Genomic DNA, 57,671 nt, shown 5'->3' with positions numbered 1-57,671 from the left:
TGAATATAGCGAACTGGCTTCAAACTTCGAAATCTTAGAAACAGGAATAAAGGTCATTGACTTATTAGCTCCCTACCTCAAGGGTGGAAAAATTGGTCTTTTTGGAGGAGCCGGTGTCGGTAAGACGGTATTAATTCAAGAATTAATTCATAACATTACCCAAGAACACGGTGGCCTTTCGGTCTTCACTGGAGTTGGTGAAAGAACGCGTGAAGGAAACGACCTCGTCCATGAAATGCGCGACTCTGGTGTTTCTAAAAATACAGCCATGGTCTTTGGCCAAATGAATGAACCCCCTGGAGCTAGAATGCGGGTAGCTTTGTCTGGTTTAACCATGGCAGAGTATTTTCGTGATGTAAAGCATCAAGATGTCTTGCTCTTTATTGATAACATCTACCGTTTTACTCAAGCAGGTTCTGAAGTTTCGGCTCTACTTGGAAGGATGCCTTCAGCAGTAGGTTATCAACCTACCTTAGCTTCTGAAATGGGAGCCATGCAAGAGAGAATCACTTCCACCAAGGCAGGATCGATTACATCCATACAAGCAGTATATGTACCAGCCGATGACTATACAGATCCAGCGCCAGCGACTACCTTCTCTCACTTAGATGCAACCACTAACTTAGAGCGTAAATTAACCGAGCAGGGTATCTACCCAGCAGTTGATCCACTCGCCTCCTCTTCTTCAGCCCTATCTGAAGATGTTGTTGGCGAACGACACTATCGGGTAGCTCGTGGCGTTCAACAAACTTTGCAAGGCTATCAAGACCTCAAAGATATCATCGCCATCTTGGGTGTAGATGAGTTGAGTGAAGTTGAAAAACTAACCGTTAAAAGAGCCCGACGTATTCAGCTCTTCCTATCACAAAACTTCCACGTAGCAGAAGCCTTTACTGGTATTCCAGGTTCATACGTAACCGTACAAGAAACAATTGACGGCTTCGAAGGTATTCTAAATGGTGATTACGATAATCTGCCTGAAGAAGCTTTCCGTAACGTAGGAAATATCGATCAAGCCATTGAAAAAGCTAAGAAAATGGGAGTGGATTTGGATGACGCAAACGCTTAAAAATCTACAAGTTCAGATTATCTCTCCTAATGGCGTAGTCTATACCAAACGTGCCCGCAAATGTCATGTGCAAACCATTGATGGTGGTATCACCATTCTACCCAATCATATTGCCATGATGACCGTCTTAGACATCTCAACTGTTATCGTAGCACCTCTAGTCGAAGGCAAACCGGATGACTATATCGCTATTAACGGTGGACTATTGGAAATTCGGGACAACGAACTTAATATTATTGCCAACATGGCCGTTCGAGCCCTAGATATTGATGACGCCCAGACTAAAATGGAGTTGTCCATGGCTGAAGATAAGCTGAAACAAGCAGAAATCAATCAAGATATTCGCGCTTATCATTCAGCTGAAATTGAATTACGAAAAGCACTCAACCAATTGGATGCTTTCAAACATCAACATAATCAATAAAAAGAAACCTTCCGTTTTCAAATTAACGGAAGGTTTTATATTTATCTTAATTATTGCCAAAAACGTCGCGACTATAGACTTTTTCTTTTACAGCTGCTAATTGATCTGCAAGGCGATTAGCAAGAATAATATCAGCCTTTTGACAAAAGACTTCAAAATCAGCTACAACTTCTTCGCCATCAAATTGCTTTTCTTCAAGTGTCGGTTCATAGATAATTATCTCTTTGCCTTCTGCTCGCAGCTGTTTAATAATATCAAGAATAGCAGATTGACGGAAATTATCCGAATTGGATTTCATGGTCAAGCGGTAAATGCCGATTACTTGCGCTTGATGTTTTAAAACTTGTGAAGCAATATGTTCTTTACGGGTTGCATTCGAATCCACAATCGCTTGAATTAAGTTGTTTGGAACGTCTTGATAATTAGCCAGCAATTGCTTGGTATCCTTAGGCAGGCAGTAGCCACCATACCCAAATGACGGATTATTGTAGTGATCACCAATTCTAGGGTCAAGCCCTACTCCTTGGATAATGTGCTGACTGTTTAAGCCACGTACTTCAGCATAGGTGTCCAATTCATTAAAATATGAAATCCTTAAAGCCAAATAAGTATTGGAGAAGAGTTTTACTGCTTCTGCTTCAGTTGAAGGCATGGTTAAGATAGACACTTCTTCATCCAAGCAAGCCTCAGCAAATAATTCAGCTACTGTCTGACTATGAACAGATTCATTGCCGACAATAATACGAGAAGGATGCAAGTTGTCGTAAAGCGCCTTACCTTCTCTCAAAAATTCTGGTGAGAAGATAATATCCATACCATATTTTTGACGAATTTCCTCAGTATAGCCGACAGGAATGGTTGATTTAATCACAACTACTGCCTGAGGGGCATATTCTTTAACTTTATCAAGCGCCTCTTCGACAGCTGAAGTGTCAAAGTGATTATTAGCGTCATCATAATTAGTTGGCGTAGCAATAATCACTAATTCTGCCCCACTATAAGCATAGCTAGGATCATCGGTGGCTTCTAACTTTAAAGAATGATTGGCTAGGTAATCTTCCATTTCAGCGTCCACAATAGGTGCAATTTTTTGATTGATTAAATCGACCCTTTCTTTAACAATTTCCATCGCTTTCACTTCATTATATTGAGCCAAAAGAATCGCATTTGAAAGCCCGACATAACCCATTCCTGCAACTGTTATTTTCATGACGCCACCTTATCTTTCGTTATTTTAATTCTATTATACAAAAGTTCACTCTAAGTTAAAACTAAATATCCCGTGCAGATTCAAGCAAGTGTTTCACACAAGCTTCTGCTTGCTTATAGGTCAGCTTGGTATTATTGTTACCAAATTGAGTAGAGAAAATCCAATGACCTGTTAGATATAAATGCTCCAATCGGCCAAATCTTTGACTAAGAACTTGAGTATGCGGCCAATCAACAAGAATACCACCCAATGGATTTGCTTGGATAATTCCTTCTTGATACATTTGATTAATTAAAGGATCATGTTGAGCGGCTGTCTCTAAGTTTTGGTCAAAGCCGGTTGCATTGATTAAATAGCCGCTTTGATAGCGTAAGCCTTTTTGAGTGACAACGGTAAATCCTTGGGCATTCACTTCCACAGCTTTCATACCAGAAACAATCCGAATACGTCCATCTTTCAAACCTTGTAAAATAAACGCAATACTTTCAGCCGGTGTTTGACTTCTAAAATGTTCGAAAAGTCCCATAAAATCTTTAAAGAAGCGTATGCGATCTTGGGATGATAAGGCCATATTCAAGGCTGGTAGAAAGGCAGTCAACTTGCGACCATATAATTGTAAGATACTTAATCGACGGTTTTGTTGGTGGATAGCCATTAAACCTTCTCCAATGGATCCTTGACTGTATCTTTCGACTAAAGATTTCCAATCTACCCCATTGGCTTCCATATCCTCTTCAAATTGATGAAATATAGCTTCTAAAGGGATTGTTTGACCATTAGATTGGGCCAACTGCTTATCAATCCAATCTGCATTTAAGTTAAAAACCAAGTCTTCGGCATAGCGTTCAAACTTCGGTGTCGAAAAGGGCTGGTCTAAAATATAAAAAGTCACCGGATGATCAATGGTAATTGGATAGTGATCTTGTAAATAACGCATAATATCAATCCCAGTTAATCCGGATCCAATGATTCCAATTCCTTTTTGATAGTCCAAATCACTTAGAAGCTGTTCAACTGGATAAGGATGGTGAATATAGCCTTCTTGTCCCAAAAGATTATAATAATCGGCATAAGGTGGATGACCTACTGTCATTAAGACAGAATCATAAGGTCCATATTGCTTACCTTGCGCGTCATATAGGTAATAAGTCTTGGGGGATTTAATTTTCAGTTGATGAATACGCTGATTCACCACATGAATGATATCTTCTTCAAAGTATGGACTAAAATAATCCTGGATATACTCACCAAAAATAGGTCTGGGTGAAAAAATATCCCTGTGGGCATATTCGGGATAATGATCTTGTAACCACCTTAGATAGTGGTCAGCGTCTTGCCATTCAAAACCTAAATCACCGACATAGGAGTTCATTAATAATTGGTTAGAATCAGGCTCATAAGGGGAGCCTACTCCCAATTGTTTACGGTCTTCGAAAACATCCACATGATTTATCAGACCTTGGTGATTTTCTTCAAGAATTGTTTTAACGGCAGCCGCTCCAGCAACCCCTGCTCCAATAATTGCTACTTTCATAATGACCTCCATTATCTTTTTCTCAACTTCCATTATAACGAATTTGAATTCGCTTTACACTAGGAGAAAAACAAATGAAAAAAGGCCTTATTAAAAGGCCTCGTTCTCTAGCTTGCCGTTTCAATTGTTAATTGAATTTCAGGATCAATTGTTTTCAGCATATCTGTTAGCAATTTTTCAATTTGGCTTTGTGAATAATTCTGTGCTTCCTTTAATAATCCCTTAGATAAAGCTTGCTTCTCCATTTCTTTTTTTAGGTCAGATTGAAGACTCACAACATCATCCACCTTAATTGGATTAAATAGCGAACCTTCTTCATCAATGATTTCGATTGAATCATCTTCTACTTCATGCGCTAAAATTTTCGCTTGTGGGACTTTAACCACTAGGTTTTCTTCATTAGAAATGACGTCAATCTTTCCTAACTCTACCCCTGTATGAATGATACCGGAATAGGTCATCATAAACTCTGATTCAGTAAAGGGAATTTCCCAAGACTTTATCGTTTTATGCTTTTCAAATTTTCCCATATTAGTGTAGTGATATTTCATAGTGGTTAATTCCTGTGAATCTTCTAAACGATTTTTGATTAATACTAATTCTTGATCCGTTACTTGATTAGGTATGGAGTGAACAAAATGATTGAATCCGTACCAACCTATCCAAGCTACAAAAAAAAGGATGCCTACTAGTAGAAAGAAATAATTCAAGAATGTTTTAAGCGCTTGTTTCATCTATTCACCTCTTTTAAAGTTTGCCTATTTACTATCATAGCATAATCCATTCAGATAGTATCCGTCTTAAGGTGGAGAGAGGAAAAAAATGAGACTAATTCCATTAATCCGTTAGCTGGACAATTTGATAACGATAATCCCCCAAGTTGAATATTGCTTTCTTACTTGGATCGACTAAACAACTAAGCGGCAGCGCTAATTGCTGACGAAATTGCTCCATTTCTGCTCGATTATAACCGGGGCAAAGAGTATTGTTATTAACTTCCCAATGTCCTTTAACAGCAGAAGTGGGTAAGTTTAAATCTTTCATGAGTTTACGCGTGAGCCAGTCTCTAGCTTTGATTTGTTGAGGCGAATAGTCTTCTTTGGCATTAGCTTCTACGGATAGATGGACACAGAAATGATTACAATTGGCTACCCCCCAAGTCATGCGTTCTAGGTCATAATTTTGGTAAATTCGTCCTTGACTATCGATATAAAAGTGATAGCCTCCACGATCCCATCCACGTTGCTTATGCCAAAAGACCTCGTGGTCTGAAATGTGACGATTTAAAGACCGTTTCACACCTGTATAGTGCCAGACAATGGTTGTGATAGCATCAAGAGTCCTGTCTTTTGCTTGTCCACCTAGAGCTTCTGACCGCCGGTCAATAATAAGAGGCTCATCCAATTGCTTATTTAATTCCTCCACCCTATTCACTGCTAGATTATAGCTCGTAAGATCATAGCAGTTGATAATTTCAATTAACTTATCACCATAATGGGGGTCACTGGCATAAATGCCTGTTAGAGCCTTGGCTTCTTCAAAGGAATCCGCTGCTGCAATAGCGGCCTTATAGGCAACCTGCTTACGGTAGTTGGTTGAAGTGAAGAAATTAGCATGGTCTTCAATGCCTTCTTCCAGACTCTTATAAGCACGAAACTGTGAAACGACCATCTGGCCATTTGCTTCTAGTGAAGGATGGTCGACTACCTTACCCTGCCAGGGAGCAGATGATTTAATACCAAAACCATTATTGGATTTAAGATATAGCGGTGACCGTCCCCCATTGGATTCTAAAACAAATTGCGCCATCCGGGTCGCAACCGATATCGGACTTTGATATTTCTGAAAAAGTGGTGCTAAGCTAGCCATTCTTTGACTCATCCAAGCATCTTTTATCATATCAAAGCCCCCCAACCCTTAGGCGAGTTATCATTATGATGATAGTGATAAGAGGATATTTGTAAGATAGATCCTAAAAAGATGGTTAACAAATTAATCAGCCCCACCCATTGACCTCCTTGATTCAAGTGGTACAAGTCGGCCATTCCTTGTACAAAAACAGCCAAGGCTGGTAGAAAAATTAATACGAGCCATTTGCCTAAATCATAAAAACGATTAGATAACATTCTATCACCCTTTCTATTATTTTTATATCCATTGACGACTTTCTGCCGGCCACATAAAATAATCGTTTTGATCGACCTTTTGTTTAATCGTTTGTAGCTCTTGGTTAAACGCTTCTAGTTTGGCCTGCATCCAATCAATGCGTTCAATTAGATCATGCAAGGCAGTAATCAGGCCAATTAACTTAGAAATCAAGGTAATCACTGCAATAATCGCTCCAGCATAAGAACCCAAATCAATCAAATGCATGCACAACCTCCTTTTAGTAATAAGGAGCTGAGCAAACACTCAGCCCCTCTAAAATCATGCTTAACTAAGCTTCTTCATAGGCATAAACATCGGTAACATTACGCTCAACATAGCGAGCGGCAACCGGAGTCACATACATATCTACGCCCTGATCATCTTTGAATAAATCACAGTCAACTAGAGCCTGCATCACAGCTTCGGCAGTTTCTTTAGTAACTGAATCAGCTGGTTGATTAATCGTAATCTTACGCGTTTTACCCGCCGCATCTAAGAAAATCAATTCTAATACCATACTATCTTTCATCTTGTTTTCCCCTTTCCATCATTAAATAAAATTATAAGCATAAACAGCTTGAGCGGTATCGGTTGGATTAATGGTTAATTGATCGATTTGATCTTTAACCAACTGCACTTGATTGGGAGTAACCCCCTCAATCAAGCCTTGAATAGAGACATTAAAAGTCTTCTCCGTTGTCGGATTCATACCTTTAAGCGCTAAACGCCCTGATTTGTATTCTTTACTTTCCATTTTTCATTCCTCCTAGGTATTTATGTAAGCCGTACGATCTTACACCTTATACACACAATCAGATCATCAAAAACGGCAAGAAAAAGACAAGTTTTTAGATTTTTCTTTAAAGAGAGGACCGAGCTTAGCTGCAATACGCTTTTTATCATTGCGAATGGTGCGCTCAGAGATGTTACAAAGCTGGCAGATTTCACGATTACGCCATTTTCCTTGTAAAATTAAATTGAAAATCTTACGCTCTCGTTCTTTTAGATGGTCTTTAACAGTTTGTTCCAATAAAAAGATTGATTCTTTTGAGCATTCTTCTCTCAGCTCTTCGATAAGATCTGATAAAATAACAGGATCTGTCGGGGTCACTTGATAAGTGGATTGGCGCAAACGATTGAGTAGAAACCATTTTAAACCCTTACCCGCATAAGCGATAAATTGATAGCGATGATCGATACAATTTAAGGGATCGCCTTCAAACTTTTGATAAAGCCTTAACAACTCTAACCGCATCTCCTGAAGATGGTCTTGATAATCGTTATGGTGGGTAGACAATTGGTAATGATGGAGCCAGTGATGGATGAGGGGGTCAAACATAATAATGACATTAGTTAATTCTTCAGATGATTTTTTCATTAGTCTTCCTCCTTGAATTTTGACATGAAAAAAACGGGCCGAAAGCTAAGGAATATCCTTACAATCTAGCCCGTCTAGCGGTTCTGCTTAATTCTTATTTTTATTTTTATTTTTCTGAGTTACCTGCGCTTCTTGAATGGTTACACTATCGGATGGAAGAAACTGAATCTTGGTTTCAATTCCTTTGCTAACAATAACAACCGTTTTCTGTTTCAAATCGAGCTCACAGACTTTCTTGTTCCTCGAATTCCTTATTTCGAGCATCCGAATCCTCCTACTATATTCAATTGAGTCCATGTGATGACTCATAGTTTCTCATCACTTTATGCAAAACACAACTTATATGATAAATGGCTTATAACAAAACAAAATAGCAAATTAAAAGACAACTAAGCGATTCTTTTTCTTTTAGCTATAGGTAGCAGGCTCCCCCTTCCTCAGATTTATTGTTAAATGTTGATCAACAATTTGAATTATACATATTTTTAAAGCCTTTGCAATACTCTTAAGTTTAAAATTTTTAATAATTGAAATTTTTATTTAAAATAGGGCCTCTTTTTCTCACTCTAGGCCGATATCATACTCTTATTAAAATAAAAACATATATTTAAGATGATATAAGCAGAAGTGTGAAGAAAAGATAGTAGCTTTGACAATCGGTTGAAAGTTGACAAAATTTTAAAAAATTATAAAAAGTTGCTGAATAGAAAATAAAAGAGCCAATAGCTCGGATCGCTATCAGCTCTGAGGGGCAAGAGTCAAGATTTAGCGTTCAGCTTTACTCGCAACCAATACCATCATTATCTCGATCTAAGTGTGGACCATATCCAGGTTGTCCACGATAGACGGGAGCGGCTCCTGCTTGACGGGCAATGGTACAGTTCGCATAATAAACATTTTGCTCTGGGGCTGGTTCTGGTTCTGTATTAGTGTCAACAGGTTCTTTTGACACTACTGGCGCTGAAACTTCTTCCGTTTGATTAATGTATGAATTATTAGATTCTTGCGTTGGATGGGATGGGTTGTTTTTGCTCGGTAATTCAAATAAAGCATTTGCTTTTTGAGTATTATCGGTTTGAGAAACAACGACTTGACCCGTTTGTGTATTTTTAATCACTTCAGGGAATTCGGCATTGGCTAGAAACTGATTGGAGTTATCCTCCCAAACATAATAACGATTTTTGGCAGCATAGTCTTGGGATTGAACAAGAACATCTAAGTATTCATTAGCCATTTCTGCTTCTTTTGTTTGGTCGAGTTGGATCACTGAGTAGCCTTCCGTTAAGAGAATTTCTTGCACTAATATGCCATCTAACCATAGGTTCGCCACATAATCTTCTTTTTTAACCGATTCATCTTGGAGATCTTCTTTTTCAACTTCAAATAATTCTAATTCGACCTTGTCAGCATCTTTCATCAATTCTTCCAAGCGCTTTTTAGCTTCTTGGGCATAGGCTTCATCTTTTTCTTCTTCTGGTGAGAGGATATGCAGTAAGTTAAACGTCATAAGCTTATCCTTATCACTCTTTAAGCTGGCTTTCATGGTATTGGCCGAAAGAACCTTATATTTGTCCACTTCTTCAAAGTTTGATTGGTCTTCTCTTTCAGCAAAGACCACATAGCCTAACTCTTCCTCATTGACTTCTGCACTTACCCACGTATTAAAGAAAAGACCTGAAGTCAATAAGCCGACAGTGGCTGCTAGTAACCATTTTTTCATTGTATGCTCTCCCTTATAATTGATAGTTAATGTTAATAATTATAACATAAAAAAAGAGCTATTTTCTATATCAAAAGCGAAGAATCATGGTGTAAAACATCTTGTGTAAACTTAAAAATGCTCCTTGTATAGAAAAAGAGGCCCATGTCTTGTAAGATTAAGTTACGACAACTAAATCCCAAGAACATTGGAGGTCCTCTTTTAATCAATCTATTGTAAATAATCAAGGGTTGCTAAAATAAAGGCCTTAAAGGCTAAGATGAGCTTGCTTTCATCGATATCGAATTTAGAAGAATGGTGACCATGGAACTGGCCTTCAATCTCTCTTGGGTTGGCTAAAAATAAGAAAGTTGCTGGAAGCTCTTTACCATAATAGGCAAAGTCCTCAGCCCCCATTAAGGCCTCTGCTGATGGAATAATGTAATCATCGCCTAGTCCTGCTTGTAAAGCTTTAACAGTATCTAAAGTAGAGGCTTGATCGTTTACTAAGACGGGGTATTTATACTCATAAGACAGGTCAATTTTTACATCATAAGCGACTTCCAAACCTTTGGTAATCTTATTCATTCGCTGATGAACAAATGCTCTCAAATCATCATTTAAAGTCCTTACGGTGCCTTCAATGAAGACTTGATCAGGGATAATATTTTGATTAAAACCCCCTTCAATATGGGTCACAGAAACGACTACTGGATCACTGGCTTTAATATTCCGACTCTTAATGGTCTGAAAGGCCATTATCAATTCGGCAGCCACTGTAATCGGATCTTTGGAAGATTCTGGATAACCGGCATGAAAGCCAAAGCCTTTGATTATAATCTGAAAACGATCCATCGAGGCCATCATAGGACCAACACGATAAGAAATATGACCCGGAGCAATTGCTTTATCTAAATGACCGATATGAAAACCTAATACCCGTGTTACATCCGGATTTTTAAGGACACCTTCTTGAATCATTGGCTCTGCCCCTCCGGGGTATTCTTCACCGGGTTGGAAGATTAGTTTAACCTTACCTCCAAATAAATGACGGTGATGGGATAAAAAGTCAGCGACGGCTAGAAGCGTAGCCGTATGTCCATCATGGCCACAAGCATGCATATTACCGTTTCTCGAAGCAAAAGACAAGCCCGTTTCCTCTTGGATGGGTAAACCATCCATATCGGCTCGAAGTCCCATTACTCGATCATTTGGACTCCCTTCTTTGCTTCCTTCTATGACGACAGCCAAGCCATTTCCGTTGACATAATGGTCTTCAACCGAAAGACCCATTCCTATGAGTTGACTGCGAACATAATCCACTGTCTTAGGCAAATCTAAGCCTAACTCAGGAATCTGATGTAAATCACGTCTCCATTGAATGATTTTTTTTTCGTATTGATCATTTCTTTCAAATAGTTCTTTGCTTGGCATTAAACCACCTACTTAATCTTTACTTAAATAATTGATCAACGCTTTAGTCGTTAGGATCATTTCATCCGTATCTAGGTATTCTTCCGTCGTATGAACCAGCTCCATCCCCACACCGACAATGGCTGAGTTAAAACCTTCTTCGGCAAAAAAGTTGGCATCCGATCCTCCACCGATAATTTGAGGCTCTGCTTTGACACCGACTGTTTCGTAGGCTGCGACAATTTCTTTGACGAATTTGAGGTCATCTTGACTGGCAAGGGCTGGGTAGTCACGACGCGTTTCGATGGTATAGTCGTTTGTATACTGCTGGATAATGCCTTCGTAGGCTTGTAATAATTGGTCGACCTTTTCTTCTTGATGCGAGCGGATTTCACCGGTAAAGATACAAGAATCTGGCACCACATTATTAGGGAAATCAGAAGTAATTTGCGACACATTGGCGGTTGTTTCGTCATCAATCCTTAAGAGCGGCATTTGGCTAATGACTTTGCTCGCTACTTGGATGGCATTAATGCCCTTTTCTGGTTCGATCCCCGCATGGGCCTTACGCCCTCCAATGGTAATCTCAAAGCGGTAACAAGTCGGTGCTTGGTAGGCGACCTTATTGGCCTTGCCGGCATTGTCAGCTACAATTAAGTTTTTAGCAGGATTGATATGCTGGTAGACACTTTCCCAATTAATATTCCGCGCACCTAACATCCCCTGCTCTTCACCGGGAGTGACGATTACATAAATATCTTGGTGACTAATCTGATGCATAACAATGTATTCCACAGCGGTTAAAATAGCGGCCAGACCGGCCTTATCGTCCCCACCTAAGGTCGTCGTCCCATCTGAGGACCAAATATTATCTTTTTTAACGATTTTTAAGTTTTTATTGGGCTGAATCACATCGGTATGAGCATTTAGTGACACGCCCTCGCCTTCTATGTCTCCTTTAATTTTCGCAAAGATAACTGGCGAATTGCCACCGTAGGAATGCTGGCTTTCGTCAAGATGAATCTCGGCTCCAAGATTTTCAAGAAATTTAATGACATAATCTGCCATTTCTTTTTCCTCTTTAGAGGGCGAATGAATCATCAACATTTCTTCAAAAATTTCTAAATTACGTTGGCTAATCATAGTATACCTCCTATTATTTTAATAGACCTTTTTCCAATTGTTTACGCGCAAATAAAATAGTAGTAAAGATAGATGTTAAAGTAATAACAAAAGATGGATTTCCTGGAATGAACTGAACAATGTAGATCATAACGGTTGAAATCAACAGTGCAAAAAGACCGGTCTTGTATGACTTGACCATAAATTGGCCAAAGATTGCCCCATAAATGCCTGGAATGATTAGCTCAAAATACTTCGCTAAGTCGGCAGGTAAGGTAGTAATCACCGTTTGTCCTAAAATGGTCGCAAAAATCACAAAGAAAACAGCCACATAGATGGATACAGCTAAACCGATTGTCCCCATCAAAGCCCCTTCATCTGTCCCTTGCTTGTAGCCTGAGGCTTCCGATGAAATGGCTGCGGCAGGAATCTTCATATTGACCCCATTACCTGATAACATGGTTAAATATAAGCCTGATGTACCAACAATTGGGAAGTAAGTTAAAGGTTCACTCAGATAGAAAGCTCCAGAAACAGACATTTGTGAAATAGCTCCGGCGATGATGGCGGCAAAACCTGGATTATAACCAAAGACAAAGGTCATGGTTAGAGGGGGTAGTAATACGGCAATCACTCCCAAGACCATGGTTAAGCGGCCAAAATTAGTTATACTTTTGGTGAATTTTTCATAGGCTCCCATTCTTTTTCCTCCTTATAGATCTAAACAAAGAACATGCCACATAAAGCACCGGCAAACATGGCAATCGTTAGTGACCAAGACTTTAACCATTCGTATTGGTCGCTTAATTTTTGGCAGATAATCATAATCACTAAAGCCGATAAAGAAGCGACGGCGTAGGATGGATTGACATTAATTTTTACGACATTATTCATGACAAAGTAGGCAAAAGACCCTAACATGGCACCGACACTGACTGCTGGTAGTAAGGCTTTTTTACCACCGGTCATAAAATCATTGATCATGTTCATGCGATGGCCAAAGAAGAAGGTCACAATTAGCCAAGGGATAACCCCTAAAGCCGGCGTCCATAAGGCATTGGCATACACCGTTGGATCCATCATTGGAGAGAGTTCTCCGCCTGCTGCTTGCGCACCAAAGGTGGCGGCCATGGTTTCATAGTTGGTACCTCCAATAATTGACATCCGCAAGGCTGAAACTGGCGCACCTAATGAGACAATCAAGGATAAAATACTCCCTACAATCCCTAAAGCCGGTCCAATACTGGCCATGGCTGCGACTCGTAGGCCTTTTTTAACGCGCTGTTGATCCATATTTAATTCTTTGGTTGCCTTCATCGCTTTCTTTAGGATGTAGGTCCCTTGAATCAACACTAAAGCAATACCAATTCCACTAACCAGATACATCAAAGGATGGTTGGCAAATTTTAGATGGTCTGACATACAGATTCCTCCCTATTAAATTTTAAAAAAAGACTTCAACTATGATAAACTTATTGAGAACCGTTCTCTTTTAAAGATAGCGCTTACATCTTTAATTAAATTTTACCATCATCCTCTAGCAATTAAAAATAGATGATAACAATACCACCTATCCTCATTTACTTATAATCAAACTATTAGGAGCCTAGACCATGGACATTCATCATATTCAATACATTTTGGAAATCGCGAAGACAGGTTCAATCAGCAAAGCTTCTCAAAATCTTTTCGTTTCACAACCCTATTTGAGTTCAATATTAAAAAGGTTTGAAGAATCGATTGGTTTTACTATTTTCGATCGTACTCACAAAGGGGTTCAACTAACGAATGATGGCCAGCAAGTTCTTAATGATTTGGAAAAACTCGATACCCTTTATCAGTCAATTGAAACCAAATATCTAACACCGACTAATTACTTTTCTTCGCTTTCTATTTCTGCCAGGAGGTCTTCTTATATTGCTTTTGCAATCGCCAAAATGATCAACCGCCTGCAAGAGGAACATCATAACTTATCGATCAAATTTTCTGAAACAACCAACTTACAAGTCATCGAGGATGTTAATAGTGGCAATGCAGATATTGGTATTATTCGTTTTTATACGGAGAACAAGGAGCATTTTGAAAATCAATTAAAAGCGCGTTATATTGAGTGGAAGCAGCTTTCCTCCTTTCCTCGAGTCGTTCTGATTTCCCAGCAGCACCCACTGGCTAAAAAAGAGCATTTAGCGCTTAAAGACTTAGAACCCTTTACAGAAATTATCCACGGTGATTTTGAATGGGATGATTATACTGAGGCCTATTTATGGCAGAAAAAAATTAATTCCTCAAAGAAATTAATCCAAGTTTATGAGCGGGGTTCACTGCTTGACTTTATCGCCACCATTAAAGGCAGTTACACTTGGACCACAGCTACCTACCCTACCATTCTGGATAAATACAAGCTAATTGAAAAAAGCGTCTTACCGAGTCATTCGGAATGTTTAGATTATATTATTTATAAGGCGAAGCTTGAAAAATCAGTCATCCTTAAACTAGTCGAAGAGAAAATCGATGAAACGATCCAATTATTTAATTAATAAGTAGGGCGAAAATAAAAATCCCTAGAGCTAACTTCAACTCTAGGGGGTTAATCTATTCATCTTATTCTTCCAACTTCTCTCGCATATACTGACGGATTTCCTCAGCGAATTCGCGGTGGAGGGCGAAGTCAATGGTGGTCTTAATAAAGCCGATTTTCTCCCCGACGTCATAACGAATGCCTTTGAAGTCATAGGCATAGACCGGTTCGACTTGGTTTAACATTTGAATGGCATCAGTCAGTTGGATCTCTCCGCCGGCGCCGACTTGTTTCTTGGCTAGAAAGTCAAAGATTTTAGGCGTTAAAACGTATCTTCCCATAATGGCTTGGTTGGAAGGGGCTGTTCCTTGCTTGGGCTTTTCAACAAAGGTTTTAACCTTGTATAAGCGCCCATCTTGTTCCAAGGGATCAATAATACCATAGCGATGGGTTTGGTCTTGAGGGACCGTCTGGACACCGATAACGGAGGAGCCGGTTAAATCGTATTCGTCCATTAATTGTTGAATGGCTGGTTGATCTCCCTCTTCTGATACCACAATATCATCACCCAGAAGAACGGCAAAGGGCTCGTCACCAATAAAGCTTCTGGCGGTATAAATGGCATCGCCCAAACCTTTCATTTCTTTTTGGCGGATAAAGTAGACGTTCGCTAGGTTGGAAGCCTTTTGAACCGACTCTAACATAGCAATCTTCCCCTTGTTCATCAGGTCTAATTCTAACTCGGTATTCTTGTCAAAATGGTCTTCAATGGCTCGTTTCGATTTACCTGTAATGATAATAATATCCTCAATACCTGCTGCCACTGCTTCCTCTACGATATACTGAATGGTCGGCTTATCAATAATCGGTAACATTTCTTTCGGCATGGCTTTAGTAGCTGGTAGAAAACGCGTTCCATAACCAGCTGCTGGAATAATGGCTTTACGAACTTTTTGTTTCATCAGGATACATCTCCTTTCTTATTTGAATCCGTACACACTAAAAAGCATAGCAAACACACTATGCTTAGTTGTATTAGTTTTCGTTAAAGATATCGCGGGTAAATACTTTATCTAAAGCATCTTTTAATTCATCTTCTGTACGATTGGCTAAGATGATATCGGATTGTTGCTTAAATTCTGCTAAATCATTGATCACTGGACAATTCATAATAGAATCTTGCGATAAAGTCGGTTCGTAGATAATTATCTCGATCCCTTCATCTACCAATAATTTAATAATATCTTGAATGGCGGATTGTCTAAAGTTGTCCGATCCAGACTTCATTGTTAATCGGAAGACACCAACGGTCTTAGGATTTCTCTTCAAGACACTATTGGCGATATGCTGTTTACGGGTTTTGTTGGAATCGACCACTGCAGTCATCATATTTTGAGGGATGTCGCCGTAATTGGCTAATAATTGCTTGGTATCTTTGGGTAAACAATAACCCCCATAGCCAAAAGAAGGATTATTATAATGGGTTCCAATCCGAGGATCTAAACCAACCCCTTGAATAATTTGACCTGCATCCAAGCCTCTAACTTCAGCGTAAGTATCTAATTCATTAAAGTAAGACACACGCAAAGCTAAGTAAGTATTGGCAAATAGTTTAATGGCTTCGGCTTCAGTGGAATTAGTAAAAAGAACCGGTACATCCTCACTATGGGCGCCTTCTACTAAAAGATCTGCAAACTTTTTAGCCGCTTCATTATGATCACCTACTACAATACGTGAAGGATATAAATTATCATATAAGGCCTTGCCTTCTCTTAGAAATTCAGGAGAAAAGATAATAGAGTCTACGCCATATTTCTCTTTCACAGATTCCGTATATCCCACAGGAATCGTTGATTTAATGACAATCGTAGCTTGTGGATTGATGCGCAAGACATCTTCAATCACTGCTTCTACAGCCGTCGTATCAAAAGTATGGGTCTCGTCATCATAGTTCGTTGGTGTCGCAATAATCACCATTTCAGCTTCTTTATGTGCTTCTTCTGCATCGATAGTCGCTGTCAACTTTAGCTCTTGATGGGCAAAGAAATCTTCAATTTCTTTGTCCTCAATCGGTGCGATGCGCTTATTAATTAAATCAACCTTCTCTTGAATAATGTCTAGTGCTGTTACCTCATGATGTTGAGCCAATAAGACGGCAATCGATAAACCAACATACCCTGTACCTGCCACTGTGATTTTCATTATACTCTCCTTAAAATTTTATTCTGAACGATAATTTTTTTAAATTTAATAGTTATACTCTTATAATTTTATCTTTTATAGAATTAATTAAGAGCTTAGCAGTTAATGAAATGTCAATATTTAGCATCTTCAAAAAAATTATAAAAGATTTTTTTATCTTTTTACTCTTAATATGAGAAAAAAAAATTTGTCGGTAGCGATAAAGATAAATAAGTTTTGCTTTTAACGGATTTTTTCTTTTGATTAAATTAATTTCTTCTTTATAAAGTTGTAAAAATCTATACATATTGAATTCACTTTGAGTTGAGTTTGGAAAATTCGAACGATCTTCTAAATCATAGTATACGAGTACTTCATCTAAACAACCTATTTCATAGTCTTTAGAAAAAAATCTTATCATAAAAGAAACATCTTGATTTCTTTTAAGTCGTTCATCCCACCCCTCAAATTCTAAAACAACACTTTTTTTAATTAAGATTGTATTGGTATCGATAATTTGGCTGCCCGATAATTGTTCAAACATAAGATTTCCACTTCTATTAGCATATTTAATTTTATTATTACTATCTATTAAACCACAATATACTGCTTTATAGTTTTTATGATTATTTAAAAAATCAACTTGTTTACGAATTTTATCTTTGTAAAAATAATTATCATCGTCCAAAAAAGCTATTAAATCTCCTGAGCTTTTTTTAATTCCTGTATTACGAGCAACAGAACCATTCATATTAAATGAATGTTGAATATAAATAACCTTTTGATTTTCACTAAATTGTTTCATTATATTCTCGGTTTCACTTCTAAACAAACTTTCTGGATTATTATCATCAATTACTAAAACTTCTAAATTTTCATAAGACTGATTCAAAACAGAATTTATTGCTCGTGCAAGGAAGTCTGCTCTTTTATAAGTTGGTATTATAACAGATACTTTCTCTTTGAAATCCATAATTATCTCCTTTTTATAAATATCTCTTTTAATCCATAACTGATTATTTTTCTATATAATGTTAAGTCTATTAAAACTATAAATATATATATAAAAAAGCTTATTATTTGATTTGAATAAAATGTCGAAAACATAGAATAAATAAATAAAATTAGTATTAAAACACTACTTTTCCCAAAATTAAAATCTATTTTTAAAACTGAGTTAGAAAAATAGCTTCTCAAAATATAAAATATTATATAGGATATTCCAGTTGAAATCGCTGCACCTATGCCTCCCATGGTTGGTACCATTATTTGATTTAATAACAGAGCTATTATGAAAGTAATAAATGAAATTATAACCTGAAGCTTACTTCTTTTTGCTATAACTAAACCGATTACAGTAGTTTCAGATATAGTGTACATAATTGGACCAAAAATTAAAAATGGAATTAATACTTTAGCATCACGATAATTCATACCTAACAAGAAAACAATATAATCTTTAAAAAAGATTAAAGAACTACCAATAATTATCATAACAGTTACAACAGAGTCGTTGACTTTCTTAAAAAAATCGTGATCATATGGATTTTTAAAATAGAAATCTAAATAATAAGGAGACCATATCGTTGTAAAAGTATTTTGAATGATATTTAAAAAACTAACTATTGAAACTGCTGATGCAAAAATTCCAATTGTTCTTGTATCACTATAAATACTTAAAAAGAACTTATCATTTGCTTGAAACAATGATGTTAAAGCCATTGAAAAAATATAAGGAAAACCATACTTCATTAACTCATTTAAATTTATATTATTTGTACTACTTTTCCAAAATTTGAATATTTTCCTATTAATAGTAATGCTAATTATTAAACAAAAGATAGTACTTATAGTAAGGGAAATAGTAAGAGCATAACTAGATGTTATGTTTAGAAATATAAAAATGAAAACATTTATTAGATAAACTACTTTCGATAATATAGTTAAAACTGAGTAAGCCCTTGACTGATGCTCAAGTCTAACAACCATAATTGAAAAACGATACATAATAGAAAATGTGATATTTAGTAATAATAAAAAGGTATAAATTTTATCGTTTAAAAAATATGTATTAAAAAAACCAGCAAATATAAAGGATAAAAATAAAAAGATTATGACAATTATCAGTGGAAGCAGTGTACTTTTCTTTAATAATTCTCTTTTATATGCTATAGAATCATTTTCATAATAATATCTTACTAAAGACTGATCCATTCCTAAACAAAAAATCATCATTGCAACATTTGAAAAGGTTTGAAATAGTGAAAATTCTCCATATGATTCCGGATTTATTATTCTAGTTATAATTGGAGTCGTAAGGATTGTCAAAACCATACTAATAATAACTCCAAAACCTATATTAACCATTTGGCCTATTAGTTTCTTCATATTTTCTCCTTATAAATTAAAAGCTCCAGTATAATAATATACAATTATTAAATTGTATATTATTAAAATGATATAAATTAAATAATAAACATTCATCTTTCTACGATCTATATATTCTGTAATTAGTCTAGTAATTATAATGAAATTTCCTATTGAATACATTGAATTTAACCTATAAGCAAATGTGAAGGCCCCCGCACCAATTAAATAAAAATATAAAAAAGATCCAAACATCATAGAATTTAAAATTACTTTATATATGGAATTGTTACTATAAATATATATGTTCTTTTTGTTCAAAAATAAATATATAATAAGAAAATTTAGAATTGGCGAAAAATGTTCCATTAAATTTCTAGAAATAAAATGAATAAAATTTTTGTACTCATAATTTGATGTTAAATAAAGTTCAGCTTTATTAATTAACGCTAAATCAAATGTTGAATTTAGAAAATCAAAAATAAATTCTAAATTAAATATAAATCCGAATAATAAAGATATAAGACATAATATAAGAAAGGAAGTTTTTTTAAAAGAAAACTTATTTAAAAAAATATTCGTTAAAGCGGTTAATATCGCTGAAAAGTGACTAAAAATTGATAAGAAAGAGCTAATAGAAGCGAGAATATATCGTTTATTAACATATAATAAAAGTGCCCCTAAGTAAAACGTCATACCAGCAAATTGACGAATAATATCTAAAGGCCATCTAATTAAATAAATTAAGAGAAAAATAGAGAACATCTTTATTATATGGTCTTTTTCAATTTTCAAAATTATTAAATATATTATAAATAAAGGTATAAAAGCATATAATCCTAAAAATATTTGAAAGTTTCCACCTAGACTTTTTAAAATTGAGACTAAAATATAATATGTAGGTTCTATATTTAATTGACCTAAGTCTTGAATAAATAAACTAAAATTATCTATTGGATAGGTTTTTAAAAACCATCCATAATAAGTTTGCAAATCGGTACCTATTGTTCTCTGAGATGCTAAGATTGAAATTGATAATATTGAAACTAATAATATAATTTTTTTTAAGAACAGAGAAAACTTATATTCATTAACCGAAAGAAAAAAAAGTATAATAAAAATAACGCTAATTAAAAGAAATTGAAATAAAATTAACATTTACATATCACCTCTAGTTCTCTATAAGATCGATCCACTCAGAAATAATAATTTTCTTAGAAAAATTTTGAGATCTCTCATAAGCACGTTTCCCAATATTTTTTCGCAACTCAGGATTCCTTATTAGGTTTATTATTTTTTTTGAGAACTCGTCTGTATCATATTTATCTATTAAATATCCGGAATAACCTTCTGTAATAATTTCTGAAGGACCATGGGTTTTAAATGATATAACTGGTAGTCCGAAAGACATAGCTTCAGTAACAACTAATCCGAATCCTTCTATTAACGAAGGAAGGACAAAGATGTCGTTAGTTAAGTAAAATTTACTTACATCATTGGAACTTCCATGAAAAACAATAACATCAGATAATTTATTAGTATTTATATCTTTTAATAATCTGTTTTTATCAGGTCCATCTCCAACAATATTAAAGCAAACATTAGGTATTTCTTTGACAACCTTTTTAATGATATCGAATAACAATTCTAAGCCTTTAGTTTGGTAGTAAATTCTTCCTACAAATAAAATGTTTACACGGTTATCTATAGAAATGGAATTTGGACGTTTACTTTTAATAGTTAAAGGATTATAAATCCGTTTGGGGAGTACATTTAATTTTGATGAATATATTTTTTTATCTCGATCCGATAGAACAACAAGATCATCTAAATCATTTAAATAATTTATAAATGCTTTTTCAGTTTTATATAAAGGACTATCCTCTAATTCAAAATATCTTTCATAAGTATTATGAAACCACCCTATTCTTTTTAAGTTTAAATTAAGAAAAGTAAGAATTCTGGAATAAAATGGAGTCACACCTATTATTACATCGAACTTTCTATGATTAAAAAAATTTCGATATCTTTTTCTTTCTAAAATAGGAAATAATAGCATACTAATTATGTTTCCATTTAGATTTATTTTAAATTTTAAAAATGATTTAAGCAATATTCTTTCTAGTAAAAAATCATATGGTCTTCGATATAATTTATTTGTATGAATTACTTCAATATCATTATTTAGATCATATGAAATTTCATAAGTATTTTTAATTGAATTTGCTAAGATTATTGTAACCTTATATCCATTTGTCGATAATTCATTAGCTAATACAGACACTACTCTCTCTAATCCACCTTTATTATTTAAAGACCCCATTAAAAAACAAATTTTATTCATAATTCACTCCATATTTATATCAACTAAATTTTTAATTTCAGTTACTATAGCCTGCTCAAAAACATTATTTTCTTGAATAATTATATTTATAAAAATTTCACAATTTCTTATAAAATTATTTTTATCTAAATTGAATAAGTAATTTTCAATTTTTTGTGATATATCATTAAAATCAGTTATAATTAAGCCTAGACCATACTTCTTAATAATTTTTGATTGATAAGTATTACCCATTGAAATTAAAGGCTTTAGATTAAATACCGAATTGTATAGTCTGTTAGTCAATGCATAGTTATTATTGATTGAATCATTATATCGCATGACATTTATAAGATCACTTTGTTTATAAAGATAATCTTCTTGTATTTTTTCATATCTTCCGGTAAAAAATACATTTTTATATTTATTCTCTTCAACAAATTCTTTTAATAATTGTTCTTGACCACCTTCTCCGTTAAAAACTATCTTTAAATTTTCATTATTATTGGAGTGTTTAATAAACTCTTTATTTATTTCTATATCTCTTAATGAACCAATTAAAGAAACAGTTAATGGAAACGTATTTTTATTAACTGTTTTAGAATTAATATTTTCATTAAATTCTTTTATGGTTTTATTAAAATTATGATTTATGAAGATTTTTTTATGATTAAAATACTTCTTATAACCAGGGGAAGATACTGCAATAAATTTTGAACTTTTTATAGTTTTAGGTAAAAGAAATTTTATAATTGGATGGTAGTCTCTAATATCAATTATGTAATTATAAGAGTTTATCAATAAAAAAAATTGAAGAAAAAAAACTAAATGAGGACTGAAAATTATTAAAAATTTATAATTATGACTCTTCAATCTTTTTTTTATAAATCTTGAATACTTTAGATAATCTAAAAAGTTTCTCCGATATGAATTTTTACTATCTAAATATACATTCTTTGATTTTTTTTCTGTATGAGTCCTATCCCAATTTATAACATCATAATCAATTTCATATTTATTTAATATTTTTTCATAATTTTTTAGATAAGGCATCTGATTAACATTAGCAGGAGCTATTAATGCAACTTTATTCATTTGTTTTCCACACTTTTTTCTTAATATAATCTGTATAACTTATAATAACTCTTAAGATTTTCTCTGAAACATTTGGCATTGAATAATCGGCTACCAGACGTAATGTATCCTTTTTCTGAGTCTCGAGAACTTTTAACCCTTGCAAAATACGTTCTTTTTGAAGTCCTACCATCATCACTGTCCCTTCTTCCATTGCTTCAGGACGCTCATGTGCTTCGCGAATATTTAGCGCTTTAAAGCCCATGATGGAAGATTCTTCACTGATTGTGCCCGAATCACTGAGAACGGCTTTCGCATTTAGTTGAAGATTATTATAATCGGTAAAGCTCATCGGTTTCATTAGACGGACTAAGTCATGAAACTTAACATTTTTTTCTTCGATCATTTTTCTTGTTCGCGGATGAGTGGAGACTATAATAGGTAATTGGTACTTAGTTGCAACTTCATTTAAGGTTTCAACAAGGTTTAAAAAGTTTCTTTCAGAATTAATATTTTCATCCCGGTGGGCTGAAACAACAAAATATTGTCCTTTTTCTAACTTTAATTTCTTATAACTATCAGCAGCTTTAATGGCTTCCATCTTGTTAGTTAAAACTTCAAACATTGGACTTCCTGTTTTGATAATTTGGTCTGCTGGCAATCCCTCTGCTAGTAAATATTCACGCGCAATATCTGAATAGGTTAAGTTAATATCGGCAGTATGATCGACAATTTTACGATTGGTTTCTTCAGGAACCCTTTGATCAAAGCAACGGTTTCCAGCTTCCATATGAAAGATTGGAATTTGGTGACGCTTAGCTGCAATCGCACATAAACAGGAATTAGTATCTCCCAACACAAGAAAAGCATCTGGAGACTCATTACTTAATATGGGATCAATATTAGCTAATATTTGACCAATTGTTGCCATCGGCGTCTCCCCTGCTGCATTTAAGAAATAATCAGGTTTTCTAAGTCCAAAGTCTTCAAAGAACACTTCATTTAACTCATAATCATAATTTTGACCCGTATGAACCAAAATATGATCAATCGCCTCTGATTCCTCTAATTTTTGAATGACAGCTGATAGTCGAATAATTTCAGGCCTTGTTCCTACAACTGTCATCACTTTTAATCTTTTCAAGTTTAGACCTCCTCATAATAAGTGTCGGGATTTTCTGGATCATAGACCTCATTAGCCCACATAACCGTTATCATATCAGAATTCCCTGTATTTACAATGGAATGGGTATAGCCGGTTGGTATGTCCACTACTTCTAACTTTTCTCCTGAAACAGGATACTCAATGATTTCATCTTCTCCATACTTTCTAAAGCGAATCATTCCTTGACCAGATACAACTAAAAACTTTTCATTTTTTGAATGATGCCAATGTTGTCCTTTTGTGATGCCTGGTTTGGCATAATTGATCGAAACTTGGCCGCGTTCTGGTGATTTAATAAACTCCGTAAAATATCCGCGATCATCAATATTCATCTTTAAATCATAGGAAAAGTCATCTTCTGGTAAATAACTCAAATAAGTGGCGTAGAGTTTCTTAGAAAGCGGATCTCTTTGGTCAGGTATACTTAAATCCTTTCGACTGTTTTTAAAAGCTTGAATAAGACTAGCAATTTCTCCTACAGTCGTTTGATGTGTTACAGGTACGTGAGCAAATGACTCTTTAAAATGAGGATTACCATTTAAGGCTGACTTTAATTCTTGGATAACATCATCAATATAACATAGTTCTAGTTTTGCGTTTGGATTATTGACACTTATTTCTTCATCTCTTGCTATTTTATGACAAAAAGTAGCTACCACTGAATTATAGTTTGGTCGAGACCATTTACCAAACAGATTGGTAAATCGATAAACATAGACAGGTACCTTGTTTTCCTTACCATAATTGAAAATTAAATCTTCGCCTGCTTTTTTGCTTTTTCCGTATGGATTATCTAGACTCGCTTGAGTTGAAGAAGCTAATACGATTGGACTTTTGTTATTATTTTTCTTTAATTGTTCGAGTAAAGTTGATGTGAACCCAAAGTTTCCTTCCATAAATTCCGCTTCATTTTCTGGTCGATTCACACCAGCCAAATGAAAAACAAAATCACACTCTTTTGTCCACTGTTCCAAATTTTCAGAAGGTGTGTCAAGATCATATTCAAAAAGTTCATGAGCAGTTGTAGTATTTAATTCAGCGACTAGGTTCTTTCCCAAAAATCCTTTTGCTCCTGTAACTAAGATTTTCATTCTAACTATGAGCCTCCCATTTTGCCAATTCATCACGCACTAAAGGAACGGTTAATAATTTTTCCTTAACAGCTTCGACATCCATTAATTCAGTATTATTGGAATTAAATTCAACTAGGGTATTTCTTTCCTCATCGCCATCAGTTACATATTTATCGTAGTTTAAATCACGCTTATCCGCTGGAACGCGATAAAAGTTGCCCATATCAATAGCATTGGCACACTCTTCGTTCGTTAGTAAGGTTTCATACATTTTCTCACCGTGACGGATACCAATCACTTGATCAGGGTGACCAGGTTTAAACAGTTCTCTTACCGCATCACGAAGGACAGCTATAGTTGAAGCCGGTGCTTTTTGCACAAGAATATCGCCGCTTTCCGCATTATTAAAGGCAAACATAACTAAATCTACTGCTTCTTGTAAGGTCATAATAAAACGCGTCATTTTAGGATCTGTCACAGTTAGAGGTTTTCCGTCTCTTATCTGATTAATAAATAAGGGAACAACCGATCCTCTAGAAGCTAAGACATTACCATAACGGGTACAGCAAATTAAAGTTTTAGCAGGATCAACCGTTCTTGATTTGGCAACGACTACTTTTTCCATCATGGCTTTTGAAGTTCCCATCGCATTAACTGGGTAGGCTGCCTTATCTGTGGATAAACAAACTACTTTTTTGACTCCTGCTTCGATTGCAGCAGTTAAAACATTGTCTGTACCAAATACATTCGTTTTAACAGCTTCCATGGGGAAAAACTCACAAGAAGGAACTTGCTTTAAAGCAGCCGCATGAAAAACATAATCCACGCCATACATAGCATTGCGAATACTATTTATGTCACGTACATCCCCAATAAAAAATTTTAATTTTTTGCTCGCTTCAGGAGCTATCTGTTGATAAAAATGTCGCATATTATCTTGTTTTAATTCATCTCTAGAAAATATCCGAATCTCTTTTAAATCTGAATCCAAAAAATTATCTAGGACTGCATTCCCAAAAGATCCGGTACCGCCAGTAATTAAAAGTATCTTGTCTTTAAACATATGATATCCCTTCTATTCAAAGTGTTTCATGATCGTATTATAAGCTGTTTCAGAGGTATAATTTTTCTCTAAATATGACCTTGCTTTTCTTCCCATTTCTTTTAAATCAGATCTAGTAGAAAAATCTTGAATAATTTGATTAAACTTCTCAACATCATTACTTAGAACCTTTCGACCGAAACCATTCTCCTCAATCACATCACCAATATCAGTATTAGGATCAGTTGCTGCAATAATAGGCATAGATGCTTGCATATATGATAATAATCGGGATGGAAAATTAGGGATTGTAAAACGATAATCAAGAAATATTAAACCGACATCACAAGAATTGGCCAACAATTCATACTTCTTTTTTGGTAATTGATTTAATAGTAAAGCATTTCTAAATTTGTATTCTTCAAATGCTTTCTCTAATTTTGAAAATTCAGTTCCTGAACCAACTATAACAATAAAAGAATTTTTATTTTGTTCATTTCTTTTAATGCATTCGATGACAAAATCAATTCCTTGAGGTTTTCCTAAATTACCTCCATATATAAAAGTTCTTTTATTTAATGGTATATGATATTTTTTAAATAAAACATTTTTATTATGAAGATTTATATTAATATTTCTCGGAGTTATTGTATTTGGAAGGATTTCTACTTTTCCTTCTATCTCAACATTATGTCTAATTATATATTCTTTATTTTTTTTTGACATTGTACCAATAAAGTCCGTGATATCATAAAGTTTTTTTTCTTTACGTCGAAAATATTTGTATAAAAAAGAACTTTTTTTAATCATTTGAATATCAACAGCATTCTGAGGGAAAATATCTTTCAGCATCAAATAAGTTTTAGCGGCATCTCTTTTTTTTATATATTCAACCACCTTTGAAAAAGTAATTGGCGGAGTAGTATAAAGAACTAGGTCAAATTGAATATTATTTAAGTGTTTTTTTATAGCTCTCATATACAGTCTTTCAATAAACAAAGTAGAGATACCTTTTTCAATTATGTTAGTTTTAGTAATATTTGGTATTCGAACCTTCAAAGAATATAAATTTTCAATCTGTTTGAATACTTCCTGTTTGGGCTCTTTTCTCTCATTTGCAGAAATCACATAAATGTTATGTTTCATATTTTTAAAATAACGAATTAAATCATTGTTTAAGCCCGGATTATTAATTCCTTTAAAGTTTAAAGTTAAGAAAAGAATATTCATAAAATCCCCCTGAAATCAAATGTTCATTATTATTTTCTGGTTATATTCCTATACGCTGGAAAGAATGTAGAATTCTGATTACCTGTTATATTAATTAACTTATTGTAAATAGAAGTGTTTCTTACTTTTTTTGCCACTTTAAAGTCGAATTCTTTCTTTCCAAATTTCCTTTTGAATTTTAATAGTGAATCTTCTAAAGCATTTGAAGTTCCCCCTCCATAGTGGATGAGTTTTATATTGTTTGCTTTGCCCCATTCGTATGAGGCATATTTAAGTAAATAAGCAGGAGATAGATATAAAAATTCTGATTTCGTTCCTGATAAATGTGCGTTTAATATTTGATTTGAATAGAAATATAGAGATGATGCAATAATATTATTTTTGTAAAAAATATTTATATTCAAAATATTTTCTCCAAAATTTTTGATAAAATCATTGAAATAGAGTTGATCAAAATAATAATACTCATCAGAAGATTTGCGATCCATTGTTGAATAATAAACTTCTTGAAAAGTATCTAAGTTTTTAGGATGAATATTATATTCATAAGTTAAACCATCTCTTAGACATCTTCTTATTGTCTTTCTAGCACTTTTTGAAAATTGATTTTCATAGTTATTAATATCATTATTGATCTCAGTAGCTACAGTCTTTCGAATAGTTTCTATTTCATAAATAATTTTGAAATCTTCGCCGTTATCATATATTGGATGAAAACGAACAAATTCACTAACGATATTATTTCTATTACAAAAATCATTAAATTCTTTATTAAATTCTCTAATTAAAGATTCTTTACTATCAAGATTGCATCCAGTGATAATAGGCCCACCGTACCCATACGGAGTGATGATATCATAAAATTGTTCATCTAATCCTTGAATCTTAATAGGTCTCTTTAAAAAAATATATTTTATCTTTCCTAAATTGTGATCAAAATTGTATTCTATACACTTCCCCTTATCAATATTTTCATATAATTCTCCATATTTCTTGTCAAAATATATATCATTTTTTTTATACAAATTACTAACCACCCTTATCATTTAAAGATTTAGTCATAGTTAATTTAACAGGTGAAAAGCCCTTTGACTCATAAAAATTTATTGCTTCTTTATTGTTGGAACTAACTTGTAATTCTAGCTTAGCATTTTTAGTTTGGATATTATCATATAACATATTATAAAGAGTAGATCCAATGCCCTTTCCTCTATATTTAGAATCTACAACAAATGAATTAATATGTATTAAATTTTTTTTCTTATAAAAATACCATAAATATCCACAAATTATTTTATTATCCTCCGCTAGAAGAATTTTTGCCTCTCCATTTTCTATAAAAGTAATCAAATTATTAAATCTACTGTTTATTTGATCTTTAGATATTTCAATAGACGAAAATGTAATTTTTAATGACTGAATCATTAAATTTAAGATAGTATTCTTATTATTTTTTATATCTTCTAGAGTCCCTTCATAAAATCTCATTAGATGAACCCCTTTCTACATCTAAACTCTTTAAGACATCTTGAGTATCTGTAGCGATATCTTCCTTTTTTAATACCTTTACAACTGTAAATATAAGTATCTTTATATCAAATAAAAAACTAATTTTATTTATATATTCAATATCGTAATTTAATCTTTCATTCCAAGGAAGATAGTTTCTTCCTTTCACCTGAGCTAAACCTGTTAATCCAGGCCTCACTATATGGCGTTGCTTTTCTTCATCTGAATAAAAAGATAGGTATCTTTCAAGTAATGGTCTAGGCCCCACTATACTCATATCACCTTTGAGAATATTTAATAATTCTGGTAACTCATCAAGACTAGTAGCTCTTAGTTTTTTGCCAAAACTCGTTAATCGAACAGAATCAGGTAACAGATCCCCATTTTCATCTCTTTCATCCGTCATCGTGCGGAATTTCATCATCTCGAAAATTTCTTCATTTAACCCCGGTCTTTTCTGCTTAAAAAGAATTGGACTACCCAACTTAATTCTTACCAAAATACCTGTAATAATTATTATTGGTGAAAAAACAATTAAAGCCATTAAGGAGAGTATGATATCTAGAAATCGTTTAACATATTTTGCATAAAAAGATTGATATCTTTGCATTAAATCATTCCCTTAACAATTTCTATTACTCGATCGACATCTTCCCTTGTCATCTTCGAATCAGAAGGTAAACAAATTCCTTTATTAAAGAGTTTTTCAGCCACATTTCCACCTACGTAATCATAATCTTTAAAGACGGGTTGTAAGTGCATAGGCTTCCAGACAGGACGCGCTTCAATATTTTCTTCGGCTAGACCTTGAATGATATCCATCGGTTGAATGGTGTCACTTTCGATCGTTATAGCAGTTAGCCAATGATTCGCAAAGTCTCCTTGCTCCATTCGATCAGGCCCCATTTTGATTTGTTCAATATCCTTGAAGCCTTCTGCATAGGCATGATAAATAGCCCGTTTCTTCTCCACGCGATCTTTCAGTACTTTTAATTGGCCACGGCCAATACCAGCTACCACATTCGACATTCGGTAATTATAACCGATTTCTTCATGCTGATACCATGGGAAGCTTTCACGAGCCTGGGTCGCCCAGAATTTAGCCTTTTGAATGCCTGCTTCATTATTCGAAACCAACATTCCCCCACCAGAAGTAGTGATGATCTTATTACCATTAAAAGAATAAATACCATAATCCCCAAAAGTTCCCGTCCACTGCCCCTTATAGACAGTCCCTAAACTCTCTGCTGCATCCTCAATTAAAGGCGTGTTATATTTTTCGCAAATCTTTTTAATTTCATCGATTTTAGCTGAGATTCCGTACAAGTGAACGACAATGACTGCTTTTGGTTTATATTTTTGAAAAGCCTTTTCTAAAGCTTTGGGATCCATATTCCAAGTATCTTCTTCTGAATCAATAAAGACAGGAATGGCTTTCTCATAGCGAATAGGATTAGCTGAGGCAGAGAAAGTCAAGGACTGACAAAATACAATATCATCTTGCCCCACTCCAACAGCTTTAAGGGCTAAATGAATGGCTGCCGTTCCAGAAGCTAAAGCCGTAGCGTATTTGATGCCTACAATCTGACTCAGCTCTTTTTCAAAGCCCTCGACATTGGCTCCTAATGGTGCAATCCAATTGGTATCAAAAGCTTCTTGAACATAAGCTTGTTCATACCCCTCCTCACTCATGTGTGGAGAAGATAGTAATATTTTCTTCATGGTTAGTCTCCTCATTATGATAATATTCACCGTTAAAAGTATAACACAAGAAATCTCATTTTGAAGGCATTCTTCGTTTTTCTTTCAAATATTACATTTATTACATAACCTAGCTAAGCCAGCGTTTAAAAGGCTCACGGTCGACAACTTTTATTAAGAGATAAAGGCATATTAATAACCCACTTCCAACCACACTAACATAGATAAGAGGGGGCATCGATAAAGCCATTTTTTCAACCGTCCCTTCAAGTAATTTCAAGAAAAGAACATGAGAAAGATAAATTAAGAAAGAATACCGGCTAAACCATAGGAAAAGCTTCTCAAAAGGCAACCTATATAACATGAAAGTCAAGACCAAACCGATCGAATAGAAAGTAACCAAAGGTCTTGTATTGGCAATCACTGTTCCCCCACTTAGATAAGATTCTTCAATCAACAAGCCTAGCATTATTACCGTATAAATCAAGATACCATAACGATAAACTTGAAAGCTTTTAAGCTTAGCTTGAAAGTCTCGGCTTAACCAAATGCCAAAGAAGAAGCAAAAAGCATAGCTATAATAGTCTTGGACCTTATCATAAGGAATATAGCCTAGTAGGTGATCACTGACATCTTGGAAGATGAAAAGACCCACGAAGGCTATGGCTAAGTACTTGTTATCGGCAATTTTAGATAAAAGTGGGTAAAAGATATAAAGTCCCACAATTAATGGAACAAAATACAAGTGATAGGAAGTCTTCCCTAGCAAGAGAAACTGCAAGAAGGTCAAAAGACTCAATTCTTCACCTACCAACCAGAAATTAGCCCAAGCATAGATTAAAGACCAGCACAAATAGGCCGGGATAATTTTTATGAGGCGGTCTTTTAAGAAGGCGGGGTAATCAAGTTGTGAATCCAAAGCATCGGTCCGATCCAAACCCCAACCTGAAAGCATTAAAAAGACTGCTACCGCAAAGCGTGTCGCTTGATTAAGGGCTAGGATCCATAATTTATTTTCTCCTAATAAAGGGGCTGTAAGATGAATCAAGAGGACCGCTATCGTTGCAAGCCCTCGTAATAAATCAAATGGAATAAAACGTTTTGTCATTTTTGTCTACCTTTTCTAATTCAATTATTTATTGGTCAATCCAATAATAGAGTTCTAGATAATAGCCGATGTATTTATAGACTTCAGAAGCCATTATCCTTAAGGCCTGGCGACTGTCTTGATAAAGGACTTCCTCACCCTGAGCATTCTTTAAATAAGCACTGACATAATAAAAGTGCATATCCTTTCCCCGACTCGCACGCTCAAAAGCCAATCGAGTGCGCCGGCTATGATAGTCGGTCGTAACTACTAGGGCCGTTTGCCATCCCCTTTCTTCCATGATGGCGATAGAATTGGTCGCATTGGTCCAAGTAGAAGTTGCTTCTAATTCTCCAATCACTTGGTCTTCCGATAAACCGGTGTCAGTTATAAAGTCAATTAAGGGTTTGGTGCCGATAAACTCATTTAAGGGAGAAACAATCATTGAGTGTGATGTGACATAGCCTTCTTGGATTAATTCAGCTGCCTTCAAGGGACGAACTATTTCCCCACCTGGTACAATCACCACCTCAGCTTCAACCACTTCTTGACCAATATCTAAATGACTAGCCAACCAGACTAGATAGGTCACTAGCGCTACAAGAAGGATAAATAGAATCTTTACTTTCATGTTTGGGGCCTCCTTTTTTCATTTAATAGCTGCTAACTAGCTAAGACTAAGAAATAGACACACAGGGCATACAGAATACTGTATAAGCTTCCCATCAAATAATACTCCGCAACCTCCTTGTCTTCTTCTAAACGTTTGAAACACGCAATGGATTTGGCCGTATAAATTAAACCAATCGCATTCACCTGGCCCATGCCTAAAAAGATCAAGGAAAGAATCCGCTCCAAATGACCGATTAAAGCGCCCGTCCCTTGTAGACCTTCTTGCTGAATGACCTGACTTTGAGGATAAGGACTGAAGGCTAGTTTAAATAAAACATTAGCCAGCTTGCCGACCAAAAGGATCGCTAATAACCCCGTCAGCATTTGACGGTTCAAAACGCAGGGAAAACAGACCCTAAGGAGTTAGTAAAAAACACTTGGCCTAACAGAATGATGAGGACAATATGTAGGATTTGATCAATTAAGAAAGTATATAAGCGATAAGAAGGCTGAAGCTTGTCAAAGCCACTCTTTATACAGTCGATCAGACTGTAACTAATCCAAAGCATCAGATAAGCATAAAAGGCCGGCCAAAAGACTTGATAGTATAAGCTCCGGATTAAGGGATAGAAGAAAAAAAGGCCATGAATCGCTAAATGAGTTGCCAAGGCTTGCCTGTTAGGCTGCTTGTCTACAGCTAATTGAGGACTTTATAATTGAAAATCACCTAAAAAGTGCAGGATTAAAATCATGATTGTCCATTGATTAAAGGGACTCATGATTCCCCTCCAAAAATTCTGCAATCGTTTCTCGACCCCTCAAGTAGATCTTAATATTACCCAGTGATAAGCGCTTGCTCAGACTGCTCTGACTGATTTGAATCGTTTGGGCAAAATGGGCCTGATCAAATTCCGCTTGGTAGATCCCTTCTTCAAGCATCAACTTGAAAGTCTCCCGTTGCAGGTCGGTCCATTGGCTTTTCAAGGTTTCACTCAAGAGAAACAGGCTATTGACCATCTGATTAATCGAGTCGTCTTGGGTCCTGAGCGCCAGGTGGCACTTGTTACCATAATGATTACGGTGGACAGCTTCAATCGCCTCCCGCGCTCGCCAAAAGGCTGGACCATCGGCTCCGATACTTCGTTCAGGATCGATGGCCGTCGTGATCTCACCGATACCGATTCCCAGCCGAAAAGGATGGGGCAATGTGACATATAAGTCATCTAAAAAGTTCAGCCAGTTTGAATCCAACTTCATAATCACTTGAAACTCATCGCCAACTGTTAAGGTCAATTGAGAAAGCAACTGCTTTTGATACTTCTGATTAAGGCGCTTGAATATGGCTTGCACTTGCTTTTGGAATACCTTACGTTCTTTGATTTGCTTAGACTTAATAAAATCCCCGATAATAACCACATCCGTAGCCATCGAACTCCTCCTTCCTGCCTACTGCCTACTTACTTCATTTTTTACCATTGTTAGAAGAAACTTACGATCATAACTGGTTAGGTTCCCCTTTCCTTGAGGAAAGTAATTGATATTTCTTTCCTCATTCAAGGAAATTTAATAAACTTGCCTTGTTTAGGGAAAGCTTACCCTAAACAACCTTTAAAAGCAAGCGATCCCTTGCGAGCATTCATCTGAAAAAAAGCATCCGCTTTAGGCCTAGGTCAAAAGACCCATGCTTCTTTTGCGAATGCTTAATAAAACGATTACTGATTCATCTGTTCATCCATCGCAACCACCTGGTCGAAGCCTAAGGCCACGATATAAGTACCGATATTAGGTAGTTTAAGGTGGCTAGCTAAGGCGTCCTTGTAAAGTTTCAACTGGTAGCGATACTTGTCTTTTAACCCTTCCAATTGTTCTTGTTTGGATTGACTCAGATGCGGACGGTAGCGGTCCGTCTTGAAGTCAATCAAGACAAAACCTTGATTAGGTATTACATAATAGCTATCAATTACCCCGTGAACCAGAATCGAATCTTGCTCCATCTGCATACTTTGCTTGCTCTCAGTCAGATTGGCGAACAAGTCCTTAGCCGGTACCAGGTAAGAAAAAGCTTGTTCCCGTTTAAGTTGATCGCTGTTTTCTATCATTTGTTGGCCGATCGGACTTCGGAGGAAGTTAAGAATTGTTTCCAGGTACAGATGTGGCCGATCTTCTGCTTCCATCAAACCTCGCTCGATCATCGATTGGATCTGGTCTTGTAAGATCTGGTTATAATCGGCTGGGTCAGCTAATTTAAAGGGACCAAAGTCCACCTGCTCCATCAGATAGTGGTTCAAAGTTCCTATCCGAGCTGCATCTAGCGTTTTGGACTGCATAAAGCTTGGGGCTTCAAAGGTATCTTGCGTATAGCGAATCCCTTGAATCCCTTGATCTATATCAATGGATGCATCTAGCTCATGCATAGATTCCTTCCGCCGGTCTGTATAAAAAGAAAGAGCTGGATGCGGTGGTTCTTCGAACAAACGTTTTAATTCCGAAACAGATTGATAGGCAGCTGTCTGACTGGCTAATTGATAAGGGTATTGAGCAGTTAGCAATTCTTCAAGCTGGTTGATCCTCTCATGCTTGTGCTTGGGTTGATCGAAAGCTTCGCCCTTTTGTAGCGCCTTCAACCAGGCCGGCGGGCTGGCTATTGGATGGCTAGCCGTCACGCTAGGTACATTGGCTTGAATTTGGTCTTCAGTATAGATACGTGTGATAAAGTCTTGAGCAGTAATTGTGGCGAGTGATTGATGGTTTCTTTGAGCGAGGGAAGTCGCCTGATGAATCCAATCCAAGAAACTATTAGCTTGTGATCTGAGTTCTAGGGCCACTTGCAAGCTGTCAGGGTCAGTCATCATTTGATAATGGTCGCCCTTTTCTTGCCATTTTTCCCTACTCTCAATCGAACCCACTATCATTAATTTCTGCTCGGTTCGCGTCAAAGCTACATAGAGTACCCTTAATTCTTCGGCTTTTGCTGCTTGATCTAGAAGCATTTGTCGCGAGGTTTTACTGATGGATTGATAATAGACAAAGTCATCCGTTTGGTAGTGGTTCATACCCACTCCATAATGCTTGGTCGCCACAATAGCTTTTTGGCTATCCATTAAATTAAAGCGGTGATTACTGTTAATTAAATAGACAACCGGGAACTCACTCCCCTTAGAAGCATGAATGGTCATAGCCCGCACCATATTTTGATCCTTGTCTAATTGTAGGGGTTCTGCCAAGTCTTTGTCTTGTTCTAAAAGAGTCTCAATATAGTGGATAAAACTTGCTAAACTGCCTCCTAAACCTTGATTAATGGTTTGAGCTTTTTGATAAAAGGCATGAAGATTAAGCTGACGTTGGCGCCCCATATCTAAGCCCACCACATAGTCTAAGAAGGAAGTGTCTAGATAGATTTGCCAGATGACTTCATCAATAGCCTGGTGGCCAGCAAAGTCACGCCATTTTGCAAGTTGGGTAAAAAAGTTTTGCACTTTCTTTTGTATGGCTAATAATGGCTGATCCTTTTCAAATGCTTGACTCAATAAGCCTTCTACCGCTTGATAGAAGGAAGCTTGTGGATGATTAACCCGAATCAAGGCTAAGTCATTGTCACTCAAGCCTACAAAGAAAGACTTGAGAATAGCGACCAGAGGAATATCCTGCATGGGATTATCGATTAATTTTAAGAGGGCTAAAATTAACTGAATCTCTTGTCGCTGGAAATAAGTCTCAATGGCTTGTGAAGTAAAAGGTAGCTGGTAATGGCTGAAGGCTGCCTGCAAATTGGCAAAGCTGGATTTGGTAGAACTTAGCACCACAATATCCTTAAAGGTCATCAAACGATCCTTACCCAATTCTTTATCATAGATTTGATAGCCTGCGCGCAACTTGGCTTGTATATCTTGAGCAATTAGATGGGCTTGGTAATCAATTCCCTTGTCTATTAATAAATCAGGACGATCTGCTTGCATTTGATCTTCTTCGTCTGAGCGTTCCTTGCTATGTAAGAGCAATTCAATGGCATAGTGGTCTATTTCCTTTGCAACTGTGAAGTCCTGGTTGCCGGTCATCAAACGCTCATTTTTACCATAGGTCATTTCTCCAAAGGATTCATCCATCAAGCGTTCAAACAGATAATTGGTAAAGTTTAGGACTTGGTCCCTTGAGCGGTAATTCTTATCCAAGATAATCAAGTGACCTTGGTCACTGGTTTGGTAAGTACGGTATTTTTGGAGGAATAGGGATGGTTCTGCCATCCGAAAGCCATAGATAGACTGTTTGACATCTCCTACCATAAAGAGATTGCCTTTGGTCGCTTCCACCCTTTCACGTGATAAGTAGGATAAGATGGCTGCTTGGATTTCGTTAATGTCTTGATACTCATCCACTAAGACTTCTTCAAAGAGGGCTTGAAAATATTCAGCTGCCACCGATGGCTTACGTTTACCTAATTGAGCATTATAAGGCGCTAAAATCTGCAAAGTTAAGTGCTCAAGATCTGAATAATCAATCCACCCTTCTTGAAATTTATAGTCTTGCATGGCTTGGTAAAATAATTTACTTAGATCGCTTAATTTTCTTAAGTAGGGTTGAATCGCCGCTTCGACTTCCTGCATAGTTTGGTAAGGATAAGGAAAGTAAGACTGAATCTTAACTAAAGTATCCTTACTAGCCTGACGGTATTGCTTAATTATTTGCAGTGTTTCTAAGTCTTCTTCATGGGCTTTTCCTCTTGAACTCGGCCAGCGGCTAAAGCTTAGGTTATCTAAAAGTTGACTAAAGTGGGCCATATCGTTTTGTAAGAAAGCTTCTGTTAGTTCGACCACGCGCTGGCCTTCTGCAGATAATACTGGTTCAAACTTATCTAGCGTCGGCCTTGAACAAGAAGCTAAGAGACTCAAGCCATCTTGATAAGAACGATCAGCAAGCTTTAACTGTGCTTGAAGTTGGATTTTTAGACTTTCTTGATAGAGTTCACTCTTCCAAAAGCTTTCCAAACCATCGGTCTCAGCCACCATTTGGTCCAACCAGATTAAGGGTTCCGGATTGGCGCGGGCAAACTCATAAATATCTAAAACAATTGAACGCAAGGCTTGATCATCACGACCACTGGTTAAACGAATTAATAGGTCTTGATAATCGGCTTGTGTGACTGCCAGTTGAGAATCGGCTTGACTAATTTGATCAATAAGCTTGTCCCAGACTTCTTCCACCATGACTTGCTTTTGACTTTCATCACTTAAGAGGTTGAAGGCTGGATTAATAGCTTCCAGATAGAAGAAGTTTTGAATCACAAATAAACAAAATGAATGAAGTGTTTGGATGTGGGCACTAGGCAGCTGATTAATTTGACTAAGCAAGTATCGCTTTTCTTCCCCGTCTAGCGATTGGTTCACCGCTGATTTTAACCGTTTCTCCATTCGTTCTTTCATCTCATTGGCCGCAGACTCAGTAAAGGTCACGACTAAGACTTCTTTCAATTCGGCATAACGTGTCAGTAGATGATTCATAATCCGTTCGATTAAGACCGTGGTCTTACCTGAACCCGCTGACGCAGCGACTAAGATATTATTTCCCCTTTGATGAATAGCCTGCCATTGTTCGTTGTTAAATTTACTATTATCCGGTTTAATCGGTAGGGTTTCTATGATGATCGCCTCCTTCGCTTGCTGCTTTGTTAAGTAATTTTTCCTTCATATGAGCCAAAACTTCTTTTTTATTGACTTGTTTATGGCGGTAACGGTGGAAGGATTGTGTTCCATCGAAGCCTGTAATCACTCGGTATTGAGCATTTAAGGAGAGGGTATAAGGATTTTCGTAAAAAGGAGCTAAGGCAATATCACCACTTTGAATAGCCTCAGCTGCTTGTTGGAATTGATAATGCGTATAATCTAAGAGTAAATCGACTTTTTCTTTAGTAAAGAAAGGACTTCTAGCATGATAGCCCGTCTTGGTATAAGTCACCGGATAAATGCGACTTTTACTAGCTTGGTGATCAAAGGATTCAACTATTTGTAAGTCATCCGCCTCAATGGTTACAAACCCTCTCAATGTTCGTTGACTTAAAAGCGTCTTAGTCTGTTGATCAACTTCTCCTTGGGCATAATGTTTGTCCGCTTTATAAAAACTTGGTAAAAGATGCTGGTAAAAAGCACCCAGAGGCTGGTAATCAGGAAAATTTTTCAAAGCTACTGCTAAATAAGTTAATAATTGTAAGTCTAAGCCATAATAAGCATCCACTAAGTCAAAGTCTTTTTTACCTGACTTATAATCGACCACTTGTAACAGTTTCTGCTGACCTTTTTGAATACGATCTAAACGGTCGATCTTCCCTCTTATGCTTAGCAATCCTCCCGCAGCCAATGGGTATTCAAAGCCAGCCACTTGACTATTGCCCCCTGTGCCAAAGACTAATTCTGAGGCTAAGGGTTGGTAATGAGTCAAATTGTTTTGTTCTTGCATTAATTGGACAAAATAAAACAGGCGTTGATTTAATAGATGATGAATCGCCTGCATCCGCGGATGTTTGCTGAGCACTTGGTAATTAGGATCTTGGTTTAAAGCGTCAATCACTCCACCTAATAAGTCCTTAACTTCTTCTTCTGACAAGTCAGCTAAAGATTTCCCTTGGGCTTGTACCAATTGATTGAACTGGTCTAAGGCCTGGTGGAAGTAGTCACCTGAAAGCGCAGCATCCAGTTCAAAACGTTCTCTTTCCTTCAATCGTAATCCATAGCGTAAAAAGTGGGAATAAGGGTCAGCAAAAAATTGTTCAATCCGAGACACCGATAGTGATAAGTTGCGACCGAAGAGTGCTAAGGCTAAATCGCTATCAATCTTATCCGGTAGGTCATTAAAATAAAAGGTTTGAATAATTAAGTCGACGATGCCACTTGCTTTAAGGCTTGCTTTGTTTTGCCTTTCATAATCTACCATCAACTTTAATAATTCTAAGAAAGCGGGCTGAGGGCTTTTACCCTGCATAAAGTCTTGATGGATTTGATATAAAATAGGGGCCTTGTTACTGGCATACCGTCCAAAATCGGCTAGTCTTAAAGGCGTTTCTAAAGTTAGATCCCTACTATAGTCAGCTTGGTGAATCAGTTTAAGATTGGCGATGTCTGCCGCTTGTTGCAACCATGGTGAAAAGTTACGGACTTGGTCGCCTTGATGAATGGCATAGGAAATAATCAATTGATCCGTCGCTAACAGTAAGACTTGATAAGCTAATAAGTATTCCATTTGATACCCTTGATGTTCCTGATCGGATAAATATTGATGGGCTAAAAGTTCTTGATTGATAGCTTGGCGATGACTGGGGGTCAACAAACTATCCCTAGCCTGTTTAGCTGGCAAGGCTTTTTGATCCATACCAATCACAAAGGCAATTTTACAAGGTTGAACTTGAGGGGACACAATATTTGAAATCATCACTTGGTCCAAAGTAGGTGGAATGATATGATAGGTCGCTGCTGAAAGACCAGCTTCTAGGATTTCAAAGAAGGTGGCTAGGTCTAAATCTGCTTGTCCATAGATTTGGTGGTATTCATCGAGACTATTGACCAATACCTGCCAAACTTGTTCATCTTGGCGCGATTGTTCAATCTGACCCTTTTGAAGTGCTCGGTCCCTTAAATCCATAAGAGCTTGCCTGATGCCGATTGCTTCTAATTTTTGATAGAAGCTAGCGGCTAATCCATTCTGGCCTTTGCTGCTTTTTAGGGCTTTTTTATTAAATCCAAAGTGTTCAACCAGATAGGTCCTAATCCAGCTAAAAGCCTCAGCCAGTGTAAAATCATAGACCTGTCCTTCAGCTGAATGAAAAAAAACATCTTCCGTCATAAAGAGCCAGTCATAGGATAGATTAGCAAAGCGATAACCCTCATACTGATAGGCTATTAAATAATTCTCAAAGGAATAGACCAAGCGCTCTAAGTCTTGGTCAGCTAATTCAGCAAAAGCCGAATGAAACTGCCCCAGCCTTACCAAAGGAGATTTTAAAACTTCTAAAATATCAATCAGTCGCCAGTTATAGCGGTCCAGGCGAATGAGATGCTGGATAAGGGTAAAAAGTGGATGGTCGGTCATAGCCTTAGCATGGTCAAAGAAATAAGGAATTTGATTGGCCGCTAGAATCGGAGCAATCATGGATTGATAGGCTTCTAAATCTCGGGTGTAGACTTGAATGTCTTTATAACGGTAGCCTTTTTTTGTAACCAGATAATGAATGCGGTTGGAGACATACCGTAATTCACTCTGGATGGAATCAAATTGTAAAAAGCGATGGCTGTTAAAGTCCCTATCAGCTCTTTGGTGGGTAGCTGATGGCAGTAAGTCTTGTTGGGCTTTAAAGGCTTGCGCTAAGCTCAAAATCGAATCTTGGTAGTTAAAAGCCTGGTCTTTAATTTCCCAATCTGGTTCAATCGCTAGTCCCATCTGCTGAGCTAAACTGCGAATGCGGTAGTAGGTTGCATAAGGTAAGGCGGTAGTCATCAAGGCTTGATTAGCCCTTAATTCAGCGCTCTTGATGGGTAAGACAATCTTAACTTTACAAGCATGCTTAGCCAAACTTAAAAGTAATTGCATTTCCTGGCTATTAAAGTAATAGTAGTGGTCCATTACAAAGAGATACTTATTTAAATTTTGATGGTTGATATAGTCCATCAAGTCTTCCTGCTTGGCAAAATTATCAATCCGAAAATCACTCAGTGCCTTTAGAAAGGCTTGATAAAGCATTTGTAATTCTTTTTGCTTTTCTATTTCCAAATCCATCCAAGTAAAATCTTGCGCTGGCTCAACTTGCAAATCTTCCACTTGAATATTGCCTTCGATAAATTCTTTAAAAAGAACGACTAAGTCTTCGATAAAACCTTGATAGTGAGCCTGCTTTTGGTAAACCACTAAGTTTTCCCGGTATTGGCTTAAGACTTGCCGTACAATCATCGACAGACCTAAGTCACTAATCTCATGACTGGGCTTTTGATCTTTAATCAAGAACCAGTTTAAGCGTGAAAAAGAAGCCACCTGCAAATTAAAAATAGAGCTGGCTTGGTCCACTTGATGGTCACGGATTTCTTCTAAGACAAACTTTTCCATTTCAAATTTCAAGTGTTCTGGCACGATATAATAGACTTTTAAGTCAGGTGTTTCTTTCAATTGGTCCATGATGGCTTGAATAAGAAGGCTTTTTTTATTTTGACTCAAGTCGCCGGTAACAAATTGAATCGTCACGCTATCTCCTCCTTTGGGTAGAAGAACAGGCTGGATCCCTGCTCCAGCCTGTAATTATTATTTAACTTTTGCTTATTGGGCATTTAATTCCGCAATTTTGATAATTACTTCTGTCGCCTTAACCATGGATTCAACTGCCACGAATTCAAAGCGTCCGTGCATGTTTTCGCCACCGGCAAAGATATTTGGGGTTGGAATCCCCATGAAGGAAATCTTCGAACCGTCGGTTCCACCACGGATAGGCACAATGTTAACAGGAATATCTAAAGCTTCCATGGCTGCTTGGGCTAGGTCAACCGGTGTCATATCCTTTTCAATGATTTCAGCCATGTTGTAATATTGGTCTTTCATTTCCAAAGTGATAGGTGGTTCAGCATATTCTTTGTTGATGTTAGCAACGATTTCTTCCACCTTGGCTTTACGCTTTTCAAAAAGATCACGGTTGAAGTCACGAATAATTAGCACTAATTCTGCTTCATCGACCGTCCCTTCTACACTTAAGACATGATAGAAACCTTCGCGGCCAGAAGTTTGCTCTGGTACTTCTGCTTGTGGAAGATCAGACATGAAGAGATTCATAATGGTTGTGGCATTAATCATTTTGCCTTTAGCAGTTCCTGGGTGTATATTTTTACCACGAATTTTCAATACTGCTTGAGCCGCGTTAAAGGATTCATATTCTAACTCGCCAACCGGTCCGCCATCCATGGTATAAGCAAAGTCTGTCGCAAAACCTTCTGCATCAAAGTGATCTGCTCCACGTCCAATTTCTTCATCCGGACCAAAGGCTACACGGATTTTACCATGTTTGATTTCTGGATGTTGGATTAAGTACTCCATAGCGGTCACAATCTCAGCAATACCGGACTTATCATCAGCCCCTAACAGAGTAGTTCCATCAGTGGTAATGAGGGTTTGACCTTTATAAGGTGGTAGGTTAGGAAATTCACTGACCCTCATTACCCAATCTTCACTCAAGTGCAGATCTTTACCGTCGTAGTTTTCAAAGACTTGTGGCTGCACATTTTCAGAATTAAAGTCGGCTGTATCTACGTGAGCAATAAAACCAATGCTGGCTACTTCTTTATCAGTATTGGCCGGTAAAGTAGCTGTGACAAAGGCATTTTCAGGATTTAACACCACTTCTTCCATACCGATTGCTTTTAATTCATCGACCAAAAGATTTAAGAGGTCAAATTGAATGTCAGTCGATGGAATGGTGGTTGAATTCTCATCCGAGCGAGTATTAATCTTAGCGTAACGAATTAAACGTTCTTTAGTTTTTTCAAATAAGTCCATAATCATTCTCCTTTTTATTCATAAGTAAAGGGATCAGTGGAAACTGTGGAAGCAATCACTTCAAGATCCCAGCCCTTTTGTTCGATAGCTTCTTTTATTCTAGCCACTTCGACCTCAATAAATAAATGCTCAATATAATGACTGGCATCAATAGTCATAAAGGGCTTTTCATATAGATCATGCCCTGTATGGAAGCTGATATCTCCGGTAATAAAGACATCGGCTTGGACCTTTTCGACCTGGTCCATAAAGCTAGCTCCGGCTCCGCCTACAATAGCAACTCGTTGATAAGTGGCTTGCGGGACTTTTTCAATCACTGTTAAAGCAGGTCGTTTGAAGACTTGCTTGACATAGGCAAAAAGTTCATGGCGCGTTAGAGCTCGAGGCAAGTTGCCTATCCGGCCAATCGCTACCTGTCCTTCTTCTAGATCGATTAAGGGTTTAATATCAGTTAACTTCATAGCTTGAGCCAAAATATCATTCATGCCACCAGGGGCGGCGTCATAATTGGTGTGCATGGCAAAGACATTGATACCTGCTTGAATGGCTCTTTGATACATTTTTATCTGGGGCTTAGACTGGTCGAAACGCTCGATTGCTTTGAAGAGGGGCGGATGGTGTAAAATCAAGCTATCTACATCTTCTTCAATAGCCTCTTCAACCACTTGTGGTCGCATATCCAAAGCGACCATCACCTTTTTAATCGCTTGTTCAGGATGGCCAAAGTGTAAGCCGACCTTATCCCACTCTTCGGCATAAGCCGCAGGATATTTTTGATCGAGATAAGCCATTAACTCTTTAAAAAAGAGCTTTGTCATAGTCTACCACCTCCTCTATTTTATCTATTTCGGCTTGAATAATGTCTACCTTATTTTTGCGGTCTTGGGCCATTTGCTCATATTCTACTCCATGAAACAACTGATTAAGAATAAAATGGTGGTGGTTTAATTCATTATGCCAGTAATCTTCAAAGATTGGCCCCCTTTGAGTCAAATGTATGGGACCAAACATGATTTCTTTATCAGTGTAAATTGCTTTTTCTGCTTGCTTTTGAGCAACCATTACTTCATAAAATTGCCCCTTTTCATCAATAAAGCATTCGTTAAGAATATGGTAATAATGATCTTGTAACCAGGCTCTGACTTTGGCAACTGCTGTGTTAGCTTGTAAGACTAAGAGTTTTGGTAATTTTCCTGCATGATAACCTGCTTCTAAGATGGAGACAATCAAACCACCTCCCATACCACAGATAGCTGCTGTATTAATGGCATCACTGGCTTCAACTGCCGCAAAGCCATCGCCAAGACGGACGATGATTTTATCTTGCAATTGACTTTCATTGACTTGTTTCACAGCCGATAAATAAGGTCCTTCCACTACCTCACCTGCCACTGCAAATTCTATCTGTTTGTTTTTAAGTAAATTACATGGTAAATAAGCGTGATCACTACCGATATCTGCCAACCGAATCGGCGCTTGACCATATTGAACGATATATTGCGCAACTTTTTCCAGTCGTTGAGATAGTCTTTCGATATTCATCCGATACTCCCTTTCATAAGTCTATTATATACTAGAAAAGCATTTTTGAGACTACCTATTTTTTATCTGTAGATGATTTTGGCTAAATCATTATAGTTATCGACCACATAATTGGCCGGTAAGTGGGACTGTTTGTTTTCATTCAAATGATTAAACCAAACACAATCAAGCCCTGCGTTTAAGGCGCCTTGAATATCAGCACTCAAGGAGTCGCCAATAACGAGTGTCCTTTTAGAATTGAATTCTCTTATATTTTCAGCGACATAATCGAAAAAGCCTTTAGAAGGCTTCACATGACCAATCTCTTCTGAAATAAAAATTGCTTCAAAATAAGGATTCAACTTTGCATGTTCTAAGCGCGCCCTTTGAATAGCAGAAATACCGTTGGAAATGGCAAACAGACGCTTACCCTCCTTAAGACAAGAATCGAGGAAGCTTCTTGCACCTTCAATTAGCTGGGCTTGTCTGCCTATACACTTTTGATAGGCTTGAGCCAATTCTACCCCATCTCGCTGATGACCAAAGTGATCAAATAATAAGGCAAAACGACTAGAAATTAATGTTTGCCGATCAATTAACCCTAACTCTAACTTGTCCCATAAAGAATGATTGAGCAAAACATAGTAGTCAATAAAACGAGGAATAGCTTGCTGGGGAACCCCTTCTTGGCTTAAGAATTCAAGTAAGGCTTGGTCTTGGGCTTGATTAAAATTAAATAAGGTGTTATCTAAATCAAATAATAATAATTGATAAGTCAATTGATCCTTCCTTCCATTCTTAAAGTCACTATTATGCGCTTATTATAAACCAATTTGTCGATAATATATAGCTTACTTAAGTAAATATTTAATAAATTTTTATTATTCAGCTAGACGCACTCAATCATAAAAAAAGCCGGAAAGCTATTAAAGCTTCCGGGTCATCTGTTTAAAGTTCCTTTTTTAAAAGTCAACTTGATCAGGGTCGCTTTGTGTTTTCACCCCCTCTAATTGATCCAACTTTTTGCGGTCTTCTGCTTCTAGCTCAAAATCAAAAATGTCTAGGTTCGATTCAATATTAGCCGGTGTTTTTGATTTGGGTAAGGGCAGAAAGCCTTTATCAAGCGACCATCTTAGGGCAACTTGCGCAACACTTTTCTTATATTTTTTTGCTATTTCTTCGACTGGCACTTGCTCAAAAAGACTACCACTTCCTAGCGGACTATAGGCTTCTAGAACCATATCATGTTGTTGGCAAAAATTAACTAAATTCTCTTGCGTAGTTCCCGGAGCGAGTAAGACTTGGTTAACCATGGGCTTTATCTTGACAGAGGCTAGTAAAGCAGCTAAGTGATGAACCATGAAATTGGACACCCCAATGGCTTTTAGTTTTCCATCTTGATATAATTCTTCCATCAACTGCCAAACTTCTTGATTAGCTTGCATCCATGCCTTGTCCTTACGTAAGTGAACGGGATTAGGCCAGTGAATTAACAAAAGGTCTAAATAATCTACTTGCAACTTTTGCATGGATTCTTCCACCGCTTGTTTGGCTAGACTGTAGGAATGCTTGTCATTCCAAATTTTAGTAGTTAGAAAGATCTCTTCACGTGGAATACCTGAATCTTTAATGGCTCGACCGACACTGGCTTCATTGCCATAGACTTGAGCAGTATCAATGTGACGATAGCCTACCTTTAAGGCATGAAGGACACTTTGATAGGCTTCTTCACCTTCTTTTAACTTCCAAGTACCAAAACCAATTTTAGGAATCTTGACACCGTTCTTTAATAAATAACTTTCCATTAATCTTCCCCCTTTTGCCTACCTTAAGTATAAAACGATTAAAGCGCTTTCGCAAGTAAAGGCTTAAACACGAAAAACTCCTTCCGCTCATTTAAGCGTATGAAGGAGTTTTTCTTGTCTTATTCTATTCGATAAAGTCTTTTAATTGTTTAGACCGACTAGGATGGCGTAATTTTCTCAAAGCTTTAGCTTCGATTTGACGAATACGCTCACGCGTTACACCAAAAACCTTACCGACTTGTTCAAGGGTGCGAATATTGCCATCATCCAAGCCGAAGCGTAAGCGTAGAACATTTTCTTCACGGTCAGTTAAGGTATCCAACACATCCTCTAACTGTTCCCTTAAGAGGGCTGAAGCCGTATGATCTTCTGGACTTAAGGCGCCTTCGTCTTCAATAAAATCACCTAAGTGCGAATCGTCCTCTTCACCAATGGGGGTTTCCAAGGAGACCGGTTCTTGAGCAATTTTTAAGATATCACGTACTTTTTCAGTTGGTAAATCCATTTCTGCTCCGATTTCTTCAGGCGTCGGTTCTCTACCCAGGTCTTGTAACAATTGTCTTTGGACTCTTACTAATTTGTTGATGGTTTCCACCATATGAACCGGGATACGAATGGTTCGCGCCTGGTCGGCAATGGCTCGTGTGATGGCTTGACGAATCCACCAAGTAGCGTAAGTTGAGAATTTGAACCCTTTAGTATGGTCAAACTTTTCAACCGCCTTCATCAAGCCCATATTCCCTTCTTGAATGAGGTCTAAGAAGGACATACCACGACCCACATAACGCTTAGCAATCGATACTACTAAACGAAGGTTGGCTTCAGCCAGTTCTTGCTTAGCTAATTCATCGCCTTCTAAGATACGCTTGGCCAATTCGACCTCTTCATCTGCATTTAATAGATCGACACGACCAATTTCTTTTAAATACATACGAACAGGATCTGCTACCTTTATTTTTGAAGCGGCTGCTTTTTGGGCGGCTGTTAGGACTTCTTCTGGTTTAACGTCTTCTGCTCTAACCATTTGTTGCTTGGTTGGTCCACCATCATCACCTACTACCGCAATCCCTTGGTCTTCCACCTTTTGAATGAGCTTATCAATGCCATTGGCATCTAATTTATATGGAATGGCTAATTGATTGCTCAAGTCATCATAGTGAACTTGACCGAGAATTTTCTTTTCTTTTATCAGCTTTTCAGTGGCCTGGTCTAAAGTCAGCTTTAATTCATTTTTACTTGCTTTATTGTCTTTCTTTTCTTTTGCCATAAAGTAAGCCCCCTATTCTTTTGTCTTTAATTTTCTTTGCAACACCATTAAGCGATTAATCACCTCGGTTGCCTTATTGGCTTCTTGCTGTTGGTGATATTGTTTAAATTGGGTCTTTAATTCTTCTATTTCTTGTTCTAAAAAGGCGATTTGGATGGTATTTAAACAGTCGGTCATCGCTTGATCTTGATAACCAATCGGTTCAAAATCCCACATTACATTCGTTAAAAGACTATTGACTTGAACCTCTTCAATATTACCAACTATTCCTGTTAAAGGCAATTTGTTGCCTTGATAATAGTAATCCGTCAAGGCTAGAAAGGCCTTTTGTGAAAAGTCATGGTAGAGAAATGGCAGCTCATTTAATTTTTCTAAATAATTCCAAGCCTCTTGATAGTACATTAAAAAGCCTAACCATAATTTTTCACTTTGAAAGGCTTTAAAAGAATCTACTTTTAAGGCCTGCTGATCACTTTGTAATTGCGGAGGTGGTTGATGATGGTTGATAGCTGGTTGCTTTTTAGCAGTCTTTCTTTGACCTCCACTCAAGCGCAACATTCGCTCTTGCAAGAAGCTTTCTGCTATTTGAAATTCTTCAGCAAGCTCCACCAGATACAATTGTTTCTCGACGGGTGATTGGATTTTGTTTAAATCAACTAATAAACGGTCGATATATTCCGCCACAGCAGCTTTATCATCCATTTGAAAGAATTGCTTGTGATAATTTTTGAAAAAATTAAAGGAAGTTTGTGCTTGGTTTAAAAGTGTTTGGAAGGATTCTTTTCCCCTGGCTTTCAACCACTCATCAGGGTCCATCCCTCTAGGTAAAAGGATTGATTTAAATTGGGCTTTGGGAAAATCTTTTCCCAATTCAAAGGCTTTAGCTGTAGCTTTTTGCCCTGCTTCATCGCCATCAAATACAAAGAGAATTTCATTGGCTAATTTGGTCAAATAAGACAAGTGATCATGGGTCAAGCTAGTCCCCATGGTAGCTACTGCCTGTTCGAATCCTGCTTCGTAAAGTGCAATCACATCCATAAAACCTTCACAAACTATAATTTGTTTTAACTTGCGAATGGCTGGTCGTGCCAAATCAAGATTATAAACCAGCTGACTCTTATGAAAAATAGTGGTTTCAGGCGAGTTAACATACTTACTCTTGCGAGAGTCCCCTGCTTGATAGAGGCGTCCAGAAAAGGCTAAAACCTTTCCTTGATTCGATCTCAAAGGGAAGATAATCCGTCCACGAAAGCGGTCGATAATGGCTGGACTATTTTCAGCTTGGTAAAAAATACCCGAAGTCAGTAATTCTTCTTCAGTGAAAGACTGATCCTTTAAATAAGTCCATAAGAGCTCAGAATTATCAGGCGCTAACCCTAAAGCAAAGGCATCAATCGTTTCCTTCTTTAAGCCACGATCGCTTAAATAAGCATAAGCTTGATTACCATTTTCTGTAGCAGTTAAAAAGTAATGATAGAATTGACTAGCTTTTTCATAGATCGCATACAATTGTTTATCTTGATGAGGAATTGGACTATAATCATCTTCAGCTAATAAACTTGAATCCAAAGGGTAGTCTGCAAACTCTGCCACCTTAATAACCGCTTGTTTAAAGGGTAGCGATTCAATTTCCTGGATAAAACCAAAGACATTGCCCGCTCTACCACAAGAGAAGCATTTGAAGATTTGCTTTTCGGTATGAATGGAAAAGGATGGGTTATTGTCTTCATGAAAAGGGCAAGAGGCAGAGTAGCCTGGACCCCTTTTAGTCAGTTGCACATATTGACTGACAACGTCTTCGATTTTAACCGACTGCCTGATAGCATCAATCACCTCATTCGGTATATAGGCCATGGCCTGCCTCCTCTAATAAAATTTCAAGCTTGTTTTAAACAGCTTTAGTAATTGGCTTTTTAGCTTTCCACAGTAGGAAGGCACCCATCATAAATTGAATCACAATTACAAACAAGCCTTTGAGCGAATCACCCGTTAGTTGGGTAATAATTCCCAGAATGGTGGTACCTAAAACTGATGAAAATTTACCGAAAATATTATAAATACCAAAAAGCTGGTTGTTTTTCTCCAGTGGAATAATAGAACCAAAATAAGAACGACTAAGAGATTGAATCCCACCTTGAGCTGAACCTACTAAGATAGCGATGATCATAAAATCCACAAAAGAGGATAAGGATAGGGCCATTAAACAAATTAGAATGTAGGTCCCAATACCTGTAAAAAGCATAGTGCGCCTTCCCCAGCGTTTGGCTAAGATGCCATAAATAATCGAGCACGGAAAGGCAACGATTTGAACCACTAACAACATCAATATTAACTGAGTAGCTGTTAAACCCTGGTCACTTCCGATGGAGGTAGCCATTTTGATAATCGTTCCTACCCCGTCTATGTAGAAGAAATAGCCGATTAAGAAATAAACAATCACCTTGTCTTTGGTTAGTTCCGTTAGAGTTTCTTTGAGAGAAGCTAAAGTTGAAGCGATAATATGGGGCTGCTTTGGTTGGTCCATATAGACCTGGTCGACATTTTTCCAATAAGGAATGGTAAAAACAAACCACCAAACAGCCGTTAAAAGAAAACCGATATTAACCACTACACCCTCTTTTAACCCACCTGAAAATTGTAAAAGCATAAAAATTAAGAAAGGAATCACACTTCCGATATAACCAAAACCAAAACCGGCTGAGGACACTAAGTCCAAACGGTCGCGACTGGTGACATCCATCAAGGAAGCATCATAAAAAATATTAGCAGTCGAAAAACCGACAGCTGAAAAGCCATAAAGTACCAATAGCCACTGCCAAGAAACTTGACCAATCAAAATCATCGATAGCACTGAGAAAACACCTAAGAGCGTAGCAGTGGTAAATAATTTTTTACGGTAACCAGGAAAATCTGCTAAAGTCCCTAAAAAAGGAGCCATCATAGCGACAGCGATCGTCCCGATAGCATTGGTATAACCAAGATAGGCTGTTGAATTAGCATCAGAGACCCCCGCATTGGTGGCAATACTCTTATAAAATATAGGGAATAAAGCGGTGGTGATCATTAAAGAATAGGCAGAATTGGCCCAGTCTTGTAGAATCCAAGAAAATTCCTTCTTGGTATAAGTAGAACATAGCTTTTTCACTTTATTGACTCCTATTCATCCATTAATAAACTTTCAAACAAGTCTAAAATATCTTCGCGACCTTCTCCGGTTACCGATGAAAAAGTGAAAAGCGCATCGGTTGTTGGTAAATTTAAACTTTTCTTATAGAGGGATAAATGTTTATTCCATTGGCTTTTTTTGATTTTGTCCGCCTTGGTCAAACAAATGGCAAAAGGAATGTCTAATTCTTCGGCAAATTGATACATTGCTTTGTCTAATTGAGTGGGCTCGTGACGAATATCCATCAAGAGGATTAATAAACGAAGATTTCTTCTTTGCCGTAGAAAATTCAAATTCATCTTGGCCCAATTTTTACGATTTAGCTTGGAGACCCGAGCGTATCCATAACCTGGCACATCCACGACACGAAAAGCAGCGTCGTTTACCGAATAAAAGTTTAAAGTTTGGGTCTTACCAGGCTGTCCAGAGGTCCGGGCCAACTTATTACGTTGGAGGACCTTGTTAATAAAACTGGATTTGCCAACATTTGACCGCCCGGCAAGGGCAATCTCAGGCACTTCATCTTGTGGCGCTTGGGACTCTTGAACAGCTGAAATTACAAATTTTGCTTCTTTAATGTGCATTCGTCTACCCCATTTTTTATTTGCTTATCTTGCGATTACTCTTATTATAATAAGTGGCGCGACTTTTGCCCAATACCGTGTCTTTTGTGACCTTGATGCGTGAAACATCTTCTCTTTGTGGTACTTCAAACATAATATCTAACATAGTGTTTTCTAAGATTGACCTTAAACCACGCGCTCCAGTGTCGCGAATAATAGCCTGGTGAGCAATTTCTTCCAAGGCCGCTTCTTCAAACTCTAGTTTGACATCTTCCATTTCTAAAAGACGTTGGTATTGTTTAACCAAAGCGTTCTTAGGTTGGGTTAAGATACTGATTAAATCTTCTTGTGATAATTGATCCAAGACCGTTAAGATGGGCAATCGTCCAATGAATTCGGGAATTAAGCCGAATTTAAGCAAGTCTTCTGAACTGGCTAATTGCATGATATTCTCATCACTATGTTGTCGGTGAGTATCCGTACCAAAACCAATTACTTTAGAGCCTAAACGTTCTTTAATCGTAGTTTCAATGCCAGCAAAGGCTCCACCTACAATAAAGAGAATTTGCGAGGTGTCGATTTGAATATAATCTTGGTTAGGGTGCTTACGCCCTCCCTTAGGTGGGATATTGGCTACCGTTCCTTCTAAAATTTTAAGTAGAGCTTGTTGGACACCTTCACCTGAAACATCACGGGTAATCGAGGTGTTTTCAGATTTTCGTGCAATCTTATCGATTTCATCCACATAAATAATCCCTTTTTGAGCACGTTCAATATCATAATCAGCAGCTTGTACTAATTTCAGTAAGATATTTTCAACGTCTTCCCCCACATAGCCTGCTTCGGTTAGGGTGGTAGCGTCCGCTATGGCAAAAGGAACATTTATAATGCGAGCCAAGCTCTGGGCTAAGTAGGTTTTACCCGAACCGGTCGGACCGATAATACAGATATTAGACTTTTGCAATTCGACATCATCGTCATCAAGGGCTTTAAAGTTGATGCGCTTATAATGATTATAAACTGCCACGGCTAAAGATTTCTTAGCTTGATCTTGGCCAATCACATATTGGTTTAGTTGATCAACAATCTCTTGCGGTTTTAACACTTTAACTGGTTCTTGCTCTTTTTCAAAGCGCATCTCTTCTTGAATGATTGATTGGCATAAATCAACACATTCGTTACAGATGAAAACATCTGGTCCAGCAATAATCTTATCGACTTCATCTTGTGATTTACCACAAAACGAGCAGTAATAATCATTGATATTTGTAGTCTTTCCCATGTTTCCTCCTTTTTGGTCTTACTTACTTAAATAAGACTAAAAAGGGACGCAAAAGTCACTTTAAAATCAGACTGTTGCGATCCCTCTTTTGTTATTTCTTCTATTTTAGTATCCTATTTTTCTTCAACAGAGTCAACAATTAAGCTCATGGCTTTCTTCAAGCGAATATCAGACTTCAACATATCTTCAGTCACATATTGTTTCACTTGATCAGTTGGCATTCCGTATTGACTGGCTAATAATTCAATTTCCTTATTAACTTCTTCTTCATTGACATCAATCTTTTCTTTTGCAACGATTGCTTCTAAGACTAAGTTCGTTTTAGTTCTTAGGTCTGCTTCTTCTGCAAACTGTTCATGGAGATCTTCACGAGTGCTACCAGAAATTTGGTAATAGAGATCTTCGTTAATTCCTTGACGCTTCAAGTTGTTTAAGAAGTGATCCATTTGACGGTGGATTTCTTCGTGAACCATTGCTTCAGGCATTTCGACGATTTCAGCATTTTCAACCGCTTGACGTAATGCTAAATCTTCAATGACCTCTTTAGCTTGCTTTTCTTTTTCTTCTTCTAATTGAACACGTACTTTATTACGCAATTCGTCCAAGCTTTCTACTTCGTCATCTGCATCTTTAGCAAATTCATCATCGAATTCTGGTAATTCTTTTGCTTTTACCTCGTGAACACGCACTTTGAACATAGCGTCTTGACCAGCCAGTTCCTCCGCATGGTATTCTTCAGGAAAAGTAACTTTAACTTCTACATCATCACCAGGTTTAGCACCTACTAGTTGATCTTCAAAGCCAGGAATGAATGAATTGGAACCTAATTCTAAGGAATGGTTTTCACCTTTACCCCCTTCGAATGGTTCCCCGTCGCGGAAACCTTCATAGTCGATTACGACAGTATCGCCTTCAACCGCTGCATCCTCTTTAACAACTAATTCTGCTAATTGTTGACGCTTTTCTTCTAAGCGCTTTTCTACATCTTCATCGCTTACCTGGCGGTCTTGTTTTTCTACTGTTAAGCCCTTGTATTCACCTAATTTAACTTCTGGTTTTAAGGTAACTTTGGCAGTTATAACCCATGGCTTCCCTTTTTCCATTGATTCAATATCAATTTCAGGTTGAGTAACCGCTTCAATCTCTGCTTCTTCCACAGCTTGTTGATAGGCGCCTGGGATTAATTGGTTTAATACTTCTTCATATAATGAAGCTTCACCATAAACATTGTTGAAGATTTGACGTGGTACTTTCCCTTTACGAAATCCAGGTACAGAGATATTTTTACGTACTTTATTGTAAGCTTTATCTAAGCCTTTGTTGATATCTTCTACTGGAATTTCAAATGTTAAAACTCCTTCATTGATAGAGCTTTTTTCAAATTTAGTTGTCATAATTATTCTTCCTCCAAGACTAGTATATAATTTACATACCCATACATTTTAACGAAATTCCTTGCTTTTGTAAACACCAAATCAATATTACCAATAAAGTCTAATAAAATTCATTTTTTGTTGTTAGACTAGGTCTTAGAATAAGTCTGAATTGAAACTAGGTATCTGACTAAAAATTCGCTATAATAAAACTTATTGAGGAGTGAGTCCATGTTTAATTATCCTGCAGGACAAGGTCCGCGTTTTAAATTTAAAAGGAAAGAAATAACATCCAAACAAAAAACACAATACGGTAGTCGAGGGATGTCCTTTGAAGAAATGATCAATCAGAGTAATGCTTATTATTTAAACCGGCAACTGGCGGTCATTCATAAAAAGCCAACACCAGTGCAGATTGTCAAAGTCGATTACCCCAAACGATCAGCCGCCCGTATTACTGAAGCCTATTTTCGTCAGGCCTCTACCACTGACTATAATGGTGTCTATCTGGGCAGGTATATTGACTTTGAGACTAAGGAAACGCGTAACAAGACCTCTTTCCCTTTATCCAATTTACATGACCATCAAATCGAACATATGAAGCTTTGCTTCCAGCAAGGAGGCATCGTCTTTTTGTTGATCTACTTTAGGGTACACGATGCAATCTATCTGATTCCCTATCCCCTGCTTGAAAATTTCTTGCAAAAAAACAAAAAGCAAAGCATCCCTTATAGTTTTATTCAAGCCCATGCTTATGCTTGTCCCCAAGGCAAATTTCCTATTTCAGTCGATTATTTAAGTGCCTTGGATGCCTACTTAGAAGAAGCCAAATAAAAAGTCTCTAATAGAAACGAGGAATAAATATGGTGACAGGAAGTCGCGTAGAAAGAAAAAAATATCATCAACAACATCCCCCTAAGAGATCAAAAACAAATTTCATGACCTGGTTCAAGCGCATTGTCATAATAGGCCTGTCTTTAGGTCTACTTACTTTAATAGCTGGTGCTGGTCTCTTTACTTATTATGCCATGTCAGCCCCTGAGATTGACCAAGACGATTTAACTGGTCAAGTCTCTTCTAAAGTCTTTGATAATAGAGGTAATTTGGTCAAAACCCTAGGTGGTAAGAACCGCGATCTAATGACAGCCGATCAAGTCCCTGAAGTCTTAAAACAAGCGGTCTTAGCCATTGAAGATGCGCGCTTTATGGAACACAAAGGAGTTGACCCTATCCGAATTGTAGGGGCGGCCATAGCCAACCTTAGAGCGGGTGACATTCGCCAAGGTGGTTCTACCATTACTCAACAGTTGGTCAAATTATCGGTTTTTTCCACTAAATTTGAAGATCAAACCTTAGAAAGAAAGGCCCAAGAAGCATGGTTGTCCTTGAAGTTGGAGCAAGAATATTCCAAAGAAGAAATCCTCTCTCTCTATCTCAATAAATTGTTTTATTCTAACAATGTTTATGGGGCTAAAACAGCTGCTCGGTCTTTCTTTGATAAAGACTTAAAAGATCTGACTCTAGCAGAAGCTGCTCTTTTGGCTGGATTACCGCAAGCCCCTACGCAGTATGATCCCTATCTTTATCCTGAAGTCGCCCAAGAGCGTCGGGATACCGTCTTACAGGTCATGCTCAAACGTCAAATGATTAGTCAAGCTCAATATGATGAAGCTGTGGCTATTCCAGTGACTTCCATGCTGTCTCCTTTAAATGATGACACCCTTAGTGAAATGGACTTAATAGTCGATGCCTATATCGATGTCGTCGCTCAAGAAGTTCAAGATAAAATGAACTTAAATGTCTATACGGATGGTCTAGAAATTTACACCAATCTCGATATAGACGCTCAAAAATATCTCTATCAAACGGTTCAAGATGCTAATGGCAATCTCTTCCCTAATGATGAAATGCAAACAGCTGTTTCTATCATCAATGTCGATAATGGACAGCTCACCGCCCTATCCGGTGGACGTAACCAAGAAGTGGCTATGGGACTTAACCGCACAGCCACCCTTAACCGCAGTATCGGTTCCACTATGAAACCGTTAGCCGATTATGGACCAGCGATTGAATACCTCAATTATTCAACTGGCCAAACGGTCGTTGATGAACCTTACACTTATACCTCGGGGGATGAAATTTATAATTATGATAGAGACTACAAGGGAAAACAAACACTTAGAGAAGCCTTAGTAGGTTCACGTAATATTCCGGCCTTGAAACTCTTACAAGAAGTGGGCTTAGACAAGTCTTATTCCTTCCTACAAAAGATGGATATAAATATTAAGAACAATAACCAACGCGAATTAGTCGAATCCAATGCCATTGGGGGTGAAATGACGCCCATTCAATTATCGGCTGCCTATGCGACTATTGCTAATTATGGTAACTATCATAAACCCTATACCGTTAACAAAGTCGTTACTCAAGCAGGAACCATTCAAGAATTTCAAGCGGAAAGTCGTCAAGCTATGAAAGACTCTACTGCTTATATGTTAGTGGATATCTTAAAGGGTGTTCCTGGAACCTTTGCTGAAAAAGCGGGCGTCAATGGTCTCTACCATGCTGGTAAGACCGGAACAACCAACTATTCCGACCAACAAAGAACGGAAATTGGCATTGATCCACAAAGTTTTGCTGCACCCGATGCTTGGTATGCTGGTTTTACTCCGCAATATGCCATTGCCACTTGGGTGGGCTATGATGATCCTTATAAGGCTGGTAATCAATTGAGCTATCAGGATTCACTTATTCCACAGCTGATTTACAGCCAGATGATTCAATATCTGATGCAAGAAGTCCCGATAGCTGATTGGCAAAAACCAGACTCGGTCGAAGTAGCTGAAATTGAAAAATATACCCAGCCACTGCAAAAACCAAGTCCCCAAACACCTGCCAATATGCGGTCAAATGAACTCTTTGTAAAAGGTAGTCAACCGACCCAGATTTCACCTGTTTATAAAGTATTAGCTTCACCAAGTGGTTTCGATGCGGAATACAATGAAGAGACTGAAGAAATTGAAGCCAAGTGGGAACCATTAACCATTCAAGCTAGCTTTGAGTTAAGACTGAATGGTGAAATCGTCTATTCAGGAACAGATACTGAATTTAAAGTTCCAGCACCTGCTCCTGGCTATTATGAATTAGGCTTACGCATTGTCGATGGCCATTCTGCCTCTGATCAATTAATTATTACCTTTGATTTATCTGTCGAAGAAACGACTACTAGTGAAGAAACTACCTTAGAAATTAGCGAAACGACTCTGGCTCCAGATCCTAATCCATCTGATTCAGAAGACAAACTGAATACTGTCGAAAGTATTGGCGGACCTTAGAAATTTAGGCTCCTATTCAAAAGCTTCATCCTCCCTATATAGGAAGATGAAGCTTTTATTTGTACAAAATAAAGCCTAGCTGTTCGATAAATCTCACCGATCAGCTAGGCGGGTTCTTTAGTCCTTGTTATGCCATTTTAAAATGGGTATTTTAAATTTGGATGTTTGATTGGGTTTTTCTGATTGAATACTTTGATTACGGTGGTTGTATTGCTTGCTTGCCACTATAGCCTCATCTACAGTATGAATGTTTTGTTCTTGCCAATTCAGCAGTATGCGGTCAATATACTTTAGATTAAAGACTTGACGAATAGCCGCTTCTTTAAGTGCTTGATAGACTAGATCTGGCTGATAACCATCCTTTTGAATCCATTGGTAGAGCGTTTCTAATTCTACACTTGAAAGTGAACGGCCGAATGCTTCTTCAAAGACTTGAATCAATTGTCCAGCCTTAACTTTCTGGTCAGCTTGAACTTGTTTATTGGACAGAGCTTCTGTCTGACTTGTTTTTTGGTCAGCCACTAATTGATCTAACTTATCAAACAAGGGACGCAAGGTATAATGGTCCGTTTGTTTACCCTCTTCATCTGGTACTAATTCAATATTAAGATAGTTCTTATCTAACAAGGAATTGAGTGTTTCGTAGAGAAGGTCACTCTCCCAAGCAAATTGATTGGATAAGTTTATAATAGTATCTGCAGATTGGGACTGATTAATTTGCTTCAAGAGATAAGTAATAAATAAAAATTCATTTGAATTAAGGCCTAGTTGACCAAAGTGATCAATCAAAAGATTCGGTACCATGGTGTAACCCGTTTTCATCCAATCATAAACTGAGTTTGCCATTGGTCCAACTCCTTACTTTTTATGGGTAGAGACGGTTTAACAAACGTGGGAATGGTGATGTTTCACGGATATGTTCAATACCAGAAATCCAAGCAACAGCTCTTTCAAGACCTAAACCA

The 57,671-nt window shown here is 37.1% G+C and carries 54 protein-coding genes and 1 pseudogene (2 of these 55 cut by a window edge); 5 read left to right on the top strand and 50 right to left on the bottom strand.

From position 1 onward, the window contains the following. Both atpD and atpC read left to right on the top strand, forming a co-directional pair. Positions 1-1,069, top strand: partial view of a F0F1 ATP synthase subunit beta gene (atpD, locus tag ACQV18_RS01730; protein WP_428873680.1) — the 3' portion only. It extends 392 nt beyond the left edge of the window; only the last 1,069 of its 1,461 coding nucleotides appear in the window; the start codon falls outside the window, past its left edge; its stop codon occupies positions 1,067-1,069. Continuing rightward, positions 1,053-1,493 carry an ATP synthase F1 subunit epsilon gene (gene atpC, locus ACQV18_RS01725; RefSeq protein ID WP_428873679.1) on the top strand — a complete coding sequence of 147 codons (441 nt, stop codon included), beginning with the start codon at positions 1,053-1,055 and terminating at the stop codon, positions 1,491-1,493. The genes atpD and atpC overlap by 17 nt, the downstream gene beginning before the upstream one ends. 46 nt (positions 1,494-1,539) lie before the next feature. On the opposite strand, the gene ACQV18_RS01720 is transcribed toward atpC, so the two are convergent. The 15 genes from ACQV18_RS01720 to ACQV18_RS01650 all read right to left on the bottom strand — a co-directional run bounded on the left by ACQV18_RS01720 (position 1,540) and on the right by ACQV18_RS01650 (position 13,419). After that, positions 1,540-2,703, bottom strand: a complete 1,164-nt coding sequence (locus ACQV18_RS01720; protein WP_428892453.1) for a nucleotide sugar dehydrogenase — start codon at positions 2,701-2,703, stop codon at positions 1,540-1,542. Positions 2,704-2,764: 61 nt separating this feature from the next. Further along, the gene (locus ACQV18_RS01715) at positions 2,765-4,237 is read right to left on the bottom strand and encodes an FAD/NAD(P)-binding protein (RefSeq protein ID WP_428892452.1); all 1,473 of its coding nucleotides are present in this window, start codon (positions 4,235-4,237) and stop codon (positions 2,765-2,767) included. 107 nt (positions 4,238-4,344) lie between these two features. Next, a complete protein-coding gene (locus ACQV18_RS01710; RefSeq protein ID WP_428873676.1) occupies positions 4,345-4,971 on the bottom strand; it encodes a DUF4230 domain-containing protein in 627 nt (208 codons plus the stop codon). A 103-nt stretch (positions 4,972-5,074) separates the two neighbouring features. Beyond that, positions 5,075-6,136 carry a glucosaminidase domain-containing protein gene (locus tag ACQV18_RS01705; protein ID WP_428892451.1) on the bottom strand — a complete coding sequence of 354 codons (1,062 nt, stop codon included), beginning with the start codon at positions 6,134-6,136 and terminating at the stop codon, positions 5,075-5,077. Further along, positions 6,133-6,363, bottom strand: coding sequence for a phage holin (locus ACQV18_RS01700; protein ID WP_428873674.1), 231 nt, complete (start codon positions 6,361-6,363; stop codon positions 6,133-6,135). The genes ACQV18_RS01705 and ACQV18_RS01700 overlap by 4 nt, the downstream gene beginning before the upstream one ends. Positions 6,364-6,385: 22 nt before the next feature. Next, complete coding sequence (locus ACQV18_RS01695) at positions 6,386-6,610, bottom strand: hypothetical protein (RefSeq protein ID WP_428873673.1); 225 nt, start codon at positions 6,608-6,610, stop codon at positions 6,386-6,388. Between the two features lie 64 nt (positions 6,611-6,674). Next, positions 6,675-6,914 carry a DUF2922 domain-containing protein gene (locus tag ACQV18_RS01690; protein WP_428875851.1) on the bottom strand — a complete coding sequence of 80 codons (240 nt, stop codon included), beginning with the start codon at positions 6,912-6,914 and terminating at the stop codon, positions 6,675-6,677. Positions 6,915-6,935: 21 nt separating this feature from the next. Continuing rightward, a complete protein-coding gene (locus ACQV18_RS01685) occupies positions 6,936-7,139 on the bottom strand; it encodes a hypothetical protein (RefSeq protein WP_428873671.1) in 204 nt (67 codons plus the stop codon). 66 nt (positions 7,140-7,205) lie between these two features. Beyond that, entirely contained in the window at positions 7,206-7,763 is a 558-nt protein-coding gene (locus ACQV18_RS01680; RefSeq protein ID WP_428892450.1) for a sigma-70 family RNA polymerase sigma factor, read from the bottom strand. Between the two features lie 87 nt (positions 7,764-7,850). Continuing rightward, on the bottom strand, positions 7,851-8,027 hold the full coding sequence (locus tag ACQV18_RS01675; protein WP_428881823.1) for a hypothetical protein: 177 nt from the start codon (positions 8,025-8,027) through the stop codon (positions 7,851-7,853). 514 nt (positions 8,028-8,541) lie between these two features. Next, a complete protein-coding gene (locus tag ACQV18_RS01670; protein WP_428892449.1) occupies positions 8,542-9,483 on the bottom strand; it encodes an excalibur calcium-binding domain-containing protein in 942 nt (313 codons plus the stop codon). Between the two features lie 210 nt (positions 9,484-9,693). Next, entirely contained in the window at positions 9,694-10,896 is a 1,203-nt protein-coding gene (locus ACQV18_RS01665) for a M20 metallopeptidase family protein (protein WP_428873662.1), read from the bottom strand. A gap of 12 nt (positions 10,897-10,908) precedes the next feature. After that, positions 10,909-12,018 (bottom strand): M20/M25/M40 family metallo-hydrolase, encoded by a 1,110-nt coding sequence (locus ACQV18_RS01660; RefSeq protein ID WP_428892448.1) that lies wholly within the window; start codon positions 12,016-12,018, stop codon positions 10,909-10,911. A 13-nt stretch (positions 12,019-12,031) separates the two neighbouring features. Next, positions 12,032-12,697: a hypothetical protein gene (locus ACQV18_RS01655; protein ID WP_428881829.1), complete on the bottom strand. Its 666-nt coding sequence runs from the start codon at positions 12,695-12,697 to the stop codon at positions 12,032-12,034. A 20-nt stretch (positions 12,698-12,717) separates the two neighbouring features. After that, a complete protein-coding gene (locus ACQV18_RS01650; protein ID WP_428881830.1) occupies positions 12,718-13,419 on the bottom strand; it encodes a DUF5058 family protein in 702 nt (233 codons plus the stop codon). A gap of 191 nt (positions 13,420-13,610) precedes the next feature. On the opposite strand from ACQV18_RS01650, the gene ACQV18_RS01645 reads away from it, so the two are divergent. Further along, positions 13,611-14,534 (top strand): LysR family transcriptional regulator, encoded by a 924-nt coding sequence (locus tag ACQV18_RS01645; RefSeq protein WP_428892447.1) that lies wholly within the window; start codon positions 13,611-13,613, stop codon positions 14,532-14,534. Between the two features lie 64 nt (positions 14,535-14,598). Here ACQV18_RS01645 and galU read toward each other — a convergent pair whose 3' ends face one another. The 33 genes and pseudogenes from galU to tig form a co-directional block, all read right to left on the bottom strand. Next, the gene (gene galU, locus ACQV18_RS01640; RefSeq protein WP_428884789.1) at positions 14,599-15,477 is read right to left on the bottom strand and encodes a UTP--glucose-1-phosphate uridylyltransferase GalU; all 879 of its coding nucleotides are present in this window, start codon (positions 15,475-15,477) and stop codon (positions 14,599-14,601) included. Between the two features lie 73 nt (positions 15,478-15,550). Continuing rightward, a complete protein-coding gene (locus ACQV18_RS01635; protein ID WP_428892446.1) occupies positions 15,551-16,717 on the bottom strand; it encodes a nucleotide sugar dehydrogenase in 1,167 nt (388 codons plus the stop codon). Positions 16,718-16,769: 52 nt separating this feature from the next. Then, a complete protein-coding gene (locus ACQV18_RS01630) occupies positions 16,770-17,669 on the bottom strand; it encodes a glycosyltransferase family 2 protein (protein ID WP_428892445.1) in 900 nt (299 codons plus the stop codon). Between the two features lie 2 nt (positions 17,670-17,671). Further along, a complete protein-coding gene (locus tag ACQV18_RS01625) occupies positions 17,672-19,084 on the bottom strand; it encodes a lipopolysaccharide biosynthesis protein (RefSeq protein WP_428892444.1) in 1,413 nt (470 codons plus the stop codon). A 9-nt stretch (positions 19,085-19,093) separates the two neighbouring features. Then, positions 19,094-20,221 carry an EpsG family protein gene (locus ACQV18_RS01620; RefSeq protein WP_428892443.1) on the bottom strand — a complete coding sequence of 376 codons (1,128 nt, stop codon included), beginning with the start codon at positions 20,219-20,221 and terminating at the stop codon, positions 19,094-19,096. A gap of 13 nt (positions 20,222-20,234) precedes the next feature. After that, the gene (locus tag ACQV18_RS01615; protein ID WP_428892442.1) at positions 20,235-21,407 is read right to left on the bottom strand and encodes a glycosyltransferase family 4 protein; all 1,173 of its coding nucleotides are present in this window, start codon (positions 21,405-21,407) and stop codon (positions 20,235-20,237) included. 3 nt (positions 21,408-21,410) lie between these two features. After that, the gene (locus ACQV18_RS01610) at positions 21,411-22,481 is read right to left on the bottom strand and encodes a hypothetical protein (RefSeq protein ID WP_428892441.1); all 1,071 of its coding nucleotides are present in this window, start codon (positions 22,479-22,481) and stop codon (positions 21,411-21,413) included. After that, complete coding sequence (gene wecB, locus ACQV18_RS01605; RefSeq protein WP_428892440.1) at positions 22,474-23,604, bottom strand: non-hydrolyzing UDP-N-acetylglucosamine 2-epimerase; 1,131 nt, start codon at positions 23,602-23,604, stop codon at positions 22,474-22,476. The genes ACQV18_RS01610 and wecB overlap by 8 nt, the downstream gene beginning before the upstream one ends. Before the next feature lie 2 nt (positions 23,605-23,606). Continuing rightward, positions 23,607-24,716: a capsular polysaccharide biosynthesis protein CapF gene (locus ACQV18_RS01600; RefSeq protein WP_428892439.1), complete on the bottom strand. Its 1,110-nt coding sequence runs from the start codon at positions 24,714-24,716 to the stop codon at positions 23,607-23,609. A 1-nt stretch (position 24,717) separates the two neighbouring features. Then, positions 24,718-25,761 (bottom strand): polysaccharide biosynthesis protein, encoded by a 1,044-nt coding sequence (locus ACQV18_RS01595; RefSeq protein ID WP_428892438.1) that lies wholly within the window; start codon positions 25,759-25,761, stop codon positions 24,718-24,720. 12 nt (positions 25,762-25,773) lie between these two features. Next, positions 25,774-26,970 carry a glycosyltransferase family 4 protein gene (locus ACQV18_RS01590; protein WP_428892437.1) on the bottom strand — a complete coding sequence of 399 codons (1,197 nt, stop codon included), beginning with the start codon at positions 26,968-26,970 and terminating at the stop codon, positions 25,774-25,776. Positions 26,971-26,999: 29 nt separating this feature from the next. Then, positions 27,000-27,995, bottom strand: coding sequence for a hypothetical protein (locus ACQV18_RS01585; protein ID WP_428892436.1), 996 nt, complete (start codon positions 27,993-27,995; stop codon positions 27,000-27,002). 4 nt (positions 27,996-27,999) lie between these two features. Next, positions 28,000-28,458 (bottom strand): GNAT family N-acetyltransferase, encoded by a 459-nt coding sequence (locus ACQV18_RS01580; RefSeq protein ID WP_428892435.1) that lies wholly within the window; start codon positions 28,456-28,458, stop codon positions 28,000-28,002. After that, the gene (locus ACQV18_RS01575) at positions 28,445-29,089 is read right to left on the bottom strand and encodes a sugar transferase (protein ID WP_428892434.1); all 645 of its coding nucleotides are present in this window, start codon (positions 29,087-29,089) and stop codon (positions 28,445-28,447) included. Before ACQV18_RS01575 ends, ACQV18_RS01580 begins: the two co-directional genes overlap by 14 nt. After that, a complete protein-coding gene (locus ACQV18_RS01570; protein ID WP_428892433.1) occupies positions 29,089-30,201 on the bottom strand; it encodes a DegT/DnrJ/EryC1/StrS family aminotransferase in 1,113 nt (370 codons plus the stop codon). Before ACQV18_RS01570 ends, ACQV18_RS01575 begins: the two co-directional genes overlap by 1 nt. 109 nt (positions 30,202-30,310) lie before the next feature. Further along, a complete protein-coding gene (locus ACQV18_RS01565; RefSeq protein WP_428892432.1) occupies positions 30,311-31,288 on the bottom strand; it encodes an acyltransferase in 978 nt (325 codons plus the stop codon). Positions 31,289-31,316: 28 nt separating this feature from the next. Then, the gene (locus ACQV18_RS01560) at positions 31,317-31,898 is read right to left on the bottom strand and encodes a YdcF family protein (protein ID WP_428892431.1); all 582 of its coding nucleotides are present in this window, start codon (positions 31,896-31,898) and stop codon (positions 31,317-31,319) included. A gap of 32 nt (positions 31,899-31,930) precedes the next feature. Then, positions 31,931-32,263, bottom strand: a complete 333-nt coding sequence (locus ACQV18_RS01555; protein WP_428892430.1) for a hypothetical protein — start codon at positions 32,261-32,263, stop codon at positions 31,931-31,933. 8 nt (positions 32,264-32,271) lie between these two features. Then, positions 32,272-32,571: pseudogene (locus ACQV18_RS01550) on the bottom strand (DUF3307 domain-containing protein); the annotation flags it as partial. A 73-nt stretch (positions 32,572-32,644) separates the two neighbouring features. Then, positions 32,645-33,307 carry a SatD family protein gene (locus ACQV18_RS01545; protein ID WP_428892429.1) on the bottom strand — a complete coding sequence of 221 codons (663 nt, stop codon included), beginning with the start codon at positions 33,305-33,307 and terminating at the stop codon, positions 32,645-32,647. Between the two features lie 284 nt (positions 33,308-33,591). Then, positions 33,592-37,497 (bottom strand): helicase-exonuclease AddAB subunit AddA, encoded by a 3,906-nt coding sequence (gene addA / locus ACQV18_RS01540; RefSeq protein ID WP_428892459.1) that lies wholly within the window; start codon positions 37,495-37,497, stop codon positions 33,592-33,594. After that, the gene (locus tag ACQV18_RS01535) at positions 37,493-41,095 is read right to left on the bottom strand and encodes a PD-(D/E)XK nuclease family protein (protein ID WP_428892428.1); all 3,603 of its coding nucleotides are present in this window, start codon (positions 41,093-41,095) and stop codon (positions 37,493-37,495) included. Before ACQV18_RS01535 ends, addA begins: the two co-directional genes overlap by 5 nt. Positions 41,096-41,167: 72 nt before the next feature. Continuing rightward, positions 41,168-42,394: a peptidase T gene (pepT, locus tag ACQV18_RS01530; RefSeq protein ID WP_428873639.1), complete on the bottom strand. Its 1,227-nt coding sequence runs from the start codon at positions 42,392-42,394 to the stop codon at positions 41,168-41,170. Positions 42,395-42,408: 14 nt separating this feature from the next. After that, positions 42,409-43,212: a Nif3-like dinuclear metal center hexameric protein gene (locus tag ACQV18_RS01525; protein ID WP_428873638.1), complete on the bottom strand. Its 804-nt coding sequence runs from the start codon at positions 43,210-43,212 to the stop codon at positions 42,409-42,411. Further along, positions 43,193-43,936 (bottom strand): tRNA (adenine(22)-N(1))-methyltransferase, encoded by a 744-nt coding sequence (locus tag ACQV18_RS01520; RefSeq protein WP_428873637.1) that lies wholly within the window; start codon positions 43,934-43,936, stop codon positions 43,193-43,195. The genes ACQV18_RS01525 and ACQV18_RS01520 overlap by 20 nt, the downstream gene beginning before the upstream one ends. Positions 43,937-43,998: 62 nt before the next feature. Continuing rightward, a complete protein-coding gene (locus ACQV18_RS01515) occupies positions 43,999-44,694 on the bottom strand; it encodes a YjjG family noncanonical pyrimidine nucleotidase (RefSeq protein WP_428892427.1) in 696 nt (231 codons plus the stop codon). A 183-nt stretch (positions 44,695-44,877) separates the two neighbouring features. Next, complete coding sequence (locus ACQV18_RS01510) at positions 44,878-45,720, bottom strand: aldo/keto reductase (RefSeq protein WP_428873635.1); 843 nt, start codon at positions 45,718-45,720, stop codon at positions 44,878-44,880. 124 nt (positions 45,721-45,844) lie between these two features. Further along, on the bottom strand, positions 45,845-46,987 hold the full coding sequence (gene rpoD, locus ACQV18_RS01505; RefSeq protein WP_428873634.1) for an RNA polymerase sigma factor RpoD: 1,143 nt from the start codon (positions 46,985-46,987) through the stop codon (positions 45,845-45,847). Positions 46,988-46,999: 12 nt separating this feature from the next. Next, entirely contained in the window at positions 47,000-48,841 is a 1,842-nt protein-coding gene (gene dnaG, locus ACQV18_RS01500; RefSeq protein ID WP_428892426.1) for a DNA primase, read from the bottom strand. Positions 48,842-48,875: 34 nt separating this feature from the next. Continuing rightward, positions 48,876-50,132 (bottom strand): MFS transporter, encoded by a 1,257-nt coding sequence (locus ACQV18_RS01495; RefSeq protein ID WP_428873632.1) that lies wholly within the window; start codon positions 50,130-50,132, stop codon positions 48,876-48,878. 11 nt (positions 50,133-50,143) lie between these two features. After that, positions 50,144-50,737, bottom strand: a complete 594-nt coding sequence (gene yihA / locus ACQV18_RS01490) for a ribosome biogenesis GTP-binding protein YihA/YsxC (protein WP_428873631.1) — start codon at positions 50,735-50,737, stop codon at positions 50,144-50,146. 16 nt (positions 50,738-50,753) lie between these two features. Beyond that, positions 50,754-51,998 (bottom strand): ATP-dependent Clp protease ATP-binding subunit ClpX, encoded by a 1,245-nt coding sequence (gene clpX / locus ACQV18_RS01485; protein ID WP_428892425.1) that lies wholly within the window; start codon positions 51,996-51,998, stop codon positions 50,754-50,756. 113 nt (positions 51,999-52,111) lie between these two features. Continuing rightward, positions 52,112-53,392: a trigger factor gene (tig, locus tag ACQV18_RS01480; protein ID WP_428884808.1), complete on the bottom strand. Its 1,281-nt coding sequence runs from the start codon at positions 53,390-53,392 to the stop codon at positions 52,112-52,114. A gap of 210 nt (positions 53,393-53,602) precedes the next feature. Between tig and recU the strand changes: the two genes are divergently transcribed. Beyond that, on the top strand, positions 53,603-54,205 hold the full coding sequence (gene recU / locus ACQV18_RS01475; RefSeq protein WP_428892424.1) for a Holliday junction resolvase RecU: 603 nt from the start codon (positions 53,603-53,605) through the stop codon (positions 54,203-54,205). Positions 54,206-54,234: 29 nt separating this feature from the next. After that, positions 54,235-56,706 (top strand): transglycosylase domain-containing protein, encoded by a 2,472-nt coding sequence (locus ACQV18_RS01470; RefSeq protein WP_428884809.1) that lies wholly within the window; start codon positions 54,235-54,237, stop codon positions 56,704-56,706. Between the two features lie 117 nt (positions 56,707-56,823). Here the strand turns inward: ACQV18_RS01470 and ACQV18_RS01465 are convergent, their stop codons facing one another. After that, positions 56,824-57,552 carry a DnaD domain-containing protein gene (locus ACQV18_RS01465; RefSeq protein WP_428875889.1) on the bottom strand — a complete coding sequence of 243 codons (729 nt, stop codon included), beginning with the start codon at positions 57,550-57,552 and terminating at the stop codon, positions 56,824-56,826. A 19-nt stretch (positions 57,553-57,571) separates the two neighbouring features. Next, positions 57,572-57,671, bottom strand: the 3' portion of a protein-coding gene (gene asnS / locus ACQV18_RS01460) for an asparagine--tRNA ligase (RefSeq protein WP_428874784.1). The gene runs 1,199 nt beyond the window's last position; only the last 100 of its 1,299 coding nucleotides appear in the window; its start codon lies beyond the right edge, outside the window — the gene reads right to left on this strand; it ends in the stop codon at positions 57,572-57,574.

The sequence above is a fragment of the Facklamia sp. P9177 genome, from assembly GCF_050409585.1.
GTDB lineage: Bacteria > Bacillota > Bacilli > Lactobacillales > Aerococcaceae > Facklamia.
Note: the sequence above shows the minus strand (reverse complement) of the source record. Positions and strands in the feature narration are given on the sequence as shown.

Excerpts from the sequence above, each read along its gene's own strand:
- ACQV18_RS01520 (WP_428873637.1), bottom strand. The coding sequence starts at position 43,936 with ATGAATATCGAAAGACTATCTCAACGACTGGAAAAAGTTGCGCAATAT.
- ACQV18_RS01665 (WP_428873662.1), bottom strand. The coding sequence starts at position 10,896 with ATGCCAAGCAAAGAACTATTTGAAAGAAATGATCAATACGAAAAAAAA.
- yihA (WP_428873631.1), bottom strand. The coding sequence starts at position 50,737 with ATGCACATTAAAGAAGCAAAATTTGTAATTTCAGCTGTTCAAGAGTCC.
- ACQV18_RS01575 (WP_428892434.1), bottom strand. The coding sequence starts at position 29,089 with ATGCAAAGATATCAATCTTTTTATGCAAAATATGTTAAACGATTTCTA.
- ACQV18_RS01565 (WP_428892432.1), bottom strand. The coding sequence starts at position 31,288 with ATGACAAAACGTTTTATTCCATTTGATTTATTACGAGGGCTTGCAACG.
- galU (WP_428884789.1), bottom strand. The coding sequence starts at position 15,477 with ATGAAACAAAAAGTTCGTAAAGCCATTATTCCAGCAGCTGGTTATGGA.
- ACQV18_RS01655 (WP_428881829.1), bottom strand. The coding sequence starts at position 12,697 with ATGGGAGCCTATGAAAAATTCACCAAAAGTATAACTAATTTTGGCCGC.
- ACQV18_RS01620 (WP_428892443.1), bottom strand. The coding sequence starts at position 20,221 with ATGTTAATTTTATTTCAATTTCTTTTAATTAGCGTTATTTTTATTATA.
- ACQV18_RS01650 (WP_428881830.1), bottom strand. The coding sequence starts at position 13,419 with ATGTCAGACCATCTAAAATTTGCCAACCATCCTTTGATGTATCTGGTT.
- tig (WP_428884808.1), bottom strand. The coding sequence starts at position 53,392 with ATGACAACTAAATTTGAAAAAAGCTCTATCAATGAAGGAGTTTTAACA.
- ACQV18_RS01675 (WP_428881823.1), bottom strand. The coding sequence starts at position 8,027 with ATGCTCGAAATAAGGAATTCGAGGAACAAGAAAGTCTGTGAGCTCGAT.
- ACQV18_RS01610 (WP_428892441.1), bottom strand. The coding sequence starts at position 22,481 with ATGAATAAAGTTGCATTAATAGCTCCTGCTAATGTTAATCAGATGCCT.
- ACQV18_RS01595 (WP_428892438.1), bottom strand. The coding sequence starts at position 25,761 with ATGTTTAAAGACAAGATACTTTTAATTACTGGCGGTACCGGATCTTTT.
- ACQV18_RS01580 (WP_428892435.1), bottom strand. The coding sequence starts at position 28,458 with ATGAGATTTTATGAAGGGACTCTAGAAGATATAAAAAATAATAAGAAT.
- ACQV18_RS01720 (WP_428892453.1), bottom strand. The coding sequence starts at position 2,703 with ATGAAAATAACAGTTGCAGGAATGGGTTATGTCGGGCTTTCAAATGCG.
- ACQV18_RS01685 (WP_428873671.1), bottom strand. The coding sequence starts at position 7,139 with ATGGAAAGTAAAGAATACAAATCAGGGCGTTTAGCGCTTAAAGGTATG.
- ACQV18_RS01695 (WP_428873673.1), bottom strand. The coding sequence starts at position 6,610 with ATGCATTTGATTGATTTGGGTTCTTATGCTGGAGCGATTATTGCAGTG.
- recU (WP_428892424.1), top strand. The coding sequence starts at position 53,603 with ATGTTTAATTATCCTGCAGGACAAGGTCCGCGTTTTAAATTTAAAAGG.
- ACQV18_RS01700 (WP_428873674.1), bottom strand. The coding sequence starts at position 6,363 with ATGTTATCTAATCGTTTTTATGATTTAGGCAAATGGCTCGTATTAATT.
- ACQV18_RS01660 (WP_428892448.1), bottom strand. The coding sequence starts at position 12,018 with ATGATTAGCCAACGTAATTTAGAAATTTTTGAAGAAATGTTGATGATT.
- ACQV18_RS01470 (WP_428884809.1), top strand. The coding sequence starts at position 54,235 with ATGGTGACAGGAAGTCGCGTAGAAAGAAAAAAATATCATCAACAACAT.
- ACQV18_RS01630 (WP_428892445.1), bottom strand. The coding sequence starts at position 17,669 with ATGGATTTCAAAGAGAAAGTATCTGTTATAATACCAACTTATAAAAGA.
- ACQV18_RS01510 (WP_428873635.1), bottom strand. The coding sequence starts at position 45,720 with ATGGAAAGTTATTTATTAAAGAACGGTGTCAAGATTCCTAAAATTGGT.
- rpoD (WP_428873634.1), bottom strand. The coding sequence starts at position 46,987 with ATGGCAAAAGAAAAGAAAGACAATAAAGCAAGTAAAAATGAATTAAAG.
- ACQV18_RS01465 (WP_428875889.1), bottom strand. The coding sequence starts at position 57,552 with ATGGCAAACTCAGTTTATGATTGGATGAAAACGGGTTACACCATGGTA.
- ACQV18_RS01615 (WP_428892442.1), bottom strand. The coding sequence starts at position 21,407 with ATGAATAAAATTTGTTTTTTAATGGGGTCTTTAAATAATAAAGGTGGA.
- ACQV18_RS01555 (WP_428892430.1), bottom strand. The coding sequence starts at position 32,263 with ATGCTGACGGGGTTATTAGCGATCCTTTTGGTCGGCAAGCTGGCTAAT.
- ACQV18_RS01705 (WP_428892451.1), bottom strand. The coding sequence starts at position 6,136 with ATGATAAAAGATGCTTGGATGAGTCAAAGAATGGCTAGCTTAGCACCA.
- dnaG (WP_428892426.1), bottom strand. The coding sequence starts at position 48,841 with ATGGCCTATATACCGAATGAGGTGATTGATGCTATCAGGCAGTCGGTT.
- ACQV18_RS01545 (WP_428892429.1), bottom strand. The coding sequence starts at position 33,307 with ATGGCTACGGATGTGGTTATTATCGGGGATTTTATTAAGTCTAAGCAA.
- atpC (WP_428873679.1), top strand. The coding sequence starts at position 1,053 with ATGACGCAAACGCTTAAAAATCTACAAGTTCAGATTATCTCTCCTAAT.
- ACQV18_RS01570 (WP_428892433.1), bottom strand. The coding sequence starts at position 30,201 with ATGAAGAAAATATTACTATCTTCTCCACACATGAGTGAGGAGGGGTAT.
- ACQV18_RS01680 (WP_428892450.1), bottom strand. The coding sequence starts at position 7,763 with ATGAAAAAATCATCTGAAGAATTAACTAATGTCATTATTATGTTTGAC.
- ACQV18_RS01600 (WP_428892439.1), bottom strand. The coding sequence starts at position 24,716 with ATGAAAATCTTAGTTACAGGAGCAAAAGGATTTTTGGGAAAGAACCTA.
- ACQV18_RS01710 (WP_428873676.1), bottom strand. The coding sequence starts at position 4,971 with ATGAAACAAGCGCTTAAAACATTCTTGAATTATTTCTTTCTACTAGTA.
- ACQV18_RS01715 (WP_428892452.1), bottom strand. The coding sequence starts at position 4,237 with ATGAAAGTAGCAATTATTGGAGCAGGGGTTGCTGGAGCGGCTGCCGTT.
- ACQV18_RS01645 (WP_428892447.1), top strand. The coding sequence starts at position 13,611 with ATGGACATTCATCATATTCAATACATTTTGGAAATCGCGAAGACAGGT.
- ACQV18_RS01525 (WP_428873638.1), bottom strand. The coding sequence starts at position 43,212 with ATGACAAAGCTCTTTTTTAAAGAGTTAATGGCTTATCTCGATCAAAAA.
- ACQV18_RS01590 (WP_428892437.1), bottom strand. The coding sequence starts at position 26,970 with ATGAATATTCTTTTCTTAACTTTAAACTTTAAAGGAATTAATAATCCG.
- clpX (WP_428892425.1), bottom strand. The coding sequence starts at position 51,998 with ATGGGAAAGACTACAAATATCAATGATTATTACTGCTCGTTTTGTGGT.
- ACQV18_RS01690 (WP_428875851.1), bottom strand. The coding sequence starts at position 6,914 with ATGAAAGATAGTATGGTATTAGAATTGATTTTCTTAGATGCGGCGGGT.
- ACQV18_RS01625 (WP_428892444.1), bottom strand. The coding sequence starts at position 19,084 with ATGAAGAAACTAATAGGCCAAATGGTTAATATAGGTTTTGGAGTTATT.
- ACQV18_RS01670 (WP_428892449.1), bottom strand. The coding sequence starts at position 9,483 with ATGAAAAAATGGTTACTAGCAGCCACTGTCGGCTTATTGACTTCAGGT.
- ACQV18_RS01635 (WP_428892446.1), bottom strand. The coding sequence starts at position 16,717 with ATGAAAATCACAGTGGCAGGTACAGGGTATGTTGGTTTATCGATTGCC.
- pepT (WP_428873639.1), bottom strand. The coding sequence starts at position 42,394 with ATGGACTTATTTGAAAAAACTAAAGAACGTTTAATTCGTTACGCTAAG.
- ACQV18_RS01560 (WP_428892431.1), bottom strand. The coding sequence starts at position 31,898 with ATGAAAGTAAAGATTCTATTTATCCTTCTTGTAGCGCTAGTGACCTAT.